The sequence below is a fragment of the Streptomyces sp. ASQP_92 genome (assembly GCF_025399895.1).
GTDB lineage: Bacteria > Actinomycetota > Actinomycetes > Streptomycetales > Streptomycetaceae > Streptomyces.
In genome coordinates this window covers 54,210-104,494 of sequence record NZ_JAODUA010000017.1, presented here as the reverse complement: position 1 = coordinate 104,494, position 50,285 = coordinate 54,210, and the positions used below count along the sequence as shown (strand labels likewise).

Sequence of the window (50,285 nt, the reverse complement as noted above, 5' to 3'; positions counted from 1 at the left end):
GCGCCGATTTTTAACGATGTACGCTTCGCCCCGATTCGCAGGAGCGCGAGGGTTGGGATCTTGGAATGGCCGGAACGCGACGGGGAGCGCGTCAGTCGTTCGCGCCCCAGAACGGCGGGAATCTCTCGCCGGTATCTGGCTCTAGGGCCGCCAAAGCTCGGGCCTCGGCTGCGGCGCGGGCGACGCCCTCGTTGTGGAGCTCCATCCGCCGCTCGGATCCATTGAAGACCTTGTTGTAGCGCGGACGCTCTTCCTCGACTTCGATCTTCTCGATGCGTTCGGCGCTCTTGCGCGTCTCGAACCACTCGATCGCCTTGCGGGCCACCTCGGGCCACCAGTGCTTGTCGCGCGAGTGGGCTGACCAGCGAGCCTTGGGGTTAGCGGTGATCCCTACATACAGCAGACGGTCGTTGACGTCGTACAGGCGGTAGAGCGCGGTGCGCTCGGCTGGCTCGGGCATAAGGACCCTTCGGCTTCATGGGCAGGGGCGTCCGCTTGCGCTGTGTGCTCACTGTCACACTCCGACTACGAAGAACCGTAGCGCTATAGAGCAATTCTATCCACCCCTTGTACGCGACCCCTCACAGAACGGTCATTGACCAGCGGTTACGTATAGCGGGTAGCGTTGCTCTATACGAATTCGTCCCGAAGGAGCACGCGTGCCGCGTCAGTCCGGCGAACCGCCTAAGTACCAGGAGATCGCCGACAAGCTGCGTCGGCAGATCGGCGACGGAACCTACCCTCCGGGCAGCGTGTTGCCGCCCGAACGTGAGATCGCCAAGTTGGAGGGCGTGGCAGTTGGGACCGCCCGCCGCGCCTTGGCTGCACTGCGCGACGAGGGGTACACCGAAGCCCGAGTCGGGGCCGGCGTCTACGTGCGCTCCTGGCAGCCGATTGTCCGCAACGCCAACAAGCGATTGCGGACCGCCCAGTGGGGGGAAGGTCGGTCCATCTGGGACGTTGACATCGACGATCGAGACCTCGTGGCCGTGGACGTTCAGATCGAGCACCTCCCCGCCCCAGCCGAGGTGGCGCGAATGCTCGACGTTGATGAGAGTCAACTGGTCTATCGGCGGAGCCGGAAGTATGTCGTCGATGGCGTCTCGGTGATGCGGTCAGCTTCGTACATCCCCGAGGATCTTGCGCGCGGTACGCGGATCACGCAGCTCGATTCCGGACCTGGAGGGATCTATGCGCGACTGCGAGAGGCTGGATACGGCCCAGTGAAGTTCCGCGAGGAACTCCGTTGCCGGATGCCGACTGCGGACGAAACCGAGGATCTTCAGCTCGCGGCGGCCACTCCCGTGGTGGAGATGTGCCGCTCCGCCATGCGCGCTGACGGCCGCATCGTGGAGGTCAACCGAATGATTCTGGACGCGTCGCGATACCTGCTCGTCTACGACTTCCCTGCCTGACCTGCCTCTCTGTGCCCCCACCTGCTCGGGTGGGGGCTTTTTCTATGCCTCAAAATCGCTGCATTGCTGTGTAGCTCTCTTGATTGCTCTGTAGCACTGTGCTTCCATCTAGTTGCCCAACCCCGACCGACTTCAGGGGAGCACCCAGTGACGTCTGCTTCTGCCGCCCCTGTGGGCGGTTACCTCACGACCAGAGAGATCGCCGAGCGTCTCGGCGGTACGCCGCAGCACGTGCGGCAGCTGATCAAGTCCGGCCGCCTGCAAGCGATCGACATCGCCAAGGGCCGTGGCCGACCCCGATTCCGCATTGCCCAGGCCGCGTTGGCGGAGTTCCTCCGCGACGCCGCCGTCAACTACCCGTCTGAAGAGGTGGCCTGATCATGAACATCTCCACCCTGCGTTCCCTGTCCGATGCCGATCTGGCGTCGCGCAGCCCGCTGGCTGCTCAGGCCCGCGCGATGACGCTGGTGCCGCAGCTGGACCCGGACCACGCGTTCCGGGCGACGACGGTCACCGCCTATGTCCAGGCCCGCAGCCGGGGCGACTGGGCGGGGGAGCTGCGCCACATCGCTGCGGCATCCGACTATGACCGGGCGCACCCGGGCGAGCCGTCGCTGTACGACGAGCTGCACGCGATCGAGATGTACGGCGCGCAGTACTCCGAGGTGGCGTGATGGCGACCGTGCTGGAGCCGATCACCATGTCGGACGACCTGTGGCACTCCCTGACGATCGAGCACCCTGACTCGTGCGGCTTGCACCGCTGCTGGGTTGACCAGTGCCCGGCACGCTCGCACGACGAGGCCGCGGGCGGTGAGGTGTGATGGCTGCGAAGAGTGCGATTGCCGCCCCGGTGTTTCTGATGCTGGCTCGCTCCCGCGAACTGGTCGCCGCGGCTACTGCTGTTGGTGCTGGCTGGGCGCTGTTCGGGTCGTTCCGTGGGGCCGGCGTCATGGTCGGTGCCGCACTTGCCGCGACCGTCGTAGCAGCTGTGGGGTTGGGCTGGCTCGCGGTCGCGGGCTGGGTTTCGCCGATGCCGCGCGGCCGGCGTCCGCTTGAGGACGCGTGTTCGGAGGCGGCTGACCGGGTTGCCGACTGGGCCGGTTGGGACGGCTCCCCGAACGCCGAGGCGTTCGGGGTTTCCGACGAGACCGATCGTGAGGCCGCCTGATGCCGCTGACGTTCCGCAAGTCGTTCCGGATCTTCCCGGGTGTTCGTCTGAACGTGAACGCCCGTTCGTGGTCGATCACGCTGGGCGGCGGGTCCGGCCCGCACCACACGATCAGTTCGACCGGCCGGCGCACCACGTCCGTCGATCTGCCTGGGCCGTTCGGCTGGCGCTCCAGTCGCCGCCGCTGACTCATCCCGCCCCAATCCAACGCAATCGGAGGAGCACCATGACCGCGATCAGCCTCACCGACCTCGCCAAGACCGTCGAGCAGGGCAACCCGCACCACCACCCGCACCTGCTGAAGGTCACCAAGAACGAGTACAACCGGGTCGTCTTCGAGTTCAAGGCGTTCACCGGCACCGAAGCCGAGCCCGAGCGACCCCGCGCCATGTGGACTGACGACATGCCCGAGGCCGCCCGCGACCTCCTGCGGGATGAGTACGAAACCGCGTACAACCTGTGGAACGACGCCCACTACGTCCGCACCCTCAAGACCGTCGTGGCCGAGTACTCCGCGTCCGCCAAGTGGGCGGCCTACGCCGAGGCCCGTACCGCCATGACCGTCGCGTTCACGGCCCTCAACACCACCCCGGACAACGAGTGGAACGCCGCCGTGTCCCGCCTGGCCACCGCACAGGAAGCAGCCCGCGAGGCCGCCGACACCTGGGACCGCGCCGCCCGCCAGATCGCCGCGGTCCACCACGACCACAGCGGTTCCTACCTGTCGTGGAACGAGGCGTACAAGCGGGCCGGTATCGACGCCACCAGCTGGGACGTGCAGGACCACTACGCCTACACGAGCCGCTACAGCACCGACACCCCGCTCGCGGAGAAGCTCCAGGACGCGATCAACGAGCAGCGCGACCACCTCCGCACTGTCTCCTCCCTCACCAGCCCCGTCCGCCCCTGACCGCCCGTCCGCTGTGCTCTGCATGCCGTGCCGGGTGTGGGGTGCAGCGGCCGGACAGTCCGGTCCGAAGGCCCGCGAACCACCACGAGAGGAGCCCGTCATGGGCCTGTTTGGACGCAAGACCGCCGAGACGCTCGACACCGCCGCCGGAGCCATGCACCGCGCAGGCAAGAAGGTCGCCGGGGAGAAGGGCGGCCGCGCCGGAGACGCCGTAGCCAGCGCCACCCTCGGCCGACTGCGCGACCTCTGCAACGAGGACTGCACCTGCCGCAAGTGCCGTTGACGACCGCCTAGCCAGCTCCCTACGCCTCACTCGATCCGAAAGGACACAGCGCCGTGACCCCCACCGCCGTCAAGCAGGCCAACGGGACGCCCCTGGTCTCGCCCGAGCCCCGGTTCGACCCGGTGGCCCTGGCCGAGGCGGAGGCGATCAGGAAACGCGCCGAAGCCGAAGCCGAAGCGATCCGTATCGAAGCCGAGGGCAAGGCCGAAGCTGAACGGCTCCGCGCGGCCGAGGAGGCGGAGAAGCAGCGCATCGCCAATGAGCGTGCTGCGATGCGCCTGGAGAAGGACAAGGTCGGCCACGCGGCATTCGTCGCGAAGAAGAACACCGAGATCGCCCGCTCCAACGCCGAGACCAGCGAGATCGCCAAGGCCGATGCCGAGAAGGCAGCCCAGGAAGCGCGCCGCGTCGCCGAGCAGAAGCGGACTGAGCGCCTGTGGAAGTTGGGCGCGCGCGGCATCTACGCCATCGGCCTGATCATCGCGGCGCCGGTGCAGTTCATGCACTTCTGGGATCCCAAGCGGCCGTTCCTCGTCGCGGCCCCCGGGCTCCTGGAGGGCCTGGCGCTGGCGCTGGCGTTCGGTGCCGCGTGGGCTGTCGCGCACCGCAGGGACGCAACGCCGTACCGGATCGGGATCATGACAGGCGCCTTCATCGCCGCAGGGGTCAATCTGTATGGCGGCATGACCGACAAGGCGATCGGCTTCAACGCTGGCCTGATCGGCGCTATCGCCTCCATCGGGGGGCCGGTCGTGCTGATGACCTACGAGCGCGGTATCGCGCAGAAAGCCGATGGCGTTCCGTCGCGGCGCGAGAAGCGGGCCGCGGCGAAGGAGGCTGCCGCGCAGGCAGCGGCAGCAGCAGAGGCCGACGCGGCCAAGGCGAGTGCCGAGAGGCGGGCTCGTGCAGCTGCCGAGGCTGCCGAGGAGCAGGCGGAGGCGGAGCAGGCGCTACGCGACGAGGACCGTCAGGCGCATCACCCCGAGGTGTGGAAGGTCGCGGATTCGATCCGGTCGGCGCGCGGCTGCCAGTACGTCACTGAGCAGATCTGGGGCGAGGCCTGGCACCGTGTCACGGGCTTTCGGCAGGTCGGCGTGACCCCTGATATCGACGCGCAGTCCCGTGCCGCTGAGGCGCGCGCCACGACGGCCGCCCAGGCTCCCGTTCTCGGATCTTTGTCGCTGGTCAATTCCCAACGACCCCCACGGACGAAGAAGGACCCGGCAGCCCCCGACGGGCGCCGCAACAACGGTGGCACTCCGCCCGTCCGGCGACCCGGCGACAGCACGCCGAACCATCCCGTCGCCCGTTCGCAAGCGCGCGCCGAACGCGTCACCGCCGCATCCAAGAACTCCGGCCCGAGCGACAGCTAACCCACCCCTTCAGGAGAGATCGTTATGAACGTCACCATCCGCCGGATCGCCGTCTCGGGCAGCGCGGCCGTAGCCCTCCTCGGAGGCGCCGTCGCCATCACCGCCGTGTCCGCGCCGACCGCGTCCGCCACCGACATCCAGACCGTCATCGACCGTGCTACTGGAGCGCCGGTCACCATGCCGGACGGCCGCACCGTTCACGTTCGCGGCCTCGACACTGCCGCCTACACAGCGAGTCCTGCGCAGCACACGGTGGTCGTGCAGGCCGCGACGAAGACGGACACGGACCCCAACCTCCCGGGCGTGGGCACCGGGCTCACCCCCAACGGCGGCCAGGGCGCGGCGATCCAGAACCCTGTCAGTCAGACACCTGCCGGCCTCAACCAGCAGGTCACCACTCAGGCGAGTGGGGGTGCGGTGTTGGGGAGTGGTGTCGTCGCGATGCTCCTGCTCGGCGTCATCGTCTTCTTCAAGATCAAGCACAACCACATCAAGGTCGGCGACGCCATCCTCGTCTCGTTCCTTGGTGTCGCCCTGTCGGGCACCGTCATCGGCGCCATGGCCACCCAGATGACGAACTCCGGAGTCGGCTCCCTCGGCGGCATCCTCGGCAGCCTCCACTAATCCACCGATCCCGGGCCCGTATCTCGCGGGCCTCGCCACAACTCAGGGAAGGAGTCCGGCCAGTGGCCACCGAAGCACTGCCCGAGACCAAGCCGCAGCCCACCGACATCGTCACCGAGCCCGGCCGTGTCGACCGTGCCAGGGCAGCATTCAAGGAGCAGCGCGCCCACGCCGCCGCACGCGTGAAGGACTGGCTGGCGACCCGCGACATAGACGACTACGAGATCATGCAGCTCGCCGGGGAGCGGAAGCAGCGCAGGCAGGACCACAAGATCACCCAGCAGAACCGGATGGTCGCCGAAGCGCACGGGCGGCTCGCCCACGCCAAGGCTCAGACCGACGTCGGCACCATCGTCAGGGGTCTGGCTGCCCTTAGCGGACGCGTCGCCGCGGAAGAAGCCAAGCTCGCCGCGCTACAGAACACCCCCGTCCTGCCGCCCACCGAGCGCGAGGCCAACAGCCTCCGCCACGGCAAGAAGGCCGCCAGGGCTGGGATGGTTGCCGCCGGAGGTCTCGCCTCACTGCCGGCCACGGGTGCCGCGATCGAGCAGGCCGCCAACGGGCAGCCGCTGCTGCTCGCAGTTCTGGGCACGGCGGGCGGCTACGGCTGGTACCTGGTCTCGCGCCCTTTCGTCGCCGGCCAGCCTGCGCCGTCCCCGAGCACCACGGCGCAGCTGGCCACCCCGGTGAACATGACGAAGCGCGAGCAGCCCGAACAGCCGTTTCGGCAAAGGGAGTTCAACGCGCCACCGCCGCCTGCGCTCACAGTTAAGGAGCTGGAGGACGCATTGCGCGCGATCGGCGAGGTGCGTGGTGAGGAGCAGCTCCAGATCCTCGCCGTGCCACAGCGCGACACAGACGGGAACACCACGGTCGTCTTCGACCTGCCACCGAGGACCACTGTCGCCGAGCTGAAGAAGAAGTTGCCCAGGCTCGCCGGCGCCCTTGGCCGCGATGTATCCATGGTCGATGTCGAGAAAGCGGGCACCGAGGCGCGCTCGTCTCTGTGGCTGACCGACCAGGACCCGTTCGCCGCCACACGTCCCTCTCCGCTGCTCAAGAAGCCGGCCCAGCTGGACGCTTGGAAGGATGGCGTGCCCGTCGGCTGGAACAAGCGCGGCATCACCATCAACCTGGCGATCAACAACCAGTCGTTTGTCATCGCGGGCACGTCCCGGTCCGGCAAGGGCGTCGGCGCGTCCAACCTGGTCGTCGGCTCCAGCTTCGACCCCCGCATCAACCTGCGGATCGTTGCCGGGAAGCAGAACGCCGAGTGGAACCCCTACGCCAAGACGGGCGTCGCCGCGACCTACTTCAAGCCCGACCCCGCACGTCTGCTGGCCCTCCTGAAGGCGCTGCTCGCCGACAAGGACCGCCGGGAACTGGCCCTCAACGACCTCGGGAAGAGCAAACTGGTCGCGCCGATCCTCGACCAGATCGGCGGCCTGGAAGTCGTTGTCATTGACGAGCTCGCCACCTACACGCGACCGGGCAAGCCGCTGCGGGAGGAGATCCTTGAGGCGCTGATCGAGCTGTCCGCGGTCGCCCTCGGCGCTGGCATCATCCTCGTGCTGATCACCCAGTACCCGGAAGTCGATGTCATCCCGCAGGCGCTGTCGGCGAACCTCGGGGCGAAGTGGGCGATGCGGGTGGAGAACGCTACCCAGTCCAACGCCATCCTCGGCGCCGGGCAAGCAGGCGCCGGCCGGGACGCCTCCAAGTTCGATCCGCCGCGCCCCGGCTTCGGCTGGCTCGTGAACCCTTTCGCAGGAGTCACCGACCTGGCCCGCAGCTTCGACCTCGACGAGGACGAGCGCGGCGAGATCAGCATGCTGCTGGAGAAGGCCGCCAAGATCCGCGAGTCTGCGGGCCGACTGGCCGGACAGTGGGAAGACCCGATCGAGCAGCACCTCCTCAACGCCACCGGCCTGTCCTCGGCCGCCGGCGGCCCCAAGCGCGACGGCGTACCGGGGCGCAATGTTCTCAACCACACGCCGGAGCAGCGTCAGCAGATGGACGCGCTTCGCGGATCCCTGGCCGCCATGAAGACGCTCGCCCGAGACGTCGCGCAGGTCGACGAGATGGCGGAGATCATCGGCGGCCGCATGACGGAGACGCGGCTCGGCGAGCTGCTGCGGGCGGCCGGAGCCGGCGGCACGGTCAAGGTCTGGATCGATGGCCGCCGGGTGAACGGCTACCAGGAGGGCGACATCGCCGACGCCCTCAGCCTTCTCGAAGGCGCCTAACTCCGCGCTAAATGCGCGCTATGCCCCGGACTGTCACCCGGACAGCGTCCACTATGCCCCGGACTGTCCACCCGGACAGTCCGGACGGCACCCGGACAGCGTCCGGACAATGTCCGCCCTCCACCTGCCCCTGTCCGGGGTGCAGACCGGGGCAAACACATCTATGTCCGCCCGAACATAACGCTACAAAAGCACTAGAGGAGACACGCATGGGCAAGACCTATGACCGCACCCCGCGCGACGCCAAGAAGGCCGGCCGCGAACTCAAGCGGGGCGACCGCTTCTACATCACCCAGGACGTGGCCCGGAACCTCGCCCCCTATGAGGACGCCAAGCTCTACAGCGAGTACACCGTCACCGGCCACCACCCGCTGCTCGGCGGGGCCATGGTCGGCGGCCAGTCCGTCGAAGGCCTCTGCCTCCGATCCGGGCCCCTGCACACGACCCCGCCCAAGGGGCTGCGGAACGTCGCGACCCCGGGCCCTCAGGTCGCCGGCCCGCTCGGCAACGGCGACTACGAGGCCTTCCTCGATGAGGCCGAACTCCGCGGCCTGGCGAAGCAGGTCACCCAGGGCAGCGACCCCCGCAAGCGTCGACTGCGCCGCGATCAGCGGCCGTAATCCGCCAGGACACCCCGAGCGCGACAACCCGGAGATCACGATGGCCGACTACAGCAACCCCAACACCCCGCTCACCGCCAGCAGCTACGCATGGAGCGCCACGCTCTCCAACGGTCCCCTGAAGCACGGAGCTAATCCCTCCAAGGACCGCGCCGGCACATACACCCCGCCCCCTGGCGCGACGGTCGGCAGGCTGCTCGATGGAATCCGCGCCATACATGCCCAGGAGTGCGGTGTGCCCGTCAACGACGTGGTGCTCGTCTGCTATTCACTGCGCGAGAAATGACTTGCCGGGGCGCCCCTCGAATGCCTGGAAGCGACCAGGGGCGCCCCTTCCACCGACCGCGCGTCAGCGCAGAAGGCACGCCCACATGACCACGACGATCAGCCGGTCCGCAACCCGGCCGCCCCCGCTCACCCTCGACAACCGACTCGCCCTCGTAGCGCTCACGATGGACGACCGCCTTGCCCAGGCCGCCGTCGCGTTCGAGGTCAACACCCACCACATCCCGGCCGCGCCCCCGATCGAAATCACCATTCCGCACCTGCCGCAGACCGCGGTCCCATGTCCGCACAGCACGCCGATCGCCGCGCTCCTGCACCGGGCCCGCATCCGCATCGAAACCGACGGATGGTGCAGGAACGCTCTGCACGACGACCAAGGCGCGATCTGCCCGGTCCGGGCCATCCGCCTCGAAGCCGCCAGCCGTTCCGAAGCCGACGACGCATGCGCGCTCCTCCTCGAACGGATCCAGCGGGACTTCCGCAACGCGGCCACCGTCCCGTCCTGGAACGCGCAGCAGCCCAGTGCCGCACCCGTCCTGTTGGTCTTCGAGCAGGCCGCCGAACTCGCCGACAGCCGAAGTCAGTAGGGGGCTCTATGGCTTTCGAACGCATCAGCAGGATCAACGAAACGCCCGACGGATCATTCGTCTACGCCCAAGCCGACCTCGACGCCAACGCATACCGCGTCGTCTGCTCCAGCTGCCCGGAGCTTCAGGAAACGCCCTACCGGAGTAGCGCCGGGGCCATCCTCGCCGCCTCCTACCACGCCGAACACGACCCCAACCAGAAGCACGTCCCCACCCGATAGGAGAGAACAATGCCCGAGCTCAGCAAGGAAGCACTCCAGGAGTACGCCGAAGAGAACCGGCTGCTCGCCGAGTTCCGTCGCGCCGAAGCCGCCCTGTACGAGAACACAGCCAAGGAAACCGACGCGGGGATCCGGCACGAAACGCCTGAGTTCCTGCGGCTCAATGACGCCGTCGTCGCCGCCGGCAAGCGTCTGCCGAAGCGGTTCCGTCACTACGCGAAGCAGGGCTGAGCATGGGAATCAGCATCAGCCACGGCGTCCAGTCCACGCGCTCAGCTCTCACCATCAGCAACCTGGGTCAGCAACTCGCCCACGTCCTCAGTGCCACCGAATGGCGGGAGCTCGCCGACTTGTTCGATGGCGGCTTCGCGGACGTCGCCAGCATCCCTCCGCGCGAGGCCGGCCGCATCGGCGAACTGCTTCACAAGGCAGCCCGGCACCGCCTCATGGGCGCGGAATGGAGCAGCCTCGCCGTCGAAATCGGAGACGCCGCACAACGCGCCGCCCGCGCCGGTCAGAACTGGGAGTGGAGCTGATGACCGACTTCGCTCGACACGAACCCGACCGCGGAAGCCAGATCTGCGGCTACCAGATCCAGATCGGCAGCTGGCACAACGACGGCAACCGATTCTGCATCGAGCGCAAGATCAGAGGTCTCTACTTCTGCCAGGAGCACCACGATTGGCTTGCGCAAGACGAGCCTGATGGGCACATCCGCATGGCCCCCGGCAATGCCATCGGCACGGGCTGACCGAGACTGGCCCGCCGAGGGCAGTGAAGGAGACCCGCATGCCCGAACCTCGTCCGCACGGCGGCGACGAGCAGAACGCGACGACCTCATCAAGACGTTCTCCGAGGCCGCGGCCCGCGCCCCCGACAAGGGCCACGACGCCGCCACGGCCGGGCTCACCGAAGCGACCCTCCACCTCATCAACATCAACGGCAAGAAGGAGAAGTGACCATGACCAGCTTCAGGCCCGGCGACGAGGTCGTCGTGACCAACCCGATCCAGCCCACAGGCCACAAGGGCGGTGAGACCGGCACCGTCACCAGCATCGGCACCGTGGGAGATGCCACGGTCGTGCAGATTCAGGACGACCGCGACGGATCACTGATCGGCGTCTATCCCGACGAGATCAGGAAGCGGTGACCGCCGTGAACGGTGTCTTCGTCAATCGTCACAACGGCCACAAGGCCACGACTGTCGGCACCCGCTGGTCGTGCACCTGCGGCGCCGAGGGTGAGCAGGCCGACGATCAGCGCGTAAACATCGCCGCCGGATTCCACGTCCGGCACCCCGAACGCCCCGTCCCCGTCATCCACTGACAAGGAGAAGCCCATGACCGTCACCGCGATAACCGCCACCAACATCGTCAAGCGGTACGCCGCCAACATCGCCTACGTCGCCGAAGCCAAGCCTGCCACCGACCTCGACAGCTTCATCGACCAGCTGGAGACCGCCACCATCCGCTTCGACAGGGCGGGCATCAACGGCCACGAGGAGTTGGAGACCGTCAGGATCTTCCTCGCCGAAGCCCTGTACAACACGGACGACGACACCGAGCGCGCCGTCCTCCTCCGCAAGGCCGACAAGCTCCTCAAGCCCGTCTGGGACATGACGGACGAGTACCGCGGCATGGTCGGCGACTGACTCCAGCCCCGCCCCCGCGGCCCCGCGCCTTCACCGGCCGGGGCCGCTGTCGTGTCCGGCGCGCGAACCTCGGCCGCGGGTGGTGCACTGGAAGACGGGGCTCCTCTGGAGGCGGCCATGGCCAGACAGCGCGGGACTAGCGGGCGGCGGATCCGCTGGCACTGGTGGCTTGCCGGAGGGGTGCTCACTGTATTCGCCGGCTTGGTCGCCATTGGTATCGCCTTTCCGCCGGATCCTGCCCCGGGGTCGAAGCCTTCACCAACGGCCAGCGCGTCGCCTTCGTCCTCGTCGCATCCTCCGCCGGCGATCCAGCCGCAGCCGGAGCCGACGGCATCCGAGGCGACGCCCTCATCGGCGGTGCCGTCCGTGCCGGACACGCCAGAGCCACCCGATACCCCCGCACCCGCCACCAGCAGCGCCCCGACAAACGTCAACTACAAGGACTGCGACGCCGCCCGCGCAGCCGGAGCGGCGCCTCTCTATGCAGGGCAGCCGGGTTACCGATCGGCTCTCGACCGTGACGGCGACGGTGTCGCCTATGAGCCGTATGTGCCGTAGCGGCGATCCGGTGGGGGCTTACGGCCGCCATTCCTGGCGGTAGTCCGGGTGGTCGGCGTAAGGCAGGGCGAGGAGGCGGATAAGGCGGTCGAGACGCTCATCCCGTCCGCAATCGCAACAGCCGTCTGCCCCGTAGTCCGCATCACAGTAGATCTGAGTTGAGCCACCCGGCCGCAGCACGGCATGGCCCTCGCTGAGAAGTGCTTCCAGCAGCTGCCGCTTGGCCTCGATGTCGGCGAGTGCGCGGGCGGGTTGGATGTCCTGGAGGTAGGCATCGAAGGCTTCATGACGACTGATCCCTGACATCCAGCCTTCGGCATCCCCCGAGGCCAGTAGGGGGGTGTCGTCCTGCCCCATCAGGCCATCCCACTCGGGATCCCCGGGTTCCCCGATCGTTTTCCACTCCCACGGGCCAGCGGGCAGCGCACGGATATCCTCCTCCTGCTCGTCGAGCCGGTCGCGCACGAACTGCACCAGATCGGCGGTCACTTGGCGTTGTCCTCGTTGCTCTCGGGGTGCGTCGCCGCGAGCTTGCCCACGGTCGGCGGGCGCTTCCGGGCGACTCCGAGCGTGCGGGCTCGGCGGCGGAACACCTCGGGTGTGAGTCCGGTCCATGCGGCGAGTTGTCCCACCGTGGCTCCGGCCTTCAGCTCGCGGTCCGCGAACTCCAGCATTTCGGGCTTCAGTGCGCGCTCGCCTTCGTAGTGCGCCTTGTACCGGGCGAACGTGTCGGCGGCGTCGGTCGGTGGCTTGTAGTCCTTCGGCATGTCTCCATTTTTGCACGATGTGTAGCCCTACAGTAGGAGCTACGCATAGCCCTATTGACAGGGCTACGTGTAGGCCTCAGGATGGAGTCATCGCCAAGGGCAACCGGCAGGGGAGAGCGACATGAACAACACCGCAGCAGTCAGTCAGATCATCAAGACCCACAAGCTCAGCGAGCTCATGCTCCGGGCGCTCTACACGGGTGCGGACGGCGGTGTGGTGACCTGCAATGCCCGCACGGAGCGCGCCCTCATCGCCCGCGAGCTGATCCACGCGACGGAAAGCACGCTGACTTCCAAGGGCGTCGCGCTCATTGCCGAGCTGCGGACCGAGCGCTCGACATCGGATTCGACCGAGCAGGAGCCGCGCACCGCTCGCACTGCCGCCGACCTTCCCGAGGGCACCCGCGTCGCATCACGTGAGGGACGGAAGGGCACCGTCAACGGACACGATCTCGGGCGCGTCACGAACACGGAGCACGCCAACTACGGCCGCGAGTACGTCGGTGTGACGTGGGACCCGACCGAGTCGAACCCCTGGGGGCAGCGCAGCCGCTCCTTCGTCGACGAGCTGCACGTCGTCCTCGTCTAGCAGCTGCCTCGCCCGGCCTCACGGGGCCGGGCCCTACCACTGCACGCCGCGCATCAAGGGGAACTCGATGATCCGCAAGCTCCGCTCGATCTGCCGCAGCATCGCCGCCGCACTCCGTATCGCCCGGCCCGTCGGCTACGCCACCCTCAACGGCGACATCGCCGCCCTCGTCGCCAGCGGTCAGCTCATCCGCACCGGCGACTTCCTCACCGAGCACGGCGGCAGCGACCTCCCCGACGGCAAGCAGGCCTGGTACGGCCGCCACGTCGCCAAGGCCTACCGCGCCATGCACCTCGGCGAAGACGCGCCCCGCGCCTGGGTTCAGCACCGCACCACCGGCCGCTGGATCCACGTCTACGTCTACGCCCCGACCGATCCCGCGCTGTACGCCGGGCTCCACAGCTACAAGGGCACCCGGCACTTGGTCGTCGCCTCGCTCGCGGAGGCTGCATAGACCACGCCCTGGGAAGAGACGGTGGAGGAAGCGGCGCGCGAGGATGACCGCTACTGGGACCATCGGTACAACAGAGCCGACGAGGAGGAGCGGAACGATGACGACGAAGAAGATTGAACACGCAGCGCTGAAGGGCGAGTTGCTGACCCTGGGCGAGGTCGCCGCCTGGGTCCAGGACGCGATGAGGGCCGGCGCCTCGGGCGGCGAGATCGTCGGTGCCACGATCTCCTTCGGCGGGAAGCTCCAGAAGATCCGCATTGAGGTCGACGCAGACGCCAAGGCACCGGTCGAGGGCTCCGCACCGTGAAGTGGCCGTGGCGTAAGCCCTCAGCGCCTCGGGCGGATTTGGTCCGCATCGCGGTTCTGGAGTACGAACTGTTCGGCATCGAGCCGAAACCCGGCTCGCTCGCTGCTGCCCTCATTGGCCTCAACCACCTCAGCGGCGCTGTAGTGAATGGGATCATCGACTTTCCGCCCGGCACGCCCCGCCGCGAGACGGACCTGTTCCGTACCGTCTGGCAGCGCAACGACGCCAACTCGTTCCCGTTCCAGAAGGCCGACGGCAGCATCGAGATCGTCTGCCAGGACCCCAGCGCCGCTCACCTCGACCGCCAGGACAACCGCGGCTAGCCAGCGGGGCCGTGCACACTGTGCGTAGCCCTGCACCTCTGCACCACGCCTGTCGAGGAGCCGCACCATGCGCACCGCCACCATCTGTCCCGGCCCCTGCAACACAGCCTGGCGCCGCGCCGAAGAAGTCTCCGACGAGTCCGGCACCGAACACCACATCACCCCCGCCTGGGGTCAGCCCGTCCAATGCGACAGCTGCGTCGAACGCGCCCGGCGGCAACTCAGCGAGCTCCCCACCTTTCTGGCGGCCGTTCACCTTGAGGCGACCAACGGCAGCCGTGCTCCCCTGACCGCCGCCATCCGCTCCAGCGCCGGCGCCGACGCCTCATTCCCCGGGCAGGCCCCGCTCATCCTCATCGAGACGCTCCTCGGCGAGATGGAAGAGCTCGAAGCCGACGTCCTCCATCTCCGAGGCCTCGGCGCGGCATTCAATCCGGCCGGCCCTGTCGGCCCCCGGATCACCGTCGCCGTGCAGGTACTGGAGGCACATCTCGACTGGATGATGCAGCAACATCCAGCCGCCGCCGAACTGCACGACCGCACCAACGCCAACCCCGGCGGGCAGATACGCGGTTGGCACGCGGCAGCTCAGCGCTTCGTCAAGGACCACCCGCAACGCGAAGTCCAACGCCTCGGCCCGTGCCCGCACTGCAAAGGCCCCTACCTCGTACAGTCCACTGACCTGCGCCTCGTCAACGACCTGCCGTACATCGAATGCCGCGACCCCGACTGTCGCAGCGTGTTCACGACCCCCGAGTACAACGCCTACATGAAGACCCTGACCCAGGCACTGAAAGCCGTGGCTTGATTTTTTCGCTCTCACGCATGAAACTGTCTGGCGGAGCAGCATGTCTATACATGCCCAAGGCCCTCGCGACGCAACTCGCCAGGGCCTTTCGTCATATATGGGCGGCACGGAGAAAGGGCACGTCGTGATCGACCTCGCGGTGGACCTGCACACCACTCTGTGGACAGTGAACGAAGCGGCCGATGCCGCCGGCGTCACTCCGAACGTCGTCCACAACTGGCGCTACCGAGGCCGCCTTCAGGTCGCGGAGCGCGACCGCCAGGGCCGGCCACTATTCAGGGCGATCGACGTGATCCGCGCCGAAAAGGCCACCCGCGAGAAGGCCCGCCGCAGCTACAGCGCCATCGCCGCCTGACCCCCCCCAAGCTCGGGGCCGCCAAACCGTCCCCCCGGTGCGGCCTCGACGTCCCGCTGCCCGCCTCCTGGGCTCACGACCGGGCAGCGGGACAACCACCGCCGACAGGATCCGTGGTGTCGAATGAACGTGACGTCGGATCAAGCGATTGCCAACGCTGCTCGCCCCCTAGACCGCGCCGAGATCGAGTTGACGAATCTGCCGCTCATGGAACGCCTCGACGAGCTGGCCGCGTCGTGGCTCCAGGTCGCTGCGATGCTCATGGAACGCGAACGCGTCTAGCAATACCGCTGGCCACCGGGCCGACGCCGACGGCCCCATCACCTGACGGGAGACGCAATGACCGAGCAGCCAGACGTGCCCGTCCCCGCCCCCCAGACCGTCGGGCCTCCCTGTACCCAGTGCGGTGTACCGGCCTGCGTCCACTGGCAGCGCCGGCTGACCGACGACGAACTCGGCGACTACCTGGCGCTGGTGCAGCACCGCCGGGACGAGCTGACCGAGCTCGCGGACCCACAGCTCCCGCCGCCGGACTTCGGGCCGATGCCCTGCCCGGGTGACGTCACGCGCGCCGTGTACGCCTGCGTCGACCACGCCATCAGCATCGATGCCGCCTCTCTGATTCACGCCAAGAGCTGCACGGCCCCGCCCTGCAATTGCACGCCCGAGCCGGCGCCGCAGTCGGAGCCTGAGCCCGAGCCGCAGCAACTCCCACCCGGCTGGGGCTGAGAGGGGACATCGTGGCCGTCAATCGAGGCGAACGCGCAGCCATGGCTGTACGCCGGGCCAAGCTCGTCGAGTACCGGCGCCGCAAAGTCCCGTACTCGGTGTTCTATAAGGAACTCGGCTACGCCAACGCCAACGCCGCCTCCCGGGACTTCCACCGGGCGCTGGAAGAGAGCATCGCCGAGCAGCATGCGAGCGTCGAGGTCTACCGCGAGGAGCAGCTGATCGAGTTGGACTTCCTTGCCGAGGAAGCCCACAAGATCTTGCGGACCCGGCACTACGTCATTAACAGCGGGCGGATCGTCGAGGACCCGGAAACCGGGGAGCCCCTCGAAGATGACGGGCCGATCCTCGCGGCCATCGACCGTCTCGTCAAAATCCTGGACCGCATCGCGAAGCTGCGAGGCCTGGATGCACCGCAACGCCTGGAGGTGATGACGATCGATGCCATCGAAGCCGCCATCGCCGACCTCAACGAACAGCTCGCCGCTTCTGACGCTGAAGCTGAAGCGCCTGCACGAACTGAAGGAACTCCAGGCTGAGGTACAGCGCCGCGAAGCCGACCGGCTGCGCCACATCGACGTGTTCGGGAAGCTCGGCTACGTCCCGACGCCGAGGCAGCAGGAGTTCCACGACGCCACCGAGTTCGACGTGCTTTTCGGCGGGTCGGCGGGTGGCGGCAAAACGGTTTCTCTGATCACTGAGGGGATTCGGGCCTGCGTCCGCTACCCCGGCATCCGCGTCGGAGCGTTCCGCCGCACCTACGGCGAGCTCAAGGAATCTCTGCTCGCCGAGCTGGCCAACTACAGCTACGCCACGGCCCTCGGTGCCTCATGGAACGGCACGGAGTACGAACTCCGTTTCCCCAACGGGTCGCTGATGATGTTCCGGTACGCCGAGTCCGTGAAGGATGCGAGCCGGCGCCAGGGCGGCCAGTACCAGTTGCTCATCTTCGACGAGCGCGCCCTTGCCCCGCCCGACGTCTGCTCGTTCCTCGAAAGCCGCCTCCGCTCCGGGCGCGCCGACATTCCCGTGATCGGGATCCGCTCCGGTACCAACCCTGGCGGGCCGGGCCACGGCGCTGTCAAGGTCCGCTACATCCAGCCCACCAACTACGGGAAGTCCGTCGTCACCGACGACCGGGGCAGGACGGTCCGCTTCATCCCTTCGAAGCTCGCCGACAACCCGCACGTCAACCCCGAGTACGCCGCCGACCTCAAGGCCCTACCGGAGAAGCTGCGGGCTGCCTTCCTGGATGGAGACTGGGATGTTTTCGCAGGAATGATGTTCCCCGAGCTCAAACGGGACCGCCACGTCGTCGAACCGATCGAGCTCCCCGCGACCTGGCGGCGGTACAACGGCATCGACTGGGGCTTCGCCGCCCCCTGGGCCGTCCTGTGGGCCGCGGTCGACGAAGACGGGCGGGTCTGGGTCTACCGCGAGCTGTACCAGCGGCAGGTCGGCGAAGCCGAACAGGCCCGCCGCATCCTCGCCGCCGAGAGCCCCGGCGAGCACATCGCCGTCCGGTACGCCGACGACGCCATGTGGGCAACCCGGGGCGACGCCAAGGCAATCGCCTCCGTGTACGCCGACAACGGCGTGCATCTGAGCCCCGCTGGCAAAGGCGCAGGCTCCAGGGTCACCGGATGGCAGCGTGTCCGCAGCTACCTCGGCGAAGGCCCGGCCTGCCCGCACCACCGGGCAATGGGCTGGGAGACGTGCCCGCTGCTGCACCTGTTCTCCACGGTCACAGAGCTGTACCGGGAGCTGTCGGACCTCCCGCACGCCACCAAGGGAGACCCTGAGGACGCCGACACAACCTCGGATGATCACGGAGCGGATGCGCTCCGGTACGCCCTAGCCAACCTCGGTACAGGCCCTGAGTTCGTCATCCTCGATGAGCCGGCCGCAGACCCCGCGGCAGGGCAGGTCGCGACGCTGGGCCCGACGGTCGCCTATCGCCCGCCCGACGACGCGAGTGCCGAATGGTGGCTTGACGACGATGAGGGTCCACGGCCCGGGGGGACGGTGCAAGTCCCATGAGCCTCAAGACCTGGTGGCACGGCATCACTGGCGGCGACACCGAGATCCTGGAGACCGCACCGGCGAAGCTCCCCGACCGCGCCGGCTTCGAGTTCGGCGTCGGACCGGGTGGACTCACCGAGTCGAACCAGGGCATCGGCGTCGCGACGGACCGGCGCACCTCGCTCAGCCAGCTGTACGACGCCTATCTGGCGTGCCCCTGGTCGTGGGCCTCGGTCAGCGCCATCGCCCGCACGGTGACCGCAGGCGGCCTAGTCATGGACTGGGCCAACGACGACGGTGAGGGCGACCAGGAGCAGCCCGACAAGCCGCAGGAAGTCCTGCTGCTGGAGCGGATGCTGGCCTACTGCAATCCGCGCGAGAACATCCGTCAGATCCTGCGCGGCGTCATCACCGACCTGCTCGTCTTCGGAGATGCGTTCATCGAGGTTGTATGGCTGGCGAGCCAGCCGGTTGCCCTGTACTCGCTGGACTGCCCGTCGATGCGGCCGATCACCGACGAGCACGGCACGATCACCAGCTACGTGCAGCAGACGGAGCTGGGGCAGCGGGCGGTGTTCGAGCCGCGCGAGGTCATCCACATCAGCCTGGACTCGCCGGGGTCCGGGGTGTTCGGGGTGTCGCCGACTCAGGCGGCGATGCTGCCGATCACGTCGTGGCTCTTCGCGTCGGCCACGTCGAAGGAGATCTTCCGCAAGGGCGCGCCGCCGGTCCTGCACGTCGACTTCCCGGCGTCGTACTCGGCGGCCGAGATCAACAAGTGGAACGCGCAGTACATGCAGCGCAACATCGGTCCGCGCAACATCGGCGTGCCGATCTCCACCAAGGGCGGTGCCGGCGTCAACGAGTTGGCCCAGTCCCGCACGATGGACTACCTGCGCTACCTGGAGCAGAAGCGCGACGAGATCATCGCAGCCTACGGGGTTCCCCCGGCGAAGGTCGGGATCATCGAATCCGGCAACCTCGGGGGCGGGACGGGCGAGAGCCAGGACCGCACCTTCATGGTCAACACGGTGCAGCCGATAGCCGAACTGGTGCTGGAGGCACTGAATTTCCACCTCGCCAAGCTCGGGTTCGGTGTCGAAGGCTGGAAGCTCAAGTTTTCCGACGTCGACATGCGGGACTCCAAGACCGTCGAAGAGATCCGCGACATGCGGCTCCGCAACGGCTCGTGGACCCTCGACAGGTACCGCGCCGACATCAACGAGCCCCCGGTTCAAGGTGGCGACCAGCCGGTCCTCGTCGACCGCTCCAACCTGGTGCGCTGGACCGACATGGACGCCGCCTCCAAAGCGGGCATCGCGAACAAACTCCGCGGTACTGCCCTGGAGCCCGGCGACCCCGAGGAGGGCGAGCCGGTCACGGTGGAGAAGCCGGAGAAGGCGGAAGTCCCGCCGCAACTGGCCACATTCACCGGAAAGGCCCCACCAGGCGGCGAACCGCCCGACAAGCCCGAGGACGGGTCCCCGCCGACGGCCGAGTCGCGCCGCCTGCTCTACCGAAGCCGGCTACATGAAGCCCTCGCTTCGCTGCCGGGAGGTGTCAATGAGTACGCCGCCTGACCCCGGCTCGGTCCAGCCACCCGACCCGCCGAGCCATCCGCTGCGCGCCAAAGACGTCGCGCCGCTCATCAAGAAGCGGGTCGGCTAAGGGGGTGACCGTGGCGTCACCGGACTACTCCGACGGCTGCATGATCGCCCTTTACCCGCCGCCCGACATCGCGCAGCAACTCGCGGTCGAGGGCGGCCTGCCTGCCGACGAACTGCACGTCACGATCGCCTACCTCGGCCACGCCGACGACATCGACGGAGACACGCTGCGCGAAGCGGTCGCCGAACTCGCAGCCCGGCGGCCGTTCACCGCCCAACTCGCCGGGCTGGCCCGCTTCACCGGGGGCGACAAGGACGTTCTCGTCGCCCTCGTCGACTCCCCGGACCTCGAAGACCTCCGCCGCGACACCCTGGCCGTACTGAGCGAGCGAGGCATCGAGGTGCCGCGGGAGCACGGATTCACAGCCCACTGCTCCTTGGCCTACCTCGACTCCGACGAGCCAGCGCCGCTCGACCGACTCGACGCCCAGCCAATCGAGTTCACCGCACTCTCGGCTGTCCACGGCCTCGACCGCACCGACACCCCGCTCGCGGACCCGATGGAAGCCGTAGCCCGCGAGGCTTTCGCGGCCGGCTGGGCGCTCTCGGGCGGCCCCATGACCCGTCGCGTACAGGCCGCCTGCGAGACGGCGGTACGGATTGCGACCGAAGCCGTCGATGATCCCGACATCCTGAAGGCCACCATCGACCTCGGCAAGCTCGAAGGCATGTGGGCGCTGCTCTTCCAGCGGCGCCAAGAACAGCAGGACCGGCACACGGTCAGCGTCAAGGCCCTGTGGCACGACCTGCTCACCCGGGACGCCATCGCCGCCATGGTCGACCGGCTGCGCTGGCAACTCGGCGTCAGCGAAACCGATGGGCCAGATGAGGGCAGAATCCGGGCCGCAGCTCTCGCCGCAGCGAAGGCGATGCTCGCCGGGCTCGCCGACCTGGCTGGCTTCACGACGGTACGAATCGCACTGCGTAATGCGGTCGCCGCCGGACGGGCGGAGGGCATGGTCAACGCTGTTGCCATCGCCGCCGAGCGAGTCGGCCAGATCGGCCTGGACTGGAACATCGCCTTCACCGACGCCTACGCGGCGATGGAACGCCTCGACGAACTGTGGGGCGACGCGGGCGGCTGGCTCGGCCGCATGGTCGACAACGTCGCCGCCGACCTTGGCCGCGCCCTGGCGGACGGAATGGAGAACGGCCTGAGCCGCGAAGACCTCATCGATGCGGCCTCCGACATCCTCACCGGCGACAGTGACGCCGTCGCTTTCACCGTCGACTGGGCGATGACCACCGCGGCAGATGAAGGCGCCTTCGCCCTCTACCAGTCCGAGGGCGTCCAAATGATCGACATCATCACCGCCGGGGACGGCAGGGTCTGCGGATCTTGTATCGACGCCGAGTCTGGCAGCCCGTGGCGCATGGGCGACCAGCCCCGCATGCCGCTCCATCCGAGTTGCCGCTGCTGCTATGCCGCCGACGTCAGCCTCGCCCATTTCGCCAACTGGTTCTCTTGATCGGAGTCGTCCATGGCGCACGCCCCGCTCGTCACCGTGGTGCCCGGCGATCCGGTCACCGTTTACGCCCCCGCGGCCCAGACCATCACCGCGTCCGGGGACAGCGGCACGCTGGACACGTCCAGCGTCGCCAACGGCATCCTGTCCGTGTTCGTGACCGGCGTGACGGGAACGACCCCGTCGATCACCGTGTACTACGACGTGCAGGACGCGGCCGGCTACTGGCTCACCACCCAGACCCTCACCGCCATCACCTCCGGTCCGAACTTCACGTTCGGCAGTATCGGACCTGGCAGCGGGGGCTACATCTTCACCAGCAAGGGCCGTGTCCGGTGGGTCGTCTCCGGTACGAACCCGAGCTTCACTGGCGTCAGCATCTCGCTGATCGGGAGGTGACCATGGGCACCATCGGAACCGTCTCCGGCATCGCCCTCGCCCCCGGGGTCAGTAACAACGGCCGCCTGTACACAGCCGAGGTGATCGGTCGAGCCGTGGCTCGCGCTCAGGCGCGCATCGCTGAAGGCTCACAGCCGCTGACGATGCTGACGCACCACGCGGCTGACGACGACTCCACTCAGATCGTCGGCAGGATCACCTCGATCGATCAGGACCAGGACGGCAGTGCCCGCTTCACCGCCGATCTCGCCGACACCGGGGAGGCCCGCACCATCGCCTCGCTGGTCGACACCCGAGATGGCAAACCGTATCTGCGGGGCGTATCCATCCGAGGCGGTTGGGTCGGCCGTGTCCGACGCCAGGTCGGACCTGGTGGCACGGCCGTGGAGACCGCGAACGATTTGGAGCTGGACGGCCTCGACTTCACCCGGAAGCCCGGCGTGCCTGGCGCCCGGGTCGACAGCTTCACCCCTGCGGGCACTGCTCCGGAGGAGACGGCATCCGATGGCCGGGTGCTCATCACCGAGTCAGTGCAGGAGGCGCTGGTGCATACAGTCACCGAAGCCGCCGATGGGGCGGACGCCTCCGGCAGCGAGCAGGGCCCGTTCGCGGACCCCGGCTACCAGAAGGACAAGCAGAAGCGCTACGACCTCTCCACCAAGGCCAAGGCGAAGGCGGCTTGGAGCTACATCTCCCAGGCCGACAACGCCCGCCTGTACACCGCGGCCCAGCTGAAGAGGGTCAAGCAGCGCATCACCAAAGCACTCCGCGGCTTCGGAGTGACCGTGGCGACCCAGGAGGGCTGGCTCATCGACCCGGCCACCCAGGTCACCGAGTCGCTCGCCGAATGCTGGGGCATGGACGCGACGGACGCCGGGAACCTTTACGTCTCACTGACCAACGGGCCGACCAACGTGACCGTCACCTCGCAGAGCCTCGACCCCCACGACCTCGACGCAGTCGGGCGTGCGGCCATGGACGGTGCCTGCCAGGCCCTCATGCAGCTCGACCCCGACATGGATGCCGACGTCGACGTCCCCGGCGAGCCAGACGACGATGCGGCGCCGGCCTCAGCAGCGGGCGCGGACTGCCCGTGCGGCTGCGGCTGCGCCATCCCCGCCACCCCGGGCGGATGCCCGTGCGCGTGCGAGTCCTGCATGCACTGCAAGACGGACGAAGACGACGACAGCGGCGGCGACATGGGCGAGTCAGCCCCCTTGGGCGAGATCCGCATTCAGGTCCAGGAGGGCCTCGACGACGCCGAGTTGGAGCAGGTCATCCGCTCCACGCTGCTCGCGCGTCGCGCACAGACTTCGGCACCGGAGACGCCGGCGGCCGACCCCACCCAGGAGAAGGAGCCCGCCATGGCGGAGTCCACCACCCCGGCGGCCGAGACCCCGGGAAGCACCGACGGCATGGACGCCCTCGGAGCGAAGATCGACAAGCTCAGTGACGCCCTTGCCGGATTCGTCACCGCGATGACCCCGGCCCCCGCCGCAGTGGAGTCTTCGGCGGCCGAGCCCGTCACAGAGGCCGCCCCGGCCGTCGAGGTGACCGAGACCGAGGACCAGCGGATCCAGCGCCTCGTCGCCGAGGGCATCGCCAAGGCGCTGCCGACAGCGGTGCAGGAGCACGTCGAGGCGACCGGCCCGTCCCGCAAGGGCCTCGTGCAACCCGTCACCGAATCGAGCGCCGTCTCCAGCGGACTGCCTGAGGGCTGGCCGCCGAAGCCGCTGCACGAGTACACCGACGAGGAGTGGCGCCAGACCGGCGGCGCGGCCGTCGTCGGCTCGATCCTCGGCGACCGTGTGCCCCGCAGCTAGTAGCACCACGCCTGAGCCTCTCCTGACCGCCAGCCTCGCTGGTGCCTCACGGCAGTGATGGTCACCCAGCCCCGCCCAAGCGCGGGGCTTCGTCGTACCCCCACTTCCCTGAAAGGCACCACCATGTCCCAGGCTGAACTCCGCGAGGCACTGACCGCGGCAGGCGCATCCGCGCTCACCCCCACGATCGTCGACCCGATGCTGCTGGAGTACCAGCGCCGGTACGCGCCGCTGGTCCGCGCGACCCCGTCCCGCAAGTGGGACAGCACCGTGTACTACTTCAACCAGCGCACACAGCGGGCCACCGGCGGGTTCGTCACCGACGGCGGCGCCCGCCCGGTCTCCAACTCGACCTACGTGCAGAACCAGTTCACGATCCGCAACATGCAGGCCGTCGGCGCAGTCACCGGCTACGCCCAGGCCGTCACCCGCGGCCTCGTGCAGGATCTGAAGCAACAGGAAATCGAAGGCTCGATCCAAGGCCTGTACTGGGACATTGAGAACGCGATGCTGTGGGGCAACAGCGCGTCCACGCAGTACGGGGCGTACCCGCAGTTCGACGGCCTCGATTCCCTGGTCAGCACGTTCACCGGCAACAGTCAGAACGCCATCGACTTCAACGCCGCGATGTCCCTCGGTGCCCTCGACAAGCTGATCGACATGGTCGAGCAGCAGGCCGCCATGGCCATCCAGGACTCCTCCTGGATGCTCGTCATGTCGCCGACCGCCGCGTCCAAGGTCGCCCAGCTCCTCCAGGCCCAGCAGCGGTTCTCCGACCGCGTCGAGGTCGCCGGCGGCCTGAACGTCATGACCTACCGCGACGTGCCGATCATCAAGTCGTCGTTCCTGTCGGCGCGCGGCTACGGCATGGGCGCGGTCACCACGGCGACCGCCACCACCGGCGGCACCCTCGCGGCGGCCACGTACTACTACCAGGTCGTGCCGGTCATCGCCCGACAGGGCGAGATCCAGGCGTCCACCGAGGTCTCCCAGGCCACCACCGGTTCGACCTCGACCGTGACGCTGTCGTTCTCGACGCCGACCGGCCTCGACGGGTCGCAGCCCAACGTGTACAAGGTCTACCGGTCCACGGCGACGGGCACCGAGACCCTCCTCGGCTACGTCGACGCCGTCGTCGGTGTCGCCGCCGACGGCGTCACCCCGGTCCTCACCGTGTCGATCGTCGACGACGGCACCAAGCTCACCCCGAAGAACGGCAGCACCGTCCCCGCCCAGGGCCCGGCCGCCTACGTCGGCACCAACACGTCGGCGAAGCCCGCGGCGTCGGGCCAGGAGAACATCTACCTGATGGCCCGCGACCCGAACTTTGTGGTGCGCCCCTACGTCCGCGAGCTCACCCCGCTCGACGTGTACCCGACCACCGCCGGGCCCGACCAGCTGCCCTACGCGATCGTCTCCGACACGACCCTCGCGGTTCGGGCGCCGAAGTACCTGGGCCGTCTCAGCCGTGTGACGGCGACCCTGTCCAGCTGACCATCCGCGCGGCGCGCCCGCCCGTGGTGCGCCGCGCCGGACCCGAGGAGTGCAAGAACATGGCACGCATTCGCAAGGTATCGGCTGGCAGTGACAGCTTCGGCCACACCTGGGACTCCGACGGCGCGACCGTCGAGATCGACGACCCCGAGCAGATCGCGGCACTGCTTGCGATCGACGACGCCGGATTCTCCGAAGTCACCCCCGAGCCGGAAGCCGGCCCCATTTCAGAGCCCGACCCGGACCTCGACGCGGCGAGCGCCCACAACGATGACCCCGAGCCCGCTGCGGAGTTCTCCGAGATCGACCCGAAGGCCGAAGAGTCCGAGATCGACCTGCGAGGCGAGAACGTCGAGGCGCCGAAGCCAGTCCGACGCGGTGGCCGCAAGCCCGCCTCCTCGCAGGAGTAGCTGATGGCCGCGGACTCCCCGGTCCCGCTCGCCACGGCGGCGGACATGCAGGCCGGGCAGTTCGCCGACCTGGTCCGCGACTACAGCCCAACGGCCTTGGCCGAGCTGATGATCGAGTCGACCCGGCAATGCGAAGGCATCGCCGGCCGCCGCCTCGCCCCATTCACGGGCGTCCCGGAAACTCACCGGGCACAGGGCATCGACCCGGACGAGTACTCCGACGCCGGATCCATGCCGATGGACATCCACGGCACGCTCGGCACCTCCTATGCCAACGCACTCGGTGCAGGCGACCAGGTGCGGCACGTCTGGCTGAACGAGTACGCCCCCCGCTACCCGGAGCTGTGGGGCTACGCGAACATCGGCGTGACGATCCTCCGCTCCTACGGCGGATCCCAGGCCGTCACCATCGCCTCACTGCTCGGCCCGGAGCCGGACTCGGGGCACGTCTGGTTCGGGCTGGGCACGTTCCTGCCGGTCGGATCCTGGATCCGCGTCACCTACGACGGCGGCTACAGCACAGTGCCCGCCGACCTCGGCCGGGCGTGCAAGCTCATCGCGGCGAGCAACGTCCTCGGTGAGATCGACCCGGCCGGGACCCAGTTCGGGCACGACCGGGGCGTCCTTGCGGCGCAGGCCGAAGCGATCCTCTGCAAATACCAGCCCACGTAGACCCACTTGGGGGCCGGCATGAGCAGCGCAGACGCGGTAGCACGCGAGACGGCGTGGCTGACCTCGTTCGACCCGACCGACGGGCTTCCCGCCCTCCTCGCGACCGATGGCGGACCGTTCGACATCGTGCAGGGCTACCTCCCAAGGACGCCCGTCCAGCGGCGCTGCCAGCTGTACGTGATGCGGCGGCGCCTTCAGGAGGTGCGGACCGCGCACGTGCGGCGTATGGCCCGCCATCAGTTCGAACTGCGGATCATCTGGCCCGCATCGTCGCCGACCGGAGCAGCCGAAACCCCGCAGCAAGCCCTGGACAGCGCGATCGAACTCGTCCTGCAACGGATTGGCGGGTTGATGCTCGACAAGACCCACGGCGGACGCTTCCTCAGCGTTGCCGAGGACCCGCCCGACGTCAGCGTTGACTTCGCCGACCCCGAACCGTCGATGCGCGACCGAGCCGACCTGACCTGCGTCGTCAGCTACTCGGCTGACGACGTCGAAATCAACGGCTGACCCCTTCCTCTCTCTTCAGCCCCCGGGCCGTCTGGCCGGGGGCTTTCCCACGACCCGACACGGGAGAGCCCTGTGCGCCAGCGCAACACGACCCCCTATGCGTGGCACTTCGCAGTCACGCCCGCCACCGACGATCAGCCCGAACAGGCCGCCTTCTCCGTCGAGTCGGGCGAAGTTGCCGATCGGCCGCAGCTCCTCGACGGCTGGACCGCTGTCGAGGACGAACCCGAACCCCAGCACGACAAGAACTCCATCGAGGCGGCCAAGGCGCGCCCTCGTAAATCTGCGTCCGTCGAGGACAGCAAGGGAGGTGAGCCGCAGTGACACTCCTCTCCCGGCTCGGATGGATCGGTATCGCCAAGGAAAGCGTCCAGGGGACCTTCCTCGCCCCGACGTTCTACATCCCGGTCAACAAGAGCGACTTCAACATCGAGTACACACAGCTCAAGGACGTGTCTTACCGGGCCAGCGACACCAACCTCCAGGGCCTGTACCAGGGCGTGGGGGAGACCTCGGCCTCGCTGGAGCTGTCCGCCTACCCGGACTGCCTCGGCTACTTCCTGCGGATCATCGGCCCTGACACCGTTTCGGCGGGCGTGTCGACAACGCTTTCGTCGTCGACCACCATCGGCGCCACGTCGATCTCGACGGCAGTCTCCATCCCGTCCGGCTCGACCATCGCGATCGACACGGCGGCCAACTTGGAGTACGCGATCACCGGAAGCCCGACCGGGTCGGGCCCGTACACGATCCCGATCACCACTCCGTCCGGCGGTCTCACCAAGGCGCACAGCTCGGCAGTCACGGTGCTGTCCCAGACGACGCATACGTTCAAGCAGTCGGCATCCGTGGCCAAGCCCACGTACTCACTGGTCGACCAGAACACCTACGAGGCTTGGGGCTACCCGGGCTGCATGCTCGGTGAGGTCGGCATCAAGATCGACCCCAAGGGCATGTGCACCCTCGACGCCAAGCTCACCGGCTGGATCGGCGCCATCCAAGGAGGCCTGACCGCCCCGGCGTTCACGGCCGTGCAGCCGATGCTCGGCTGGCAGTGGGCCATGACCAACGCCGGCGGAGCCTCCACCCGCGGACTGTCCTACGACCTCACCCTGAAGCGTGAAACCGACGCCATCCACGCGTCCAACGGCACGCAGCAGCCGCGCGAAGTGTTCTCCGGGGTCCTGGAAGCCGACATCAAGTACAAGGCGATCTACGAAAACGACACCGACTACAACCAGTACTTGCAGGCGTTGCAGACGTCCCCGACGTCCGCCGTGCTCACGCAGCCCCTGGTAGCCGGTGGCGCCTCGCTGACCATGACGACCACCGCGCCCGGCTGGTCCAAGGGCGGCTACGACAAGTCCGGCACCTACGTGACCGCCGACTTCGAGATCGCCGGCATCAACAACACCACGGATGGCGGCGCTGTCCAGGTCGTGCTGAAGAACTGGGTCTCCTCCGCCTACTAGATCAACTCCCCGGTCGTGCCGCACGTGAGGGCGTCACGGCACGACCGGGGTCTGACGCCCTCGACGCCCTGCTTGGAGTTCCCCATGGCCGGCTACACCAGCCCCTACGTTCTGCTGCCCTTCCCCGATCTAGGCGACGACGTGTCGGTCCTGATCCGCAACCCGCAGCTCCTGCCCCCCAGCGAACTCACCCCTGAGGACGTGCAACTCGACGACCGGGGGCAGCCCGTCGACCCGCAGGCCGCCAACATGGCCATGTACAAGGTCTTCGCCCGGCTCATCGTGGCCTGGAAGGTCTACGACGCGTCCGAGCTGATCACCCCGGTGGAGATCGCCGAGGATGCCGACCCGGTCACCCTCTTCGAATCGCTGGAAACGACAGCGCAGCCCCGGCTCGGAGCGATCAGCCCTGAGAACATCGCCCGGCTTCCGATGCGCATCATCAACCGCATCGGCGCCGAGCTGGGGAGTATCACGGACCCCAAGTAGGCCCCGGCTCCCCGTACTACGAGGACGTCCTCCTCCCGGTCGAATCGATCATTGAGGGGACGTGGGGCGGCGACAGCGCCCCACCCGAATGGGCCGACTTCATCCTGATGCGGCGCATGCACTGGTCGTGGGAGCAGCTCCAGGCCACGCCCCTCTATGTGCGCCGCTACGCCCTCGACTTCCTCGGCATGATCAGCGAGCACGAGGAAAACGAGGCCCAGCGCTCGCGCAGCAAAGCCGAACGAGACGCCAGGGGGTGATGCGGTGGAGCTGCGCCCTGGGATCTTCCGGGTCCTGTTCGCCGAGATCGCGACAGACGGCCAGCTGAAGTCCCGCACCGTCCTCACCCAGCTGGCGAACGCCATCGAGCGGCAGGCCAAGGTCAACGCCTCCAGTGGCGCCCACAAACGCGGCACCCCCACACCGGCCCGATCCGGCAGCGGACCCGCGGTCGTCTCCGGAACGCTGCGCCGCTCGATCACACACAGCCCCATCGTGTCCTACGGCGCCGGCTGGGAGACCAAGGTCGGCACTGGTGCCGGGATCATGCCGCCCTATGGCCGGTCACCCGCGTCCGTCTATGGCCTGGCCCTGGAAACGGGACTCCGTAACGGGGCCGTCTATCCGTTCTTGGGCCCCGCCTACCGGTTCGGCATCACGATCGTCGCACCACAGCTCTATATGAGCGTCTACCGGGCCCGCTGGCCCCGCATCTGATCCGAGCACCGCCCACCTGAACCTGTGAGGGCGGTGCTCATGACCGAGGTTGCCGACCTCTTCGTTCGCCTCCGCGCAGAGACCGCGCCTTTCGTCCGCGGCATGGTCCAGGCCGGTGCGTCCGGCGAGTCGTTCACCCAGCGCATGGGTGGCCTGTCGGGGATGCTCACGAAGGTCGGCAAGGCCACCACCGTCGTCGGGCTCGGTTTCGTCGCCTACGGCGTCAAGGCGGCCGGTGATTTCCAGCAGCAGATGAACCTGCTCGTCACAGCGTGTGGCGAGTCGACGTCGAAGCTGAAAATGGTCTCCGACGGCGTCCTGTCGCTGGCTCGCGAGACCGGTACGTCGACAAAAGAGCTCGCCGACGGCATGTACCAGGTCGAGAAGGCCGGATACCGCGGCGCTGACGGCCTCAAGGTGCTGAAGGCGGCTGCTCAGGGTGCGCGCGAGGAAGGCGCCTCCCTCAAGGACGTCACGAATGCGATGACGTCGGTGATGGCGTCGTACCACCTCAAGGCGTCCGACTCCGTCCAGGTCATGAACGCGATCAAGACCGCCGCAGGCGAAGGCAAGATCACTATGGAGGAGTTCTCCGGAGCTCTGTCCACTGTTATCCCGATCGCTTCGGCCAACAAGATCAGCTTTGCCCAGGTCGGCGGCGCCATCGCCACCCTCACGCAGCACGGCACCTCAGCACGCGAGGCCACCCAGGAGCTTGCCTCCACGATCCGCAGCCTGGCGGCCCCAAACAACGTCGCCGTCCAGGAGATGCAGCGCCTCGGCCTGTCCTCGACGGACGTGTCCACCAAGCTCGGCCAGCGAGGCCTGACCGGCACTCTCGACCTGCTGTCGCAGACGGTCCTTTCGAAGATGGGCAAGTCCGGCACGGTCCTGCTCGACTCGTTCAACAAAACCAAGCAGGCTGGCGCTGACCTGCAAACGATGCTCAAAAGCATGCCCGCGCCCGTGCAGAAGCTGGCTACAGACCTGCAAACCGGGGCCATGAGCACGGGCGCGTTCGCCAAGGCCATCAAGGCGCTGCCCGCCGATCAGAACGCGATGGGCAACCAGTTCAAGACGCTGCTTCAGAAGACCACCGGCTTCAACGCCGAGCTGAAGAAGGGCGGCCCGGCCGCTCAGACGTACACCGAGGCCATCAAGAAGATGGCCGGTGGGGCGATCGGGTTGAACACGACGCTTCAGCTCACCGGTGAGAACACCGAAGGCTTCAAGGAGCGCGTCGACAAGGTCGCCAAGTCCATGAAGGACGGCGGCAAGGACGTTGAGGGCTGGGACATCACCCAGAAGTCCTTCAACGTCCAGATGGGCAAGCTGAAAGAAGCCGTCACCACGACGGCGATCACAGTGGGTACGAAGCTGATTCCCGTCATCCTCTCCGTCGTCAGCTTTTTCGAGCAGCACAAGGTTGCCACCGAGGCCCTTGCTGTCGCCATCGGCGTCGTGCTGACCGGCAGCGTGATCAAGTTCATCGCGGGCGCGGTCAGCCCTCTGGTCAAGGCTATCGGCGGCATCGGAACCGCCATCACCAAGATCCCGTGGGGTGGCATCGCCTCTGCCTCATCTAGCGCCTTCGATACGCTGCGGCTGCGCGGCATGATGGCCATGGACGGCGTGCGCGCCGGAGCCTCCACCATGCGCACCGGCCTCACCTCAGCCCTCGACACAGTGCGCCTTAAAGGCATGTACGCCTGGGACGGCATCAAGTCCGGCGCCTCCTCAGCCGGTACGGCAGTAGCCAACTTCGGCCGCACAGTCGGCACTGCAACCGCCTCTGCGGGACGAGCCGCCTGGTCCGGACTCGTCTCAGGGATCACAGCCGTCGGCACGGCCATGAAGACTGCCGCGCTCGCCTCACTGAACTTCACGAAGTCGATGGCGGCCAGCGCAATGGCGGGCCTCCGGACCGCCGCCGCATGGACGGCACAGAAGATCGCGCTGATCGCCTCCACCATCGCGGAGAAAGCAGCGGCTGCCGCCCAGTGGCTCCTGAACGCGGCGATGGACGCCAACCCGGTCATGCTCGTAGTCATCGCGGTAGCCGCCCTGGTCGCTGGGCTGATCTACGCCTACAACCACTGCGCCACATTCCGGGCGATCGTCCAGGCTGCGTTCCAGGCGATCGGCGCGGTCGCGATGTGGCTGTGGCGAAACGTGTTTGAGCCGGCGTTTCACGGCATAGGTGCTGCGGTCGGCTGGGTCGTCGATTTCGTCAAGGGCCACTGGCCGATGCTGCTGGCGATCCTGACCGGGCCGATCGGTGTCGCGGTCCTGCTGATCGTCCGCTACTGGTCGCAGATCAAGGATGCCTTCTCGAACGCCTACCACGCTGTGGTCGGCGCCGTGACGAACATGATCGTCTTTGTGGCCCTGCTGCCAGGCCGGATCATCATGGCCGTGGCGTCACTGGCCACCAGCCTTTTCGCGTGGGCGACGCACGCGTTCACTCGGGCCAAGGACGCGACGGTCTCCGTCATCACCAGCCTCCTGGCCTGGTGGGTGACGCTGCCCGGCCGCGTGATCATGGGCGTGGCATCGCTCGCCGGGCAGCTCTTTGCGTGGGCGTCTAGCGCGTTCAACCGTGCGAAGAGTGCAGCGATATCCGTGACCAGTTCCCTGCTGTCCTGGTTGGTGGGCCTGCCGGGCCGGATCCTGTCCGCACTAGGCAGCCTCGGCGGGCTACTGGTCAGCGCTGGCCACGACCTTATCCAGGGCCTCCTCGGCGGCATCTCCAGCATGGCTGGGGCCGTCGTCGACAAGGTGAAGAACCTGGCCGGTTCAGCCGTCTCGGGCTTCAAGTCGATGCTCGGCATCTCCTCGCCATCGCGGGTGTTCAAGGAGCTGGGCGGCTACGTCATGCACGGCCTGGTCGACGGGCTCACCGGCTCGACAGCCAAGGTCAAAACCGCAACGACGCACATCGCCAGGTCGCTGTACGTCGACTTCGGGAACTCGGCCAGGAGTTTGCAGCGCACTGTCGCCAACGACAATGCGGTCCTGTTGTGGCTCGCCAACAAAAGGGACGCCGTCGCCTCCCGCATCAAAGCCACACAGTCCACGCTGGCCAGCCTCCAGAAAGACTGGGTCAAGGAAAGGGACTCCGTCGCCTCCGGGATGATGCAGAACGTCTCCGTCATCACCACGGCACCGGACGCCACAAGGCCGATGGCGGCCTCCGACGTGCTGAACAGCATGAGCCAGCAGGTGGCGAAAGCGACACAGTTCGCCGCCGACCTGCAAGTGCTGCGCTCCAAGGGCCTGAGCACCGACCAGATCAGCCAGCTCGCTACGGCGGGCGTCGACCAGGCTGGTGCTACGGCGACCGCCCTGGCGGCGGCGTCGAAGTCGCAGATCATGCAGATGAACAGCATGCGGGCCGGCATGCAGAAGGCGGCCAACGGCACGGGCGCGGCGGTCGCGGACTCCATGTACGGGGCGGGCATCCAGTCCGCGCAGGGCCTGATCAAGGGCTTGCAGTCGCAAGAGAAGGCGATCCAAGCCCAGATGACGAAGATCGCCCTGTCGATGCAGTCGGCGATCAAGAAGGCGTTGGGTATTCGCAGTCCGTCCCGCGTCTTCGCCGAGCTCGGCCAGTTCGTACCCCAAGGCCTAGCCCAGGGCATCCAGAGCGCCGCCCACCACGCCACCACCGCAGCACGCGGCCTCGCCACCGCAGTAACCGGAGCGGGCGCCCTCGGAACACCAGGTCTCGCGATGGGGGGAGGGGGCGCCACGATCATCAACAACTACTCGGTGACCATCGCACCCCAGGGCTCCATCCTCGCCGAGCGGGACCTGAAGAACCAGGTCGAGACGCTCATGCTCCAGGCAGGCGCCCGCAACTCCCAGACCTACGCGTCCTACCAGTCCAGCAGGTGAGGAGGCGGCTATGGCAACCAACCCGAACTGGCCGCTAATCGAAGACGGCTGGGCGCCGTACTGGAACGCAAACGGCGGCGCCCCATGGGACCGTTTCGTCGAGGTCACCGGCCGCACTATGGGCACGGGCGGTAGTCAGCGCGGGCGTCAGTACGAACTGGACCAAGTCCGCGCTGGCGAACTGTCGCTGACGCTGGCGAACACCGACGGCGTTCTCGACCCGACGAACACCAGCGGGCCGTTCTATGGGCATGTCGCGCCTTACCAGCCGTACCGGAAACGCGCGATGTGGCCGCCAGCCATCAACCTGCTATCGCAGGTCATGGCCACCGGCGGGGATCTCGGCGGCTACGCCGTCGGCGCGAACGTATACAACGCCGACATTTTCAGCGACACCGACCCCACCGTCTCCGGGATCATCGTCGCGTCCGGCACCGCCTACCAAGGGTCGAACGTTCTCCAGTTCAGCGTGCCATCCGGCTCGGCGGTCAACGCGCGGATCTGCCGCACCATGGAGCCTGCGGCACTGCCGGGCCAGACGTACACGATGCAGATGCGCATCCGGAACGTCACCCCGGGCACCTCGTTGCAGGTCAAGGCGGGGATCGGCTGGTACCTCGTGCCTCTGGCGGTGTCGTCCTCGTTCACCTACGGGTCCACGGTCACCCTCACCGGTTCGGCTACCGCTTCATGGACCTTGATCACTGTCACCGCGACGGCGCCGGCCGGTGCCATGGGCATGGATGTCGGCGCCATGGTCGCCGCAGCCGCCGGCGCGACCTGTTCAATCCAGGTTGACGCCTGGCAGCTTGAAAAGGGCAGTTCGGCCAGCAGCTGGGCGCAGCCGGGCATCTGGTACCCGATGTACGAAGGGTTCGTCGAGCGCTGGACGCCGACGTGGAAATACGGCACCTACGGCACCGTAAGCCCGACGGCTGTCGACGCCTTCGCACTGCTCTCGCAGGTCAAACTCGACGATCCGCTCACCGAGGCAATCAACGCGGCGGCCCCACGCTTCGTATACCGGCTTGACGACCCGGCCGGATCGACCACCTTCACCGAAGCGACCGGCGCCTACACGGCCGCAGGGATTGCCAAGTCGAAGAACGGCCCCGGAGTGATCGCGGCGGGTACGCAAATCACTGCCACCGACCCGGTGAACGGGATCTTCTCGGGCAGCACCGGTACGGTCACGACGTTCACCAACCCGCACCCCGGGCAGGGATCGGGATTCGCGTCATCTGTCATCGACCTCACCACGTCCGGAGTCGTCGGGCCTGCGGATCCGACACAGTGGACCCGCGCAATCGCATTCAAATACACGGGCCCCATGCCCACGGACGCAGCTGTCCTCTGGTCGTCCATGGACCGGCAACATGCCGCAACTGGCACCGTGGCGACGGGCAGTCGAATCTTCGTGGCAATCGGGACTACCGGCCACCTGAACCTCATCATCGGCGGCCCGACAAATGTCTACCTCAGCGGGATCTTTACCGCCAACGATGGATCATTCCCCAACGTCGTCGACGGCAACTGGCACTTGGCCATCTTCGGATGGAGCCAGGCCTTCGGCGAGGCCAGGGCCAGTCTCGATGGAAACAACTGGTTCTTCACCAGTCAGCCCAGCACCATCACGCCGACTGGGTTGGTCTCAGATTCCCTGGGGGCGTGGTACGACCTCGGGCTCGGCGGACAGGCCGGCAACAACTGGCAGGGGGACCTCGCGTTTGCCGCAGAGTTCCCCGCGTACCTGTTCAATGCGTCAACGGACGCCATTTACGCGGCGTGGAAAACCAGCTTCGCTGGCGACTCAACGGACGCTCGGTACGCCCGCATCCTGCAATACGCCGGCTCAACTGCCTTGTCGAACATCCAAACGGGACTCACGATCAGCATGGGACCGGCAGCGTTCGGCGGGCAAGACGCCCTCACTGCGCTCCAGGCCGTCGTCGACACGGAGAACGGCGAGCACTTCGTTGGTACCAACGGACGGGTCAACTTCCGTTCCCGGGCGGCCCGGTACGACGCGCTGACCCCGGTCTATACGTTCGGGGAAAACGTGGCGGCAGGAGAGTATCCCTACGAGGACTGCCAACTCGACTACGACCCGACGCACCTCGCCAACCAGATCACCGTCACCCAGACAGGCACTGGCCAGACGTTCGCCGCGCAGGATGCGACGTCGATCCAGGCGTATTTCCCGCGGTCGCTGACCCGCAGCATCAACTCCTCATCGGCCGCCGAATGCCAGGACGCTGCCGACTATCTGCTGTCCCGGTATAAGCAGCCCTCGACGCGGGTCTCGTCTCTCAAGTTGCACCCGTCGGCTTACCCGGCGCTGTGGCCGGTCGTGCTCGGCCTCGAACTTGGCACTCGGGTGCGGGTGATGAGGCGCCCGCCGAACCTCAACGCGATCCAGATCGAGTGCTTCGTCGAGTCGATCAAGTTCGACTGGGACGACAACGGCGAAGCCACCGTCACCCTTCAGTGCTCCCCGGCGGACACGACCCCCTACGGGATCTTCGCGGCGTGGCGTACCACGCTGAAGACCTCCGTGGCTTCCGGCGTCACCTCGATCACGATCAACAACAGCCAGGACAACACCAACCCCCTGGCCGCCCAGCTCTCGGCCGGTACGCAGATCGTCCTCGGGCAGAACACCGCCAACCAGGAGACCGTCACGATCAGCGCCGTCGGCGCGACCTCGGCGGGCTGGACCAGCGCAGTCCTCACCCTCACCGCGGCCACCACCAAGGCTCACACGGCCGGAGACCTCATCAACGAGGTTCTCCCCGCCGGAACCACCGACCCCACAACCTGGGACGCCGTCGCCGCACTCGACGCCGTCGCCTTCGCATACTAGGAGGGGCTGATGGCCCGTACCGTCCCCGTAGCCACCACCGAATCGCCAGGCCTCTTCGTCACCTCCGCACTGTGGAACGCCCAGGTCGCCGCACTGAATTCGTTCCTGACCGCGGTGCCCGTCTTCGTCGGTTATGCGACCAGCGTGCAGTCGATCCCCAGCGGCAACGTCATGACCGCACTGAATCTCGACACTGAGCTGCTTGACGCCGACGGCGGCCACTCCACCGTCACCAACACGAGCCGGTACACGCCGACTGTGGCCGGTTTGTATCTGGTGATCGGGTCCGTGGGCTGGCCTGCGAACAACACCGGCGACCGGCGCTTGCAGGTCGGCCTCAATGGTGGCGGTGTCGTCGGCTCCGGTGCCTCCTACGACCCGACCAGCGGCGTCACCAACGGCATGCAAACCGTCTCGACCGTCACCTGCAACGGATCCACGGACTACATCGAGGTCATGGCCGCACAAGCCAGCGGCAGCGCCCTTTCAACGATCGCAGGCGGCATCTTCAGCGCAGCCATGCGCGTGTTCTGGATCAGCCGATAGCTAGGGAGAACCCTGTGAGCTCGATAGATGCCGCCACCCAGTACGCGTTCAGCTTCACCATCAGCAGCGAGACCGGCGAGAACGACGGCGGGTTCATCCTGACCGCTGCGGCCGGCGTAACCGACGAGATAGCCCTCGGCATCGCCGCTGCGTTCAACGCCCAGCCCTGGCCGGCTGGAGTCGTCAACCCCATGTCCGTCATCAAGCAGGACATCGAGTACCGGGTCTACAACACGAACCTCAAGTCGACGCCGCCGCTATTCAACTAGCCCCAGCCTGCACACCTTCGCCCCACTCCGGGGCCGCCCCTTGCCCTGGAGGCACCATGAGCACGCCTCACGTTGAACTGCTGCCCGTCGCTGTCGGCCGATCGATGGGCCGGCACGTCGAGCACGATCCTCGCTCTCGCGCCTTCGCGCACGAGACGCTCCCGGCCGACGCGATCCGCTCCGTCGCCTGGACCCGGCGCACGCCCGTCCTGGATCAGGGAGCGCTGGGGAGCTGCACCGGCAACGCCGGTACTGGCCTCCTCGGCACGGACTCGGCGGGCCGGTCTGGCCTGACGTCGGTGACGATCTCGGTCACCGCAGCGCGCGCGTCCCACGGCATCTTCACTCCGGGTGTGTACGCGCCGGACGAGGATTTCGCGGTCCGCCTGTACTCGTTGGCTACGCGCCTCGACTCAATCTTCGGGCACTACCCGCCGACTGATACCGGATCGTCCGGGCTCGGCGTTGTGAAGGCGCTCCGCGCGCTCGGGCTCGCCACCAGCTACAGCCACGCCTTCTCGCTGGCGGCCCTGACCAGCGCACTCCAGTACGGCCCGGTGATGATCGGGATTCCGTGGCTGAACAGCATGTTCGACCCCGACACCGACGGTCGACTCGGCGTGGACCGCACAACGGGCGTCGCAGGCGGACACGAGATCGAGCTGAATCGATTCGACGCCGCCACCGGCGACTACTGGATCACCAACTCGTGGGGAACCGGCTGGGGCATCGACGGGTCCGCGTACCTCACCACCCCCGACCTGCGCTGGCTCCTGTCCCAGCAGGGCGACGTCACCATCCCGACCTGGACCACCGCCAAGGGGGACTGATGGGCACCTACGGACAGGACTGGGCCTCGTACCAGTCCGCGACACCGGACACGAGCGGCCTCGGCTTCGCGTTCGTCAAGATCACAGAGGGCCTCTCGTACATCAACCCGGTCTGGCGCACGCAGCGCGACCACGCCAAAGCCAACGGCCTTGTCTGGGGCGCCTACCACTACCCCCACATGGCCAACAGCCCCCAGGCCGAGGCCGACTACTTTCTCCGCCAGGTCAACTGGCAGTCCGGCGACCTCGTCGTCCTCGACTGGGAGGGCTACGACCCCTCGAACGTCGGCGTGCCGAAGTCGACGCAAGCCGCGTACAAGACGGCCTGGCTGAAGTACGTCAAGGCCCAGCTCCCGAACCTTCGCGTCGGGATGTACGCCAACACCGACTACTGGCGCAACGTCGACCAAGACGGCTACTACGGCGACTTCCTGTGGATCGCCACCGCCGGCCGCACCGCCGGCGACCCCGGGATCCAGGCCCCATGGCTGTTCCACCAGTACAGCGAATCCGGCGGCCTCGACCGCGACTACTGCCACCTCGACGCCGCAGCACTCCGCGCATGGGCGCTCGGCAATCAGACCCCGGAGGACGACATGCCCCTCAGTAACGACGACAAGCAGGCGGTATCCACCGCCGTCTGGGACGACTACTCGATGGACGACCCGACGAAGCCCGGCGTCCAGTACACCCCCATCAAGAGCGTCCTGTGGTTCGCCGCCGCCAACGCTGCGAGCAGTGCCTCCACAGTCGCCGCACTGGACAAGAAGATCGATGCCCTCGCGGCCACAGTCGCCTCGCTCAAGACCACCGGCCTGTCGCCGGACCAGATCACGGCGATCGCCAACGCGGTCGCCGACGTCCAGGCCAAGCGCCTCGAAAGCTGAAGGAGTCCACCATGAAGATCTTCGGTAGGGAACCTGCACTTGTCCTCGGTCTCGTCGCCGCGGCCGTGAAGCTCGTCAGCGCGTTCTGGCTGCACACCAGCGTCAACCAGCAGGCCCTCGTGAACACTGTCGCCGCCGCCGCTGTGGCACTGATCATCGCGTTCCAGGTGCACGACGGCGTCGGCGCCGCGTTCCTCGGCTTCACCCAGGCCGCCATCGCCGCCGCCGTGGGCTTCGGCCTGCACTGGTCGCCCGACAACCAGGCCGTGGTTTTCGCGTTCGTCTCGGCGGCCGTTGCCGCGTACACCCGCACCCAGGTCACCGCACCGGTCCTGGCCCCGGCGCTTAACCGCCCGACGGCCATCTGATCGGAGTAGCACGTGCCAGACGAGCCGACCCTCGGTGAACTTGCGCGCCGCTTCGAGGACCGGCTCGTGGACGTCCGCGACGACATCCAGCAACTGGGCCGTCGCATGGATGAAAAGGTGGATCAGCGGGTCTACGACCTGCGGCACGAAGCGCTGGCCTCGCGGGTCTCCACGCTAGAGACGCTGCGGGAAAAGGACGCCGAGAAGCTCGTCGCGACCCGCCGTTGGCTGATCGGCGCGGTCATCGTGCCACTCGTCGGGATCCTCTTGCCGGTGATCCTGCTGCTGACGCGAGGGGCGGGATCGTGACGCGGTCGACGATACGCACCGAGGAGCAGCGCTGGCGACGCGGCGACTCCTGGGTCATCCTCGGCGCGATCATCCTCGGGATCGCCCTCGCAGCGATCGTCGTCAGCATCTACCAACTCCAGTCCTCTCTACAGACCTCCAACGATGCCCGTGACATGCTCGCCCGGCAGGTGCAGGAGCTCGGCCATACGCCCGTCGCCGGCCCGCCCGGCAGCCGCGGCGAACCGGGCCAGTCGCTGACCGGCCCGCGCGGGCCCGAAGGTGAACCCGGCCCCGTTGGACCCACAGGTCCGGTCGGGCCGGCCGGGAAAACAGGGCAGACCGGCACCCCTGGCACCTCGGCAACTGGCGCCCCCGGCACGGCCGGACAGCCTGGATCTGTCGGTCCGCAAGGTTCCCCCGGGCCGACCGGACCCGCCGGCGCGCCGGGGAAAGACGGAACGGACGGTGCCGCAGGCAAGGACGGCACGGACGGTAAACCCCCCGCGGGCTGGACGTACACCGACCCCCAAGGCGTCGAGTACCAGTGCGTGCCAGCCGACGGCTTCGACCCGAACGCGCCCCGCTACAAGTGCACCGCGGTGAACCAGCCGCCCCCGTCGCCCGCTGCTCGCCGAAGTCTGTTCGGGGTGGGGGCGCTAGCGATGTCCTCGATGTACCGGAGACTCAACGCCTGACCGGCAGCCCGAGGCCGAGCCGGAGTAGCAGCGCCCCCTCCTTCGGGAGGGGGCTTTCGTCGTGCATGCAGGGGCTGAACTTGCATGACGGATGCCGATTTTGGGGTTACAGTGACGGAAGTCCAGGTGCGCAGGTGCGAGTTACTTCCACTGCTAATGGTGAGGTCGCGGGTTCGAGTCCCGTCGTCGACTTCGGGTTGGCGTAGCTCAGATGGTAGAGCGCATTGTCACTTGCTCCGACCTTGATCTCTGGACATACAACTTCATGCACCTCCCGGTGCGCAGGGCCCGGTTCCTTCCTTCCAACGCAAAGACCCGGTCCCGACTTTGATCTCGGGAGGCACGAGCATCGGGGCGCCCGGTGCGCAGGCAACGGTTACTTCTATGGTTGAAGCGCCCTCGGGGCGCGCGGGTTCGAACCCCGCAGGTCCGTCGCCGACTCTGATCTCGGGCGCCCCACGCTGTGCTTCCCCTCCATGTGAGGGGATTTTTCATGTCACGTTTCAACACCCGTAGCGTCCGCCCTGCCGTCAGATCACCCATCACCACAGCCGCCGAGCGCACCATCACGCACGAGGGCGGGGCCGGCCACCTGCGAGACGCCAAGTCCGATCTGTTCATGCTCGCCGTCTCCAACTTCGTCGGCACCGACACCTTCTACGAGAAGGCCGGGCAGCGCGACGACCGCTACACCCAGCTAATTCGCAAGCTCGCCGTCGAAGATCCCGAATGGACCGCAGGGCTTCTCAAGTGGCTCCGTGGCGACGCGAACATGCGCACCGCCGCCCTGGTCGGCGCGGCCGAGTTCACCGCCGAACGTCTTCTTCACGAAGCCCCTGGCTACTCCCGGCGGGTCATCGACTCCGCCCTTCAGCGCCCCGACGAACCGGGCGAGATGCTCGGCTACTGGACGTCGAAGTACGGCCGCGCTCTCCCCAAGCCCGTCAAGCGGGGCATCGCCGACGCCGTACAGCGCCTCTACACCGAGCGCGCCCTCCTCAAGTACGACACCGCGACGAAGGGCTACCGGTTCGGCGACGTCCTCAATCTCGTCCACGCCAGCCCCGCACCCGACAAGGCCTGGCAGGGCGACCTGTTCGACTACGCACTCGGACGGCGCCGCAGCGCCGGAAGCGGAGACATCCCCAAGTCGCTGGAGACCCTCATCGCGAACTTCGTGATCCGCAACCTGCGGCCGGATGAGCGGCACGTGTTCCTCCGCCAGCCCGACGCGTCCGAGCGTCTCGCAGCGGCGGCGTTCACATGGGAGATGCTCGCCGGCTGGCTCCAGAGGCCGATGGACAAGGAAGCCTGGGAGGCGGTCATCCCGTCCATGGGCTACATGGCGCTGCTCAGGAACCTCCGGAACTTCGACGAGGCTGGCGTTTCCGACGAGGTGGCCGAGCAGGTCGCGAAGCGGCTGGCCGATCCCAGCCAGGTCGCCAAGTCCCGCCAGCTCCCGATGCGCTTCTACTCCGCCTACAACGCAGCGCCATCGCTGCGCTGGGGGCACGCACTGGAGAAGGCGCTCACCGCGTCGCTCGCCAACATTCCGGCACTGCCGGGCCGGAGCCTGGTCCTCGTCGACACGTCCAGCTCGATGCACGCGTCGTTCTCGCGCGACGGTTCCCTCATGCGCTGGGACGCAGCAGCACTCTTCGGTATGGCCCTCGGCCGTCGCTGCGCCAGTGCCGACGTTGTCTCTTTCTCTTCCGCCCGGTACTACGTGAACGATGCGCCGGGTGCGAAGACGAAGGCGTTCCCGCTCACGGCAGGTGCCTCCGTCCTCGGTGACGTGAAGAAGTGGCGTGACGGGGGATGGTTCCTCGGTGGCGGCACCGACACGGCCGCCGCCCTGCGCCAGGAGTACCGCGGTCACGACCGGGTCATCATCGTCACCGATGAACAGGCCGGATACGACGGCGTCAACGTTGATCAGTCCATCCCGCAGACGACACCAATGTACACATGGAACCTCGCCGGATACGAAGCCGGACACGCCCCCTCGGGGCGAGGTCAGCGCCACGCGTTCGGCGGCCTCACCGACCAGGCCTTCCGGATGATCCCGCTCCTCGAAGCCGGCCGCGACGCCAAGTGGCCCTGGCTGTAGATGAAAGCTCTGCATACCTGCCACGCTGGAGGTACGGCAGGGCGCGCACGCCGACCCGTTCGCGGGCAAGGTCTCTCGGGGCCCGCGCACAACTTGCAGACGGCCCCGTCCTCTTCGGAGGGCGGGGCCGCTTCGCTGTGCTGCCTCTACTGGTCGGTGCGGTTAGTCCTCGTCGGCGTAGTCCCATGCGATGCCGCGGTTGTGTTCGGCGACGTGGGACGTGACCCCGTCGTCCCACTGAACGGCCTTGATGTCGTCGTATCGGCCGCCGGTGGCGGTGATGGCGCCGCCGATCTTCTGCGTGCCGTCGTCGAGGTATCCGTAGACGCGTGCGCTGATCATGATTCCTCCTGCTGGTCAGGTGGTGGGCGTCGCGCGCGACGCAGTGTCGGTCTTGCGGTTGCGGGGCTGCCCGTGCTTCTCCAGGACGCGGTAGAGCCGCGAGGGCGGCATCCCGGCGGCGATGGCGATGGCCTTGCGGTCGGCGTGCGGGCTTGTCCTGTCGGCTGCCGCCATTGCGTGCTCTCGCAGTTCCTCCAGGCCCTGGATGACGCGGGACGCCTGAGCAATGGTGGCGATCAGTTCAGGGAAGTCGACGCCGTGGCGCGGGCTCCGCTCGGCGATGTTTCCTTGCACTCCGGCGATGAACGCCTCGGCTACGTCGGGGCGGATGTCGTAGGCGGTGACGACCTTGTTGGTGTGGGCGCTGCCAAATTGAGCGAACCAGTTCTTCATGGCGCGAACGCTACATGCATCGCGAACGCTACACAAGGGGCCGTGTAGCGCATAACGTTCCCTTATGCGCTACGATCTGACGATGAATGAGGGACCTGTCTACGTAGCCGTCCTGATGGTTCACGAGCAGCCCTTCGCGACGAAGGAGCTCGCCGAAGCGGTGGCCGCCCAGTGGGACGCCGACCACCCCGAAGAGCTGGCAGCCGTCGCGAGTCTCCGTGCCGAAGGCCTCGATCACGTCGCCGACCGCAAGGCGACTCGCGTCGAAGAATGGCCCGCGGACAAGTGGGACAGGCAGGGCCCCGGAGGCCGGAAGGCCGTATGGTCCCGCATGCCGGACCGCCGGATCGTCCACCAAGCACTCATGGCCTACAGCCCAGACGGCAGCATCAGCCACGAATTCCAGTCCGCAGCTCCGGTCTGGGAGTTCCAGACTGACTCGTACACCACCAAGGATGCCGAGTGGCGAGTCGAGCGACGCCCCGGCCCTGACGGACTCACCGAAGCCTGGGTGCGAGGTTGTTCAGAGGAAGCCGTAGCCGAGGCCTACGTGCGCGCCCGACAAGAAGCCCTCCGGGTCTGCGGGGTAGGGCAGTGACCGAGCTCCTTTCCACGGCCGGCGACCGGTCGATCGCCCTGCCCGGCTCGGACCTGTTCGAGGAAGTCCGCCGCAAGCTCGTCGACGACCTTGGCCAAGTCCAGGTCGACCGCAAGGGGAAGGCGCGCATCTACCGGCTCCGAGCCGAACTCCTCGCCGAGGCCGTCACCTCAGAGACGTTCGTGATGGTCATGGACTGGCTGTCCTCCACCCGGCGGGGCAGCCTCCAAACGAAGCGCAACTACGTCGACGACATCCGCCGCGTCTGGGGCGCCTACGCCCAGGAGTTGGGCCACGACCGGTTCGCCCTCGGCTGCTTCACGGCCGACCACATTCGCGCCTGGCGACTCCGCATGGAAGGCCGCGGGGCACCGCCCACCACAATCAGCCGCTACCTCAACACGCTCTCCTCGCTGCACACCTACGCCGCAGAGAAGATCGACCTCCCCAAAAACCCCGTCACCCAAGACGACCGCCCCAAGGTCGACAAGGGCAACACCTCCCGCAGCACGCCGGTCCTTGAAGTCGACGAAGTGCAGGCCGTAGTCAACGCGGCGGAAAACGAGTTCGACGCGCTCATCGTTCTGCTCCTCTACACCCTTGCCGGACGGGTCAGCGAGATGTGCGCCGCTGACGTCACCGACCGGATCGAACGAGGGCGACGCTCCTACCTCGACGTCACCCGAAAAGAGAGCAAGGAGCGTATTCTCCCGCTGCCCACCACCGTCGCCGAACTCCTCGACGCCCACACTGCCGGCCGCACGGAGAAAGCCCTCCTCCTCGACTCCGCCGGTGAGCGCCTTGACCGCCACGACATCGCCCGGCTCCTCACGCGCCTGGGCCGCAAGGCGCGCGTCCTCGTCTGCTCGGCCGCCGACCAGCCGGCGCACGCCTTCGCCCGCTGCAAGGCCTGCCGGAAACTCACCCCGCACGTCCTGCGGGCCAGCCGGATCACGCACATGCTCGACGACCACGTCGACCTCGCCGAAGTCCAAGCCTTCGCCGACCACGACAACCCAGCCACCACCGTCGGCTACTGGAAGCGACGCAACAAGGGGCAGCGCAACGCCGCCCATGTCGACGCGGCCGAAGCTCTGTTCAGCGGCATTACCGCCCGGTTCGGGCTGGGAGAGAAATGACCATCCACGAGGACGCCGCTCGCCTACTACTTGAAGAGCTGCAAGGCGAACCGGACGGCGCCACAATGCTCGCCCGCATGACCGCAACTCTGCACGACGGTTCGTACAGTCGGCAGCTCATCGCCTTGGTGGGGCAGACACAACGCGAGCCGGCTTACTGGCCGCCCCACCAGGTAGCGGCCCTCATGCGCGTCCTTGAGGGCTTGGCCTATGGGCACATCATCCGTCGACGCATCCCAGTAGGAGCCGAGCCCGGCCCGGACGCAGACCGGCAGGGAAATGCGGCGAAGCTGAAAGCTGTCACAGATCCGTTCCGAGCCGAACTGGGCATGACGCAGAACGGCGCGGACAGCGATGGCACGCTCTCGTGGAGCGAGCCCGTGAACTTCTGGCGGGCACTCGGCGTTCGCGTGCTTCACCAGCAAGGCCTCTACGGTTCCGTGCACGCTCCCTTCGAGGTCCGCCCGTGGTCTGTGCCGCTAGAGGTCGGTTACACGCTGCCCAGCCGTACAGCCGCACATCTGATGGTGGAGGGGGCGGTTGCGCGGTGGGCCTATGACGACAAGGAGATCTGCCTACTGCTTGATCTTCCGCGCATCGGCGAGTTGGTTGGCACCCGGCCGCTCCCAGAGGGCGTCGAACCTTTCAGAGTCGGGCTGTAGACGCAGGTGCGGCCTGCCGAGGGGTTACTCCCCACGCCCCCGAGGGGGTCGCTGCGAACGAGGCAGGCCGCCCGGTAACGGTAGACCGAGCACGCTGCGGTTGTCACGGGCCACTCCGACCCAATGAGTTTCAGCCGTACCTCTGTTGCGTGGCTGAATCGCGTGCCACAGTGAGCGCCAGGCCGGACGGCTGGCAGATGTAAAGGACGTCCGGCTTGTGGCCCGCGCCTGGTGCTGCGACTGGGCGCGGGCCGACCCCTCCCGACCTCCCCGCGGGAGGGTTCAAGCTGCCCCGCCGTACTCGTGCGCTGGCGCCGCGACCCATTCGATCTCGGGGCTGTCCCCGTCGACCATGGCTTCGGCGTCGGTTTCGTCGAGGCCGGACTGGCGGAGGAATTCGATGAGGTCGCGGTCGGAGTAGGCCACGCCGACGTCCTGGCCGAGGACGGTGACGTGCCGACCGCCTGCTGGTCTGGGCCGGTGCACGATGATCGTCGGGTCCATGGGCCCAGCGTCATCCGGGCGGCCGGGCAGCGCATGCCGAGCGGCCACGCCGAACGTAGGCTGGACGTCCGACCAGGGGGGTCTGGGGAGGTCCCAACAATGCGACCCATCTGGTCCGGCGCAATCTCATTCGGCCTGGTCAACGTCCCCGTGAAGATCGTTCCTGCGACGGAGACCCACTCCCTATCGTTCCGCCAGATCCACCTGGAAGACGGCGGCCGCGTGCGCTACCAAAAGCAGTGCTCGATCGACGGCAAAGAACTGTCCCAGGACGAAATCGGCAAGGCCTACGAGGTGGACAAGGACACGATCGTGCCCGTCACGGACGCCGAACTGGACGCGATGCCCCTGCCCACCGCGCGCGCGATCGAGATCATGTCGTTCGTGCCGGCCGACAGCATCGACCCCGTGCGCCTCGGGACCGGAAATTACTGGCTGGTGCTCGCCGACCAGGTGGCAGTCAAGGCGTACACCCTCCTGGTGCGCGCCCTTGAGCGGAACCGGAAGGTGGCTGTGGCCAAGTACGCGCTCCGCGACCGTGAGCGCCTGGGCCTGCTCCGCATCAAGGACGGCGCGATCATGATGCACGGCCTCAAATGGGACGATGAGGTACGCGACCCCAGCAAGCTCGCCCCGGCCAGTGTCGAGCTGAGCAGTGAGGAGATCGAGGGAGCGCTGGCGCTCATGGAGACGATGAGCATGGACGCCATCCCCGAGGATGCCGCGGTCGACCACTACACCGAAGCCCTTGAGGAACTCGTCCACGCAAAGGCCGAGGACCGCACGCCGGCCCTGGCCGGAGGGGGCGAGCAACACGAGCCCGCGGGGAAGGTCGTCGACCTCATGGCTGCACTGAACGCCTCTGTCGAGGCGGCGAAAGCCGGCCGCGGGGAGAGTGCCGAGGATGCCACGGTGCACGACCTGCCGAAAAAGCGGACCGCGAAGAAGGCCACGGCGAAGAAGACCGCCGCCAGGAAGGCCACGACGAAAGCGCCCGCGAAGAAGGCCGCGAGCCGCAAGTCGCGCAGCGCATAGGCGGCGTCCCGCCCAACCCGGCGGGTACACGGCTGTACGTAGGCCCTGCTTCCTCGTGGGCGAAGAAGCAGGGCCTACTCCAGCCACCCGAGCCCGGTGTCGGGCCGACAGAACTCGCACGCTGGCACGCCTTGGCCGAGCGCGGCGAGGGCCTGCTCCCGAGTGATGGGCCGCCTGTTGCCGGGGGCCATGCCGCAGGTGCCGGTGTGGATGCCCTGGGGTATGGCTCCGTGGCCGCTACTCATGGTGGAGATCATCCAGTCCGGTGGGGGCGGGGGTGTCCGCCGTGCCGTGTCGGCTGCCCGTTCTTCCTCGCGCGCGATCCAGCTGTCGACCCTGGCCAGCTCCTGGAGGAGGTAGCGGCGCAGGAAGTGAAGCTGATCGAGGCGCGACGATTCGGACACGTGTTCGAGTCTACGGCGCTTCGGGCTGCTTCGGCTCGGCAGCCTTCATCAGCAGCCTGACCTGTTCGCGAGTCCAGCCGGTGATGCGTGCGGCCTCGGCCTGGTCGCCGCGCTTGGGGTCCTGTCGTAGCGCTGCCACGGTCTCCGCCTGAAGGTCGTCGCGGGCGGCGTTCAGTGCAGCAACGGCTTCGCGGTAGCGGCGAGCCGCGAGTTCGAGTTTCGCGGTGTCCATGGCGCCATCCTGCCACCTGCTTGGCCAAGGCGCTAGGCCGAACCGCTTGACAATGCCAAGCCGCTAGGCCAAGCTAAAGGGCATAAGGAGCGGCGAGTAAGGGAGACGGAAATGAACACCAAGATGCGTGAGCAGGCAGAGACCCAGGTCGCGGCGATGTCCGCCAAGCTCACCGACGAAGCCCTGTGCCTTGCCTGGATGGCCACCGAGGGTAGGCCCGTCACTCAGGAGTCCGCCCTCGTGCGCGGCTGGCTCATGAACGAGCTGAACAAGCGCCTCGGCGACGATCTCTTCGACCAGTGGCTGATGGACGTGGACGACGCCGGCGACGGCGACGGCGTCAACCCGCTGGCGTACTTCAAGGGCCAGGGCTGTTGATCATGGGAAGCATCCGCCGCGAGTGCTGCAACTACTGCATGTGGTACGGCCCCGTGAACAAGGACGGCACCATGCGCAAGCACCGCCCCGCCACGAACGACGACAAGTGGGGCCGGCCGAACAAGGTCCAGGACATGACAGCGCCCCCCTGCCCCGGGAGCAACAAGCCGTTCGTCGTGTTCAACACCACCGCACAGACCAGCCCCGCCACGGAATCCATGGAGCAGTCGATGACCGAGTACGGCGTGTTCAACGACGAGGGCTGCATCTACGTGGCCGACACCCTGGCCGAAGCCGAGGCCGAAGCCGCCAAGGAGCGCGCCGTCGACGACGGTTACTGGGCCGACCTGATCAGCGTGCATGAGATGTGCGCGGACCACCGCGACCAGGAGCAGCCCAAGGACGGCTGCGAGGAGTGCGCCACCGAACCGCCGGACGGCAACGAGTGACACGAACGCAGCGGTGCCCCGGCTGAGGAAAGCAGCCGGGGCACCGCCCGTACCGTACCCCGCTCACGCGGGGCGCCCGCCCGTATCCTGCTGCTCCACATCCCGAGGAGGGACCATGAACGACAGCGCGAACGAGTCCGCAGTCGACGACCGCACCCCCGTCTACTGGTGGTGCAACGGCTGTGGGGACGAGGTCGACGGCGAGTTGGCCGACTGCTGCGACGACGGCGAGATCGAGCCCGGATACGACGACTGACCCGCCGCCGTTGTCAGTGCCTGCCGGTACCGTGGACCCCATCAACGGCTACTACACAGCCGGGGATTGCTGCCGGTAGCCCCGTCGCGAGACAGCGCTCGCGGCGGGGCGCTGCCGGTGCACAATGAGCCATGACCACCGCTCTCGTCTCGGCCGCCGCGCGTTCCGCCGCCGCCCCGCAGTCCCGCCGGATCCCGCTCGCCGCACGGGCCGCAGCCCAGCACGCCGGACGCATCCCGGCCGCGCTCGACCGCGTCACCACCGCTGCCGAGAACGTGCCGTCCGCGTCCGCATTCCAGTCCGCGCTGTAGGAGAAGACCATGGACGACCTCGTGCAGTTCCTGCGCGACCGGCTCGACGAGGACGCCGAAGCGGCCGGGACTGCGACACCCGGCCCCTGGCATGCCGACGGCGGGAGCGTGTACGCCACCCACCCCACCGACGAGGTCGTCAGCTACACCGACAGCGCCGAGCACATCGCCCGCCACAACCCGGCCCGCGTCCTCGCCGACATCGAGGCGAAGCGGCAGATCCTTGACCTGCACGTCGCTGAACCCGGCCAGCACCCCGACTTCTGCGGGCACGACAAGCACGAACTGCCCTGCCCAACGCTCCGCCTCCTCGCCCTGCCTTACGCCGATCACCCGGACTACCGCGAGGAATGGCGGCCGTAGCTCAGGCCGCCTCGGCCTCATGGAGAGCCGCCCAGATCCCCTTCTCCACGTCGTACCTGTTGCCGCCGTACTCCTTGACGTGCGCGGTCAGCGCCGACTGGTACTCCTCGGCGAGCTTCCGCCACGGATCCCACGCGCCCTGCACGTAAGGGGATGCCTGCACCTCGGCGCGGGAAGCCTCGGCGGATCGTTTCAGCTCCACCAGCCGCGCATAGTCAGCCTGCCGCGCCTTCTCGCGCGCCTGCTCAGGGGTCTCGGGGGAATCAGTCTCAGCCACGAGGCGAGATCTTAAGCCGCCTCCGTCACGTCGCTGCGCAGGCCCTCCGACCGCTGAGCAGCCGCCCACTCCACCAGCAGCTCCAGGTACGCATCCGACCCGGCCCCACCGTCCTCGACGAGCGCCCGGATCTCCTCATTGATCACCGACGCAGGGCGCGCGGAGCCAGAGCTGGCAGGTGTAGGAGGCATGGATCAAGGCTACTGCCGGGCACTGACAACCGCCTCGGTCGCATCGAGAGCGATCTGCCACGGATAGCCATCGGGCCGGCGCTCACCTGGCTGATTCGGTACGAAGCCGCCCTCCCCATACAGGACCGTCACCCCGGCTGAGCGCAGGACCGCCACCGACTGATCGAACTGCGGATGCTGCACATAGGCCGCGTTCACGCACGGCATGACCAGCATGGGGATCTTCTTGCCGATGCCCTCCGCGACCACGCCAACCACAAAGTTCGAAGTCAGTCCCAGCGCCCACGCGTTGATCGTGTTGAACGAGGCGGGAGCGAACAGGATCACGTCAGCGGGCGGCCACACGTCCGGCTCGCCGGGGCGCTTGTACTGCGAGCGCACCGGGTGTCCCGTCAGCGTGGCCAGCCCGGACAGCGACTCCTCCAGCCATGACGCCGCGGTCGGCGTCAGACCGAGACATACGTCCCAGCCCCGCTCCTGCATCGACTCGATCACCCTTGCGACCTCGAAGACAGGCGGGGCCGCCGAACAGAACAGATACACGGTCCGAGGAGTCATACACCCAGTGGATCACATGCA

The 50,285-nt window shown here is 67.6% G+C and carries 76 protein-coding genes; 65 read left to right on the top strand and 11 right to left on the bottom strand.

What is annotated here, in order from left to right:
- Window positions 1-91: 91 nt before the first annotated feature.
- Window positions 92-460, bottom strand: coding sequence for a GIY-YIG nuclease family protein (locus tag N4G70_RS29000; RefSeq protein WP_261715713.1), 369 nt, complete (start codon window positions 458-460; stop codon window positions 92-94).
- A 199-nt stretch (window positions 461-659) separates the two neighbouring features.
- Between N4G70_RS29000 and N4G70_RS28995 the strand changes: the two genes are divergently transcribed.
- From N4G70_RS28995 to N4G70_RS28885, 23 genes are all read left to right on the top strand, one after another.
- Window positions 660-1,415: a GntR family transcriptional regulator gene (locus N4G70_RS28995; RefSeq protein WP_261715712.1), complete on the top strand. Its 756-nt coding sequence runs from the start codon at window positions 660-662 to the stop codon at window positions 1,413-1,415.
- Between the two features lie 147 nt (window positions 1,416-1,562).
- On the top strand, window positions 1,563-1,793 hold the full coding sequence (locus tag N4G70_RS28990) for a helix-turn-helix domain-containing protein (protein ID WP_261715711.1): 231 nt from the start codon (window positions 1,563-1,565) through the stop codon (window positions 1,791-1,793).
- 2 nt (window positions 1,794-1,795) lie between these two features.
- The gene (locus tag N4G70_RS28985) at window positions 1,796-2,089 is read left to right on the top strand and encodes a hypothetical protein (protein WP_261715710.1); all 294 of its coding nucleotides are present in this window, start codon (window positions 1,796-1,798) and stop codon (window positions 2,087-2,089) included.
- Window positions 2,089-2,238, top strand: a complete 150-nt coding sequence (locus tag N4G70_RS28980) for a hypothetical protein (protein ID WP_261715709.1) — start codon at window positions 2,089-2,091, stop codon at window positions 2,236-2,238. Before N4G70_RS28985 ends, N4G70_RS28980 begins: the two co-directional genes overlap by 1 nt.
- Window positions 2,238-2,585, top strand: a complete 348-nt coding sequence (locus N4G70_RS28975) for a hypothetical protein (RefSeq protein ID WP_261715708.1) — start codon at window positions 2,238-2,240, stop codon at window positions 2,583-2,585. Before N4G70_RS28980 ends, N4G70_RS28975 begins: the two co-directional genes overlap by 1 nt.
- A complete protein-coding gene (locus N4G70_RS28970) occupies window positions 2,585-2,773 on the top strand; it encodes a DUF4236 domain-containing protein (protein WP_261715707.1) in 189 nt (62 codons plus the stop codon). The genes N4G70_RS28975 and N4G70_RS28970 overlap by 1 nt, the downstream gene beginning before the upstream one ends.
- 38 nt (window positions 2,774-2,811) lie before the next feature.
- Window positions 2,812-3,495: a hypothetical protein gene (locus N4G70_RS28965; protein ID WP_261715706.1), complete on the top strand. Its 684-nt coding sequence runs from the start codon at window positions 2,812-2,814 to the stop codon at window positions 3,493-3,495.
- A gap of 100 nt (window positions 3,496-3,595) precedes the next feature.
- Window positions 3,596-3,778, top strand: coding sequence for a hypothetical protein (locus N4G70_RS28960; protein WP_261715705.1), 183 nt, complete (start codon window positions 3,596-3,598; stop codon window positions 3,776-3,778).
- A 53-nt stretch (window positions 3,779-3,831) separates the two neighbouring features.
- Window positions 3,832-5,151, top strand: coding sequence for a hypothetical protein (locus tag N4G70_RS28955; protein WP_261715704.1), 1,320 nt, complete (start codon window positions 3,832-3,834; stop codon window positions 5,149-5,151).
- A 24-nt stretch (window positions 5,152-5,175) separates the two neighbouring features.
- The gene (locus tag N4G70_RS28950) at window positions 5,176-5,775 is read left to right on the top strand and encodes a hypothetical protein (protein WP_261715703.1); all 600 of its coding nucleotides are present in this window, start codon (window positions 5,176-5,178) and stop codon (window positions 5,773-5,775) included.
- A 62-nt stretch (window positions 5,776-5,837) separates the two neighbouring features.
- Window positions 5,838-8,021: a hypothetical protein gene (locus N4G70_RS28945; RefSeq protein WP_261715702.1), complete on the top strand. Its 2,184-nt coding sequence runs from the start codon at window positions 5,838-5,840 to the stop codon at window positions 8,019-8,021.
- Window positions 8,022-8,230: 209 nt separating this feature from the next.
- Entirely contained in the window at window positions 8,231-8,641 is a 411-nt protein-coding gene (locus N4G70_RS28940) for a hypothetical protein (protein ID WP_261715701.1), read from the top strand.
- Between the two features lie 40 nt (window positions 8,642-8,681).
- On the top strand, window positions 8,682-8,927 hold the full coding sequence (locus N4G70_RS28935) for a hypothetical protein (protein ID WP_261715700.1): 246 nt from the start codon (window positions 8,682-8,684) through the stop codon (window positions 8,925-8,927).
- A gap of 85 nt (window positions 8,928-9,012) precedes the next feature.
- Window positions 9,013-9,513: a hypothetical protein gene (locus tag N4G70_RS28930; protein WP_261715699.1), complete on the top strand. Its 501-nt coding sequence runs from the start codon at window positions 9,013-9,015 to the stop codon at window positions 9,511-9,513.
- Window positions 9,514-9,521: 8 nt separating this feature from the next.
- Window positions 9,522-9,734 (top strand): hypothetical protein, encoded by a 213-nt coding sequence (locus N4G70_RS28925; RefSeq protein WP_261715698.1) that lies wholly within the window; start codon window positions 9,522-9,524, stop codon window positions 9,732-9,734.
- Window positions 9,735-9,743: 9 nt separating this feature from the next.
- The gene (locus N4G70_RS28920) at window positions 9,744-9,965 is read left to right on the top strand and encodes a hypothetical protein (RefSeq protein ID WP_261715697.1); all 222 of its coding nucleotides are present in this window, start codon (window positions 9,744-9,746) and stop codon (window positions 9,963-9,965) included.
- A 2-nt stretch (window positions 9,966-9,967) separates the two neighbouring features.
- Window positions 9,968-10,270 (top strand): hypothetical protein, encoded by a 303-nt coding sequence (locus tag N4G70_RS28915; RefSeq protein WP_261715696.1) that lies wholly within the window; start codon window positions 9,968-9,970, stop codon window positions 10,268-10,270.
- Window positions 10,270-10,485: a hypothetical protein gene (locus tag N4G70_RS28910; RefSeq protein ID WP_261715695.1), complete on the top strand. Its 216-nt coding sequence runs from the start codon at window positions 10,270-10,272 to the stop codon at window positions 10,483-10,485. The genes N4G70_RS28915 and N4G70_RS28910 overlap by 1 nt, the downstream gene beginning before the upstream one ends.
- Window positions 10,466-10,693 (top strand): hypothetical protein, encoded by a 228-nt coding sequence (locus N4G70_RS28905; RefSeq protein WP_261715694.1) that lies wholly within the window; start codon window positions 10,466-10,468, stop codon window positions 10,691-10,693. The genes N4G70_RS28910 and N4G70_RS28905 overlap by 20 nt, the downstream gene beginning before the upstream one ends.
- Window positions 10,694-10,695: 2 nt before the next feature.
- Window positions 10,696-10,884 (top strand): hypothetical protein, encoded by a 189-nt coding sequence (locus N4G70_RS28900; RefSeq protein ID WP_261715693.1) that lies wholly within the window; start codon window positions 10,696-10,698, stop codon window positions 10,882-10,884.
- Window positions 10,881-11,060, top strand: a complete 180-nt coding sequence (locus tag N4G70_RS28895; RefSeq protein ID WP_261715692.1) for a hypothetical protein — start codon at window positions 10,881-10,883, stop codon at window positions 11,058-11,060. The genes N4G70_RS28900 and N4G70_RS28895 overlap by 4 nt, the downstream gene beginning before the upstream one ends.
- Before the next feature lie 13 nt (window positions 11,061-11,073).
- Window positions 11,074-11,385, top strand: coding sequence for a hypothetical protein (locus N4G70_RS28890; RefSeq protein ID WP_261715691.1), 312 nt, complete (start codon window positions 11,074-11,076; stop codon window positions 11,383-11,385).
- 117 nt (window positions 11,386-11,502) lie between these two features.
- Window positions 11,503-11,943 (top strand): excalibur calcium-binding domain-containing protein, encoded by a 441-nt coding sequence (locus N4G70_RS28885; protein WP_261715690.1) that lies wholly within the window; start codon window positions 11,503-11,505, stop codon window positions 11,941-11,943.
- A gap of 18 nt (window positions 11,944-11,961) precedes the next feature.
- On the opposite strand, the gene N4G70_RS28880 is transcribed toward N4G70_RS28885, so the two are convergent.
- Window positions 11,962-12,432, bottom strand: coding sequence for a DUF6221 family protein (locus tag N4G70_RS28880; RefSeq protein ID WP_261715689.1), 471 nt, complete (start codon window positions 12,430-12,432; stop codon window positions 11,962-11,964).
- Window positions 12,429-12,710 carry a hypothetical protein gene (locus N4G70_RS28875; protein ID WP_261715688.1) on the bottom strand — a complete coding sequence of 94 codons (282 nt, stop codon included), beginning with the start codon at window positions 12,708-12,710 and terminating at the stop codon, window positions 12,429-12,431. Before N4G70_RS28875 ends, N4G70_RS28880 begins: the two co-directional genes overlap by 4 nt.
- A 121-nt stretch (window positions 12,711-12,831) precedes the next feature.
- Here N4G70_RS28875 and N4G70_RS28870 point away from each other — a divergent pair, with 121 nt between their 5' ends.
- The 33 genes from N4G70_RS28870 to N4G70_RS28710 all read left to right on the top strand — a co-directional run bounded on the left by N4G70_RS28870 (window position 12,832) and on the right by N4G70_RS28710 (window position 42,172).
- Window positions 12,832-13,299, top strand: a complete 468-nt coding sequence (locus N4G70_RS28870; RefSeq protein WP_261715687.1) for a hypothetical protein — start codon at window positions 12,832-12,834, stop codon at window positions 13,297-13,299.
- Between the two features lie 67 nt (window positions 13,300-13,366).
- Window positions 13,367-13,753 (top strand): hypothetical protein, encoded by a 387-nt coding sequence (locus N4G70_RS28865; protein WP_261715686.1) that lies wholly within the window; start codon window positions 13,367-13,369, stop codon window positions 13,751-13,753.
- A 97-nt stretch (window positions 13,754-13,850) separates the two neighbouring features.
- Entirely contained in the window at window positions 13,851-14,060 is a 210-nt protein-coding gene (locus N4G70_RS28860; RefSeq protein ID WP_261715685.1) for a hypothetical protein, read from the top strand.
- A gap of 38 nt (window positions 14,061-14,098) precedes the next feature.
- Window positions 14,099-14,383: a hypothetical protein gene (locus tag N4G70_RS28855; protein ID WP_261715684.1), complete on the top strand. Its 285-nt coding sequence runs from the start codon at window positions 14,099-14,101 to the stop codon at window positions 14,381-14,383.
- 67 nt (window positions 14,384-14,450) lie between these two features.
- Window positions 14,451-15,191, top strand: a complete 741-nt coding sequence (locus tag N4G70_RS28850) for a hypothetical protein (protein WP_261715683.1) — start codon at window positions 14,451-14,453, stop codon at window positions 15,189-15,191.
- Between the two features lie 124 nt (window positions 15,192-15,315).
- On the top strand, window positions 15,316-15,546 hold the full coding sequence (locus tag N4G70_RS28845) for a MerR family transcriptional regulator (protein ID WP_261715682.1): 231 nt from the start codon (window positions 15,316-15,318) through the stop codon (window positions 15,544-15,546).
- Window positions 15,547-15,675: 129 nt separating this feature from the next.
- The gene (locus N4G70_RS28840; protein ID WP_261715794.1) at window positions 15,676-15,828 is read left to right on the top strand and encodes a hypothetical protein; all 153 of its coding nucleotides are present in this window, start codon (window positions 15,676-15,678) and stop codon (window positions 15,826-15,828) included.
- 57 nt (window positions 15,829-15,885) lie between these two features.
- Complete coding sequence (locus N4G70_RS28835; RefSeq protein ID WP_261715681.1) at window positions 15,886-16,275, top strand: hypothetical protein; 390 nt, start codon at window positions 15,886-15,888, stop codon at window positions 16,273-16,275.
- Window positions 16,276-16,286: 11 nt separating this feature from the next.
- Complete coding sequence (locus tag N4G70_RS28830; protein ID WP_261715680.1) at window positions 16,287-16,814, top strand: hypothetical protein; 528 nt, start codon at window positions 16,287-16,289, stop codon at window positions 16,812-16,814.
- Window positions 16,717-18,315 carry a hypothetical protein gene (locus N4G70_RS28825; RefSeq protein WP_261715679.1) on the top strand — a complete coding sequence of 533 codons (1,599 nt, stop codon included), beginning with the start codon at window positions 16,717-16,719 and terminating at the stop codon, window positions 18,313-18,315. The genes N4G70_RS28830 and N4G70_RS28825 overlap by 98 nt, the downstream gene beginning before the upstream one ends.
- Complete coding sequence (locus tag N4G70_RS28820) at window positions 18,312-19,877, top strand: phage portal protein (RefSeq protein WP_261715678.1); 1,566 nt, start codon at window positions 18,312-18,314, stop codon at window positions 19,875-19,877. Before N4G70_RS28825 ends, N4G70_RS28820 begins: the two co-directional genes overlap by 4 nt.
- Before the next feature lie 98 nt (window positions 19,878-19,975).
- A complete protein-coding gene (locus N4G70_RS28815) occupies window positions 19,976-21,433 on the top strand; it encodes a 2'-5' RNA ligase family protein (protein ID WP_261715677.1) in 1,458 nt (485 codons plus the stop codon).
- Window positions 21,434-21,445: 12 nt separating this feature from the next.
- Complete coding sequence (locus N4G70_RS28810; protein WP_261715676.1) at window positions 21,446-21,829, top strand: hypothetical protein; 384 nt, start codon at window positions 21,446-21,448, stop codon at window positions 21,827-21,829.
- A 2-nt stretch (window positions 21,830-21,831) separates the two neighbouring features.
- Window positions 21,832-23,652 (top strand): DUF6582 domain-containing protein, encoded by a 1,821-nt coding sequence (locus tag N4G70_RS28805; RefSeq protein WP_261715675.1) that lies wholly within the window; start codon window positions 21,832-21,834, stop codon window positions 23,650-23,652.
- Between the two features lie 123 nt (window positions 23,653-23,775).
- A complete protein-coding gene (locus N4G70_RS28800) occupies window positions 23,776-25,146 on the top strand; it encodes a hypothetical protein (protein WP_261715674.1) in 1,371 nt (456 codons plus the stop codon).
- Window positions 25,147-25,205: 59 nt separating this feature from the next.
- Entirely contained in the window at window positions 25,206-25,556 is a 351-nt protein-coding gene (locus N4G70_RS28795; protein ID WP_261715673.1) for a hypothetical protein, read from the top strand.
- A gap of 3 nt (window positions 25,557-25,559) precedes the next feature.
- Complete coding sequence (locus tag N4G70_RS28790) at window positions 25,560-26,228, top strand: hypothetical protein (protein ID WP_261715672.1); 669 nt, start codon at window positions 25,560-25,562, stop codon at window positions 26,226-26,228.
- 18 nt (window positions 26,229-26,246) lie between these two features.
- Window positions 26,247-26,738 (top strand): hypothetical protein, encoded by a 492-nt coding sequence (locus N4G70_RS28785; RefSeq protein ID WP_261715671.1) that lies wholly within the window; start codon window positions 26,247-26,249, stop codon window positions 26,736-26,738.
- A 72-nt stretch (window positions 26,739-26,810) separates the two neighbouring features.
- Window positions 26,811-27,062 carry a hypothetical protein gene (locus tag N4G70_RS28780; protein WP_261715670.1) on the top strand — a complete coding sequence of 84 codons (252 nt, stop codon included), beginning with the start codon at window positions 26,811-26,813 and terminating at the stop codon, window positions 27,060-27,062.
- A complete protein-coding gene (locus N4G70_RS28775) occupies window positions 27,059-28,210 on the top strand; it encodes a phage tail tube protein (protein WP_261715669.1) in 1,152 nt (383 codons plus the stop codon). The genes N4G70_RS28780 and N4G70_RS28775 overlap by 4 nt, the downstream gene beginning before the upstream one ends.
- An 84-nt stretch (window positions 28,211-28,294) precedes the next feature.
- Window positions 28,295-28,699, top strand: coding sequence for a hypothetical protein (locus N4G70_RS28770; protein WP_261715668.1), 405 nt, complete (start codon window positions 28,295-28,297; stop codon window positions 28,697-28,699).
- Window positions 28,700-28,815: 116 nt separating this feature from the next.
- Window positions 28,816-28,959, top strand: coding sequence for a hypothetical protein (locus tag N4G70_RS28765; RefSeq protein WP_261715667.1), 144 nt, complete (start codon window positions 28,816-28,818; stop codon window positions 28,957-28,959).
- Window positions 28,960-28,963: 4 nt separating this feature from the next.
- On the top strand, window positions 28,964-29,416 hold the full coding sequence (locus N4G70_RS28760; protein WP_261715666.1) for a hypothetical protein: 453 nt from the start codon (window positions 28,964-28,966) through the stop codon (window positions 29,414-29,416).
- 39 nt (window positions 29,417-29,455) lie between these two features.
- Window positions 29,456-33,313, top strand: a complete 3,858-nt coding sequence (locus N4G70_RS28755) for a phage tail tape measure protein (RefSeq protein WP_261715665.1) — start codon at window positions 29,456-29,458, stop codon at window positions 33,311-33,313.
- 10 nt (window positions 33,314-33,323) lie between these two features.
- On the top strand, window positions 33,324-36,176 hold the full coding sequence (locus N4G70_RS28750) for a hypothetical protein (protein WP_261715664.1): 2,853 nt from the start codon (window positions 33,324-33,326) through the stop codon (window positions 36,174-36,176).
- Between the two features lie 9 nt (window positions 36,177-36,185).
- Window positions 36,186-36,722, top strand: a complete 537-nt coding sequence (locus tag N4G70_RS28745; RefSeq protein ID WP_261715663.1) for a hypothetical protein — start codon at window positions 36,186-36,188, stop codon at window positions 36,720-36,722.
- 14 nt (window positions 36,723-36,736) lie between these two features.
- Window positions 36,737-36,991 (top strand): hypothetical protein, encoded by a 255-nt coding sequence (locus N4G70_RS28740; RefSeq protein WP_261715662.1) that lies wholly within the window; start codon window positions 36,737-36,739, stop codon window positions 36,989-36,991.
- 56 nt (window positions 36,992-37,047) lie between these two features.
- A complete protein-coding gene (locus N4G70_RS28735) occupies window positions 37,048-37,821 on the top strand; it encodes a hypothetical protein (RefSeq protein WP_261715661.1) in 774 nt (257 codons plus the stop codon).
- Entirely contained in the window at window positions 37,821-38,708 is an 888-nt protein-coding gene (locus N4G70_RS28730) for a glycoside hydrolase family 25 protein (RefSeq protein ID WP_261715660.1), read from the top strand. Before N4G70_RS28735 ends, N4G70_RS28730 begins: the two co-directional genes overlap by 1 nt.
- A gap of 11 nt (window positions 38,709-38,719) precedes the next feature.
- Window positions 38,720-39,076: a hypothetical protein gene (locus N4G70_RS28725; RefSeq protein WP_261715659.1), complete on the top strand. Its 357-nt coding sequence runs from the start codon at window positions 38,720-38,722 to the stop codon at window positions 39,074-39,076.
- 12 nt (window positions 39,077-39,088) lie between these two features.
- Window positions 39,089-39,385 carry a hypothetical protein gene (locus N4G70_RS28720; protein ID WP_261715658.1) on the top strand — a complete coding sequence of 99 codons (297 nt, stop codon included), beginning with the start codon at window positions 39,089-39,091 and terminating at the stop codon, window positions 39,383-39,385.
- Window positions 39,382-40,062, top strand: coding sequence for a hypothetical protein (locus tag N4G70_RS28715; RefSeq protein WP_261715657.1), 681 nt, complete (start codon window positions 39,382-39,384; stop codon window positions 40,060-40,062). The genes N4G70_RS28720 and N4G70_RS28715 overlap by 4 nt, the downstream gene beginning before the upstream one ends.
- 493 nt (window positions 40,063-40,555) lie before the next feature.
- Window positions 40,556-42,172: a TROVE domain-containing protein gene (locus N4G70_RS28710; protein ID WP_261715656.1), complete on the top strand. Its 1,617-nt coding sequence runs from the start codon at window positions 40,556-40,558 to the stop codon at window positions 42,170-42,172.
- Window positions 42,173-42,334: 162 nt separating this feature from the next.
- On the opposite strand, the gene N4G70_RS28705 is transcribed toward N4G70_RS28710, so the two are convergent.
- Window positions 42,335-42,514 (bottom strand): hypothetical protein, encoded by a 180-nt coding sequence (locus N4G70_RS28705; RefSeq protein WP_261715655.1) that lies wholly within the window; start codon window positions 42,512-42,514, stop codon window positions 42,335-42,337.
- A gap of 15 nt (window positions 42,515-42,529) precedes the next feature.
- On the bottom strand, window positions 42,530-42,907 hold the full coding sequence (locus N4G70_RS28700) for a hypothetical protein (RefSeq protein ID WP_261715654.1): 378 nt from the start codon (window positions 42,905-42,907) through the stop codon (window positions 42,530-42,532).
- A gap of 82 nt (window positions 42,908-42,989) precedes the next feature.
- Between N4G70_RS28700 and N4G70_RS28695 the strand changes: the two genes are divergently transcribed.
- From N4G70_RS28695 to N4G70_RS28685, 3 genes are read left to right on the top strand one after another with little or no spacing between them, the layout of a single operon-like run.
- Entirely contained in the window at window positions 42,990-43,505 is a 516-nt protein-coding gene (locus N4G70_RS28695; RefSeq protein ID WP_261715653.1) for a hypothetical protein, read from the top strand.
- Window positions 43,502-44,644, top strand: a complete 1,143-nt coding sequence (locus N4G70_RS28690) for a tyrosine-type recombinase/integrase (RefSeq protein WP_261715652.1) — start codon at window positions 43,502-43,504, stop codon at window positions 44,642-44,644. Before N4G70_RS28695 ends, N4G70_RS28690 begins: the two co-directional genes overlap by 4 nt.
- Window positions 44,641-45,306 carry a hypothetical protein gene (locus N4G70_RS28685; RefSeq protein ID WP_261715651.1) on the top strand — a complete coding sequence of 222 codons (666 nt, stop codon included), beginning with the start codon at window positions 44,641-44,643 and terminating at the stop codon, window positions 45,304-45,306. Before N4G70_RS28690 ends, N4G70_RS28685 begins: the two co-directional genes overlap by 4 nt.
- Window positions 45,307-45,588: 282 nt before the next feature.
- Here N4G70_RS28685 and N4G70_RS28680 read toward each other — a convergent pair whose 3' ends face one another.
- On the bottom strand, window positions 45,589-45,810 hold the full coding sequence (locus N4G70_RS28680; protein ID WP_261715650.1) for a hypothetical protein: 222 nt from the start codon (window positions 45,808-45,810) through the stop codon (window positions 45,589-45,591).
- A gap of 99 nt (window positions 45,811-45,909) precedes the next feature.
- Between N4G70_RS28680 and N4G70_RS28675 the strand changes: the two genes are divergently transcribed.
- Complete coding sequence (locus tag N4G70_RS28675; protein ID WP_261715649.1) at window positions 45,910-46,845, top strand: Ku protein; 936 nt, start codon at window positions 45,910-45,912, stop codon at window positions 46,843-46,845.
- A 74-nt stretch (window positions 46,846-46,919) separates the two neighbouring features.
- Here the strand turns inward: N4G70_RS28675 and N4G70_RS28670 are convergent, their stop codons facing one another.
- Both N4G70_RS28670 and N4G70_RS28665 read right to left on the bottom strand, forming a co-directional pair.
- Window positions 46,920-47,249: a DUF6233 domain-containing protein gene (locus N4G70_RS28670; protein ID WP_261715648.1), complete on the bottom strand. Its 330-nt coding sequence runs from the start codon at window positions 47,247-47,249 to the stop codon at window positions 46,920-46,922.
- A 10-nt stretch (window positions 47,250-47,259) separates the two neighbouring features.
- Window positions 47,260-47,481, bottom strand: a complete 222-nt coding sequence (locus N4G70_RS28665; protein WP_261715647.1) for a hypothetical protein — start codon at window positions 47,479-47,481, stop codon at window positions 47,260-47,262.
- A 111-nt stretch (window positions 47,482-47,592) separates the two neighbouring features.
- Here N4G70_RS28665 and N4G70_RS28660 point away from each other — a divergent pair, with 111 nt between their 5' ends.
- The 5 genes from N4G70_RS28660 to N4G70_RS28640 all read left to right on the top strand — a co-directional run bounded on the left by N4G70_RS28660 (window position 47,593) and on the right by N4G70_RS28640 (window position 49,238).
- Window positions 47,593-47,859 (top strand): hypothetical protein, encoded by a 267-nt coding sequence (locus N4G70_RS28660; RefSeq protein ID WP_261715646.1) that lies wholly within the window; start codon window positions 47,593-47,595, stop codon window positions 47,857-47,859.
- Between the two features lie 2 nt (window positions 47,860-47,861).
- Window positions 47,862-48,308: a hypothetical protein gene (locus tag N4G70_RS28655; protein WP_261715645.1), complete on the top strand. Its 447-nt coding sequence runs from the start codon at window positions 47,862-47,864 to the stop codon at window positions 48,306-48,308.
- A gap of 115 nt (window positions 48,309-48,423) precedes the next feature.
- Window positions 48,424-48,564 carry a hypothetical protein gene (locus tag N4G70_RS28650; protein ID WP_261715644.1) on the top strand — a complete coding sequence of 47 codons (141 nt, stop codon included), beginning with the start codon at window positions 48,424-48,426 and terminating at the stop codon, window positions 48,562-48,564.
- 131 nt (window positions 48,565-48,695) lie between these two features.
- Window positions 48,696-48,875, top strand: coding sequence for a hypothetical protein (locus tag N4G70_RS28645; protein WP_261715643.1), 180 nt, complete (start codon window positions 48,696-48,698; stop codon window positions 48,873-48,875).
- A gap of 9 nt (window positions 48,876-48,884) precedes the next feature.
- Window positions 48,885-49,238: a DUF6221 family protein gene (locus tag N4G70_RS28640; protein WP_261715642.1), complete on the top strand. Its 354-nt coding sequence runs from the start codon at window positions 48,885-48,887 to the stop codon at window positions 49,236-49,238.
- Window position 49,239: 1 nt separating this feature from the next.
- Here the strand turns inward: N4G70_RS28640 and N4G70_RS28635 are convergent, their stop codons facing one another.
- The 3 genes from N4G70_RS28635 to N4G70_RS28625 are packed head-to-tail and all read right to left on the bottom strand — an operon-like array spanning window position 49,240 to window position 50,264.
- A complete protein-coding gene (locus N4G70_RS28635; protein WP_261715641.1) occupies window positions 49,240-49,515 on the bottom strand; it encodes a hypothetical protein in 276 nt (91 codons plus the stop codon).
- Between the two features lie 11 nt (window positions 49,516-49,526).
- The gene (locus N4G70_RS28630; protein WP_261715640.1) at window positions 49,527-49,706 is read right to left on the bottom strand and encodes a hypothetical protein; all 180 of its coding nucleotides are present in this window, start codon (window positions 49,704-49,706) and stop codon (window positions 49,527-49,529) included.
- 9 nt (window positions 49,707-49,715) lie between these two features.
- Window positions 49,716-50,264 (bottom strand): flavoprotein, encoded by a 549-nt coding sequence (locus tag N4G70_RS28625; protein ID WP_261715639.1) that lies wholly within the window; start codon window positions 50,262-50,264, stop codon window positions 49,716-49,718.
- Window positions 50,265-50,285: the final 21 nt, after the last annotated feature.

Bases quoted from the DNA above. Each gene is read 5' to 3' on its own strand.
- N4G70_RS28935 (WP_261715700.1), top strand. From the start codon at position 8,682: ATGGCCGACTACAGCAACCCCAACACCCCGCTCACCGCCAGCAGCTAC.
- N4G70_RS28700 (WP_261715654.1), bottom strand. From the start codon at position 42,907: ATGAAGAACTGGTTCGCTCAATTTGGCAGCGCCCACACCAACAAGGTC.
- N4G70_RS28805 (WP_261715675.1), top strand. From the start codon at position 21,832: ATGGGCACCATCGGAACCGTCTCCGGCATCGCCCTCGCCCCCGGGGTC.
- N4G70_RS28695 (WP_261715653.1), top strand. From the start codon at position 42,990: ATGAATGAGGGACCTGTCTACGTAGCCGTCCTGATGGTTCACGAGCAG.
- N4G70_RS28655 (WP_261715645.1), top strand. From the start codon at position 47,862: ATGGGAAGCATCCGCCGCGAGTGCTGCAACTACTGCATGTGGTACGGC.
- N4G70_RS28685 (WP_261715651.1), top strand. From the start codon at position 44,641: ATGACCATCCACGAGGACGCCGCTCGCCTACTACTTGAAGAGCTGCAA.
- N4G70_RS28770 (WP_261715668.1), top strand. From the start codon at position 28,295: ATGGCCGGCTACACCAGCCCCTACGTTCTGCTGCCCTTCCCCGATCTA.
- N4G70_RS28905 (WP_261715694.1), top strand. From the start codon at position 10,466: ATGCCATCGGCACGGGCTGACCGAGACTGGCCCGCCGAGGGCAGTGAA.
- N4G70_RS28940 (WP_261715701.1), top strand. From the start codon at position 8,231: ATGGGCAAGACCTATGACCGCACCCCGCGCGACGCCAAGAAGGCCGGC.
- N4G70_RS28650 (WP_261715644.1), top strand. From the start codon at position 48,424: ATGAACGACAGCGCGAACGAGTCCGCAGTCGACGACCGCACCCCCGTC.
- N4G70_RS28665 (WP_261715647.1), bottom strand. From the start codon at position 47,481: ATGGACACCGCGAAACTCGAACTCGCGGCTCGCCGCTACCGCGAAGCC.
- N4G70_RS28900 (WP_261715693.1), top strand. From the start codon at position 10,696: ATGACCAGCTTCAGGCCCGGCGACGAGGTCGTCGTGACCAACCCGATC.
- N4G70_RS28950 (WP_261715703.1), top strand. From the start codon at position 5,176: ATGAACGTCACCATCCGCCGGATCGCCGTCTCGGGCAGCGCGGCCGTA.
- N4G70_RS28625 (WP_261715639.1), bottom strand. From the start codon at position 50,264: ATGACTCCTCGGACCGTGTATCTGTTCTGTTCGGCGGCCCCGCCTGTC.
- N4G70_RS28705 (WP_261715655.1), bottom strand. From the start codon at position 42,514: ATGATCAGCGCACGCGTCTACGGATACCTCGACGACGGCACGCAGAAG.
- N4G70_RS28645 (WP_261715643.1), top strand. From the start codon at position 48,696: ATGACCACCGCTCTCGTCTCGGCCGCCGCGCGTTCCGCCGCCGCCCCG.
- N4G70_RS28675 (WP_261715649.1), top strand. From the start codon at position 45,910: ATGCGACCCATCTGGTCCGGCGCAATCTCATTCGGCCTGGTCAACGTC.
- N4G70_RS28890 (WP_261715691.1), top strand. From the start codon at position 11,074: ATGACCGTCACCGCGATAACCGCCACCAACATCGTCAAGCGGTACGCC.
- N4G70_RS28825 (WP_261715679.1), top strand. From the start codon at position 16,717: ATGCCATCGAAGCCGCCATCGCCGACCTCAACGAACAGCTCGCCGCTT.
- N4G70_RS28875 (WP_261715688.1), bottom strand. From the start codon at position 12,710: ATGCCGAAGGACTACAAGCCACCGACCGACGCCGCCGACACGTTCGCC.
- N4G70_RS28915 (WP_261715696.1), top strand. From the start codon at position 9,968: ATGGGAATCAGCATCAGCCACGGCGTCCAGTCCACGCGCTCAGCTCTC.
- N4G70_RS28735 (WP_261715661.1), top strand. From the start codon at position 37,048: ATGAGCACGCCTCACGTTGAACTGCTGCCCGTCGCTGTCGGCCGATCG.
- N4G70_RS28765 (WP_261715667.1), top strand. From the start codon at position 28,816: ATGCACTGGTCGTGGGAGCAGCTCCAGGCCACGCCCCTCTATGTGCGC.
- N4G70_RS28640 (WP_261715642.1), top strand. From the start codon at position 48,885: ATGGACGACCTCGTGCAGTTCCTGCGCGACCGGCTCGACGAGGACGCC.
- N4G70_RS28730 (WP_261715660.1), top strand. From the start codon at position 37,821: ATGGGCACCTACGGACAGGACTGGGCCTCGTACCAGTCCGCGACACCG.
- N4G70_RS28925 (WP_261715698.1), top strand. From the start codon at position 9,522: ATGGCTTTCGAACGCATCAGCAGGATCAACGAAACGCCCGACGGATCA.
- N4G70_RS28850 (WP_261715683.1), top strand. From the start codon at position 14,451: ATGCGCACCGCCACCATCTGTCCCGGCCCCTGCAACACAGCCTGGCGC.
- N4G70_RS28975 (WP_261715708.1), top strand. From the start codon at position 2,238: ATGGCTGCGAAGAGTGCGATTGCCGCCCCGGTGTTTCTGATGCTGGCT.
- N4G70_RS28960 (WP_261715705.1), top strand. From the start codon at position 3,596: ATGGGCCTGTTTGGACGCAAGACCGCCGAGACGCTCGACACCGCCGCC.
- N4G70_RS28870 (WP_261715687.1), top strand. From the start codon at position 12,832: ATGAACAACACCGCAGCAGTCAGTCAGATCATCAAGACCCACAAGCTC.
- N4G70_RS28885 (WP_261715690.1), top strand. From the start codon at position 11,503: ATGGCCAGACAGCGCGGGACTAGCGGGCGGCGGATCCGCTGGCACTGG.
- N4G70_RS28800 (WP_261715674.1), top strand. From the start codon at position 23,776: ATGTCCCAGGCTGAACTCCGCGAGGCACTGACCGCGGCAGGCGCATCC.
- N4G70_RS28660 (WP_261715646.1), top strand. From the start codon at position 47,593: ATGAACACCAAGATGCGTGAGCAGGCAGAGACCCAGGTCGCGGCGATG.
- N4G70_RS28820 (WP_261715678.1), top strand. From the start codon at position 18,312: ATGAGCCTCAAGACCTGGTGGCACGGCATCACTGGCGGCGACACCGAG.
- N4G70_RS28745 (WP_261715663.1), top strand. From the start codon at position 36,186: ATGGCCCGTACCGTCCCCGTAGCCACCACCGAATCGCCAGGCCTCTTC.
- N4G70_RS28710 (WP_261715656.1), top strand. From the start codon at position 40,556: ATGTCACGTTTCAACACCCGTAGCGTCCGCCCTGCCGTCAGATCACCC.
- N4G70_RS28790 (WP_261715672.1), top strand. From the start codon at position 25,560: ATGGCCGCGGACTCCCCGGTCCCGCTCGCCACGGCGGCGGACATGCAG.
- N4G70_RS29000 (WP_261715713.1), bottom strand. From the start codon at position 460: ATGCCCGAGCCAGCCGAGCGCACCGCGCTCTACCGCCTGTACGACGTC.
- N4G70_RS28810 (WP_261715676.1), top strand. From the start codon at position 21,446: ATGGCGCACGCCCCGCTCGTCACCGTGGTGCCCGGCGATCCGGTCACC.
- N4G70_RS28965 (WP_261715706.1), top strand. From the start codon at position 2,812: ATGACCGCGATCAGCCTCACCGACCTCGCCAAGACCGTCGAGCAGGGC.
- N4G70_RS28910 (WP_261715695.1), top strand. From the start codon at position 10,270: ATGACCGACTTCGCTCGACACGAACCCGACCGCGGAAGCCAGATCTGC.
- N4G70_RS28835 (WP_261715681.1), top strand. From the start codon at position 15,886: ATGACCGAGCAGCCAGACGTGCCCGTCCCCGCCCCCCAGACCGTCGGG.
- N4G70_RS28970 (WP_261715707.1), top strand. From the start codon at position 2,585: ATGCCGCTGACGTTCCGCAAGTCGTTCCGGATCTTCCCGGGTGTTCGT.
- N4G70_RS28795 (WP_261715673.1), top strand. From the start codon at position 25,206: ATGGCACGCATTCGCAAGGTATCGGCTGGCAGTGACAGCTTCGGCCAC.
- N4G70_RS28680 (WP_261715650.1), bottom strand. From the start codon at position 45,810: ATGGACCCGACGATCATCGTGCACCGGCCCAGACCAGCAGGCGGTCGG.
- N4G70_RS28630 (WP_261715640.1), bottom strand. From the start codon at position 49,706: ATGCCTCCTACACCTGCCAGCTCTGGCTCCGCGCGCCCTGCGTCGGTG.
- N4G70_RS28920 (WP_261715697.1), top strand. From the start codon at position 9,744: ATGCCCGAGCTCAGCAAGGAAGCACTCCAGGAGTACGCCGAAGAGAAC.
- N4G70_RS28985 (WP_261715710.1), top strand. From the start codon at position 1,796: ATGAACATCTCCACCCTGCGTTCCCTGTCCGATGCCGATCTGGCGTCG.
- N4G70_RS28930 (WP_261715699.1), top strand. From the start codon at position 9,013: ATGACCACGACGATCAGCCGGTCCGCAACCCGGCCGCCCCCGCTCACC.
- N4G70_RS28750 (WP_261715664.1), top strand. From the start codon at position 33,324: ATGGCAACCAACCCGAACTGGCCGCTAATCGAAGACGGCTGGGCGCCG.
- N4G70_RS28980 (WP_261715709.1), top strand. From the start codon at position 2,089: ATGGCGACCGTGCTGGAGCCGATCACCATGTCGGACGACCTGTGGCAC.
- N4G70_RS28865 (WP_261715686.1), top strand. From the start codon at position 13,367: ATGATCCGCAAGCTCCGCTCGATCTGCCGCAGCATCGCCGCCGCACTC.
- N4G70_RS28755 (WP_261715665.1), top strand. From the start codon at position 29,456: ATGACCGAGGTTGCCGACCTCTTCGTTCGCCTCCGCGCAGAGACCGCG.
- N4G70_RS28725 (WP_261715659.1), top strand. From the start codon at position 38,720: ATGAAGATCTTCGGTAGGGAACCTGCACTTGTCCTCGGTCTCGTCGCC.
- N4G70_RS28860 (WP_261715685.1), top strand. From the start codon at position 13,851: ATGACGACGAAGAAGATTGAACACGCAGCGCTGAAGGGCGAGTTGCTG.
- N4G70_RS28785 (WP_261715671.1), top strand. From the start codon at position 26,247: ATGAGCAGCGCAGACGCGGTAGCACGCGAGACGGCGTGGCTGACCTCG.